The 54,682-nt window shown below is 55.0% G+C and carries 65 protein-coding genes, 1 tRNA gene and 1 riboswitch (1 of these 67 cut by a window edge); of the genes, 34 read left to right on the forward strand and 32 right to left on the reverse strand.

Going from position 1 to position 54,682, the window contains the following annotated elements:
- Positions 1-340: 340 nt before the first annotated feature.
- The 5 genes from AACR93_RS16935 to AACR93_RS16955 form a co-directional block, all read right to left on the reverse strand.
- Entirely contained in the window at positions 341-841 is a 501-nt protein-coding gene (locus AACR93_RS16935; protein ID WP_000376623.1) for a GNAT family N-acetyltransferase, read from the reverse strand.
- A gap of 127 nt (positions 842-968) precedes the next feature.
- Positions 969-1,808, reverse strand: a complete 840-nt coding sequence (sul1, locus tag AACR93_RS16940) for a sulfonamide-resistant dihydropteroate synthase Sul1 (RefSeq protein ID WP_000259031.1) — start codon at positions 1,806-1,808, stop codon at positions 969-971.
- On the reverse strand, positions 1,802-2,149 hold the full coding sequence (locus tag AACR93_RS16945) for a quaternary ammonium compound efflux SMR transporter QacE delta 1 (protein WP_000679427.1): 348 nt from the start codon (positions 2,147-2,149) through the stop codon (positions 1,802-1,804). The genes sul1 and AACR93_RS16945 overlap by 7 nt, the downstream gene beginning before the upstream one ends.
- 163 nt (positions 2,150-2,312) lie before the next feature.
- A complete protein-coding gene (gene aadA1 / locus AACR93_RS16950) occupies positions 2,313-3,104 on the reverse strand; it encodes an ANT(3'')-Ia family aminoglycoside nucleotidyltransferase AadA1 (protein WP_001206316.1) in 792 nt (263 codons plus the stop codon).
- Between the two features lie 57 nt (positions 3,105-3,161).
- Positions 3,162-3,794: a type B-3 chloramphenicol O-acetyltransferase CatB8 gene (locus tag AACR93_RS16955; protein ID WP_002075262.1), complete on the reverse strand. Its 633-nt coding sequence runs from the start codon at positions 3,792-3,794 to the stop codon at positions 3,162-3,164.
- 168 nt (positions 3,795-3,962) lie between these two features.
- On the opposite strand from AACR93_RS16955, the gene intI1 reads away from it, so the two are divergent.
- The 24 genes from intI1 (at position 3,963) to AACR93_RS17075 (ending at position 21,699) form a co-directional block, all read left to right on the forward strand.
- Positions 3,963-4,976 (forward strand): class 1 integron integrase IntI1, encoded by a 1,014-nt coding sequence (gene intI1 / locus AACR93_RS16960; RefSeq protein WP_000845048.1) that lies wholly within the window; start codon positions 3,963-3,965, stop codon positions 4,974-4,976.
- A gap of 305 nt (positions 4,977-5,281) precedes the next feature.
- Positions 5,282-5,830 carry a recombinase family protein gene (locus AACR93_RS16965; RefSeq protein WP_043851438.1) on the forward strand — a complete coding sequence of 183 codons (549 nt, stop codon included), beginning with the start codon at positions 5,282-5,284 and terminating at the stop codon, positions 5,828-5,830.
- 75 nt (positions 5,831-5,905) lie between these two features.
- Positions 5,906-6,349, forward strand: coding sequence for a hypothetical protein (locus AACR93_RS16970; RefSeq protein ID WP_082044144.1), 444 nt, complete (start codon positions 5,906-5,908; stop codon positions 6,347-6,349).
- Positions 6,350-6,391: 42 nt separating this feature from the next.
- A complete protein-coding gene (locus AACR93_RS16975; protein WP_052497091.1) occupies positions 6,392-6,835 on the forward strand; it encodes an IrmA family protein in 444 nt (147 codons plus the stop codon).
- An 89-nt stretch (positions 6,836-6,924) separates the two neighbouring features.
- Positions 6,925-7,503: a hypothetical protein gene (locus tag AACR93_RS16980; protein WP_043851439.1), complete on the forward strand. Its 579-nt coding sequence runs from the start codon at positions 6,925-6,927 to the stop codon at positions 7,501-7,503.
- Positions 7,504-7,522: 19 nt separating this feature from the next.
- Positions 7,523-7,948: a DUF2787 family protein gene (locus tag AACR93_RS16985; RefSeq protein ID WP_043851440.1), complete on the forward strand. Its 426-nt coding sequence runs from the start codon at positions 7,523-7,525 to the stop codon at positions 7,946-7,948.
- A gap of 9 nt (positions 7,949-7,957) precedes the next feature.
- Positions 7,958-8,260 (forward strand): hypothetical protein, encoded by a 303-nt coding sequence (locus tag AACR93_RS16990; protein WP_043851441.1) that lies wholly within the window; start codon positions 7,958-7,960, stop codon positions 8,258-8,260.
- Positions 8,261-8,348: 88 nt separating this feature from the next.
- Entirely contained in the window at positions 8,349-8,846 is a 498-nt protein-coding gene (gene radC / locus AACR93_RS16995) for a RadC family protein (protein WP_043851442.1), read from the forward strand.
- Positions 8,843-9,034 (forward strand): hypothetical protein, encoded by a 192-nt coding sequence (locus AACR93_RS17000; RefSeq protein ID WP_043851443.1) that lies wholly within the window; start codon positions 8,843-8,845, stop codon positions 9,032-9,034. Before radC ends, AACR93_RS17000 begins: the two co-directional genes overlap by 4 nt.
- Positions 9,035-9,058: 24 nt before the next feature.
- Complete coding sequence (locus AACR93_RS17005; RefSeq protein WP_197077974.1) at positions 9,059-9,397, forward strand: hypothetical protein; 339 nt, start codon at positions 9,059-9,061, stop codon at positions 9,395-9,397.
- Positions 9,398-9,515: 118 nt separating this feature from the next.
- Positions 9,516-10,022 (forward strand): hypothetical protein, encoded by a 507-nt coding sequence (locus AACR93_RS17010; protein WP_043851444.1) that lies wholly within the window; start codon positions 9,516-9,518, stop codon positions 10,020-10,022.
- The gene (locus AACR93_RS17015; RefSeq protein WP_043851445.1) at positions 10,022-10,237 is read left to right on the forward strand and encodes a hypothetical protein; all 216 of its coding nucleotides are present in this window, start codon (positions 10,022-10,024) and stop codon (positions 10,235-10,237) included. The genes AACR93_RS17010 and AACR93_RS17015 overlap by 1 nt, the downstream gene beginning before the upstream one ends.
- 175 nt (positions 10,238-10,412) lie before the next feature.
- Positions 10,413-10,775, forward strand: coding sequence for a hypothetical protein (locus tag AACR93_RS17020; protein WP_043851446.1), 363 nt, complete (start codon positions 10,413-10,415; stop codon positions 10,773-10,775).
- Positions 10,772-11,098 carry a type IV toxin-antitoxin system YeeU family antitoxin gene (locus AACR93_RS17025; RefSeq protein WP_043851447.1) on the forward strand — a complete coding sequence of 109 codons (327 nt, stop codon included), beginning with the start codon at positions 10,772-10,774 and terminating at the stop codon, positions 11,096-11,098. Before AACR93_RS17020 ends, AACR93_RS17025 begins: the two co-directional genes overlap by 4 nt.
- Before the next feature lie 28 nt (positions 11,099-11,126).
- Positions 11,127-11,669: a hypothetical protein gene (locus AACR93_RS17030; protein WP_043851448.1), complete on the forward strand. Its 543-nt coding sequence runs from the start codon at positions 11,127-11,129 to the stop codon at positions 11,667-11,669.
- Position 11,670: 1 nt separating this feature from the next.
- The gene (locus AACR93_RS17035) at positions 11,671-12,012 is read left to right on the forward strand and encodes a hypothetical protein (RefSeq protein WP_043851449.1); all 342 of its coding nucleotides are present in this window, start codon (positions 11,671-11,673) and stop codon (positions 12,010-12,012) included.
- A gap of 35 nt (positions 12,013-12,047) precedes the next feature.
- A complete protein-coding gene (locus AACR93_RS17040; protein ID WP_082044145.1) occupies positions 12,048-12,356 on the forward strand; it encodes a hypothetical protein in 309 nt (102 codons plus the stop codon).
- Between the two features lie 142 nt (positions 12,357-12,498).
- Positions 12,499-12,813: a hypothetical protein gene (locus AACR93_RS17045; RefSeq protein ID WP_043851450.1), complete on the forward strand. Its 315-nt coding sequence runs from the start codon at positions 12,499-12,501 to the stop codon at positions 12,811-12,813.
- 2 nt (positions 12,814-12,815) lie between these two features.
- Positions 12,816-13,220, forward strand: a complete 405-nt coding sequence (locus AACR93_RS17050; RefSeq protein WP_082044146.1) for a type IV toxin-antitoxin system YeeU family antitoxin — start codon at positions 12,816-12,818, stop codon at positions 13,218-13,220.
- A gap of 199 nt (positions 13,221-13,419) precedes the next feature.
- A complete protein-coding gene (locus tag AACR93_RS17055; protein ID WP_043851451.1) occupies positions 13,420-14,931 on the forward strand; it encodes a site-specific DNA-methyltransferase in 1,512 nt (503 codons plus the stop codon).
- A gap of 11 nt (positions 14,932-14,942) precedes the next feature.
- Complete coding sequence (locus tag AACR93_RS17060; protein ID WP_043851452.1) at positions 14,943-17,651, forward strand: DEAD/DEAH box helicase; 2,709 nt, start codon at positions 14,943-14,945, stop codon at positions 17,649-17,651.
- 64 nt (positions 17,652-17,715) lie between these two features.
- Entirely contained in the window at positions 17,716-18,765 is a 1,050-nt protein-coding gene (locus AACR93_RS17065; protein ID WP_043851453.1) for a restriction endonuclease, read from the forward strand.
- Between the two features lie 180 nt (positions 18,766-18,945).
- Positions 18,946-19,959 (forward strand): SIR2 family protein, encoded by a 1,014-nt coding sequence (locus tag AACR93_RS17070; protein WP_043851454.1) that lies wholly within the window; start codon positions 18,946-18,948, stop codon positions 19,957-19,959.
- Positions 19,960-19,968: 9 nt separating this feature from the next.
- Complete coding sequence (locus AACR93_RS17075; RefSeq protein ID WP_043851455.1) at positions 19,969-21,699, forward strand: ATP-binding protein; 1,731 nt, start codon at positions 19,969-19,971, stop codon at positions 21,697-21,699.
- A 294-nt stretch (positions 21,700-21,993) separates the two neighbouring features.
- Here the strand turns inward: AACR93_RS17075 and AACR93_RS17080 are convergent.
- Together AACR93_RS17080 and AACR93_RS17085 are read right to left on the reverse strand one after the other, a co-directional pair.
- Positions 21,994-22,081: transfer RNA gene (locus tag AACR93_RS17080), tRNA-Ser, on the reverse strand.
- Between the two features lie 134 nt (positions 22,082-22,215).
- The gene (locus tag AACR93_RS17085) at positions 22,216-22,641 is read right to left on the reverse strand and encodes a YbjN domain-containing protein (RefSeq protein WP_033114573.1); all 426 of its coding nucleotides are present in this window, start codon (positions 22,639-22,641) and stop codon (positions 22,216-22,218) included.
- 188 nt (positions 22,642-22,829) lie between these two features.
- Between AACR93_RS17085 and AACR93_RS17090 the strand changes: the two genes are divergently transcribed.
- Positions 22,830-24,167, forward strand: coding sequence for a flavohemoglobin expression-modulating QEGLA motif protein (locus AACR93_RS17090; RefSeq protein ID WP_043851456.1), 1,338 nt, complete (start codon positions 22,830-22,832; stop codon positions 24,165-24,167).
- 68 nt (positions 24,168-24,235) lie between these two features.
- On the opposite strand, the gene AACR93_RS17095 is transcribed toward AACR93_RS17090, so the two are convergent.
- Positions 24,236-24,817, reverse strand: a complete 582-nt coding sequence (locus tag AACR93_RS17095) for a thymidine kinase (protein ID WP_041207468.1) — start codon at positions 24,815-24,817, stop codon at positions 24,236-24,238.
- A 91-nt stretch (positions 24,818-24,908) separates the two neighbouring features.
- Complete coding sequence (locus tag AACR93_RS17100) at positions 24,909-26,489, reverse strand: Na+/H+ antiporter NhaC family protein (RefSeq protein ID WP_033114566.1); 1,581 nt, start codon at positions 26,487-26,489, stop codon at positions 24,909-24,911.
- Between the two features lie 88 nt (positions 26,490-26,577).
- A riboswitch (Lysine riboswitch) is annotated at positions 26,578-26,749 on the reverse strand.
- Between the two features lie 302 nt (positions 26,750-27,051).
- Between AACR93_RS17100 and AACR93_RS17105 the strand changes: the two genes are divergently transcribed.
- Positions 27,052-27,456, forward strand: coding sequence for an H-NS family histone-like protein (locus tag AACR93_RS17105; RefSeq protein ID WP_033114565.1), 405 nt, complete (start codon positions 27,052-27,054; stop codon positions 27,454-27,456).
- 68 nt (positions 27,457-27,524) lie between these two features.
- Here the strand turns inward: AACR93_RS17105 and AACR93_RS17110 are convergent, their stop codons facing one another.
- From AACR93_RS17110 to AACR93_RS17130, 5 genes are all read right to left on the reverse strand, one after another.
- Positions 27,525-28,088 (reverse strand): cob(I)yrinic acid a,c-diamide adenosyltransferase, encoded by a 564-nt coding sequence (locus tag AACR93_RS17110; RefSeq protein ID WP_043851457.1) that lies wholly within the window; start codon positions 28,086-28,088, stop codon positions 27,525-27,527.
- The gene (locus AACR93_RS17115; protein ID WP_033114563.1) at positions 28,085-28,315 is read right to left on the reverse strand and encodes a DUF3820 family protein; all 231 of its coding nucleotides are present in this window, start codon (positions 28,313-28,315) and stop codon (positions 28,085-28,087) included. The genes AACR93_RS17110 and AACR93_RS17115 overlap by 4 nt, the downstream gene beginning before the upstream one ends.
- Position 28,316: 1 nt before the next feature.
- Positions 28,317-28,988 carry a 7-carboxy-7-deazaguanine synthase QueE gene (queE, locus tag AACR93_RS17120; RefSeq protein WP_043851509.1) on the reverse strand — a complete coding sequence of 224 codons (672 nt, stop codon included), beginning with the start codon at positions 28,986-28,988 and terminating at the stop codon, positions 28,317-28,319.
- A 61-nt stretch (positions 28,989-29,049) separates the two neighbouring features.
- On the reverse strand, positions 29,050-29,757 hold the full coding sequence (queC, locus tag AACR93_RS17125) for a 7-cyano-7-deazaguanine synthase QueC (RefSeq protein WP_043851458.1): 708 nt from the start codon (positions 29,755-29,757) through the stop codon (positions 29,050-29,052).
- A 20-nt stretch (positions 29,758-29,777) separates the two neighbouring features.
- On the reverse strand, positions 29,778-30,401 hold the full coding sequence (locus AACR93_RS17130; RefSeq protein ID WP_043851459.1) for a tRNA-uridine aminocarboxypropyltransferase: 624 nt from the start codon (positions 30,399-30,401) through the stop codon (positions 29,778-29,780).
- Between AACR93_RS17130 and rrtA the strand changes: the two genes are divergently transcribed.
- Positions 30,400-30,993 (forward strand): rhombosortase, encoded by a 594-nt coding sequence (gene rrtA, locus AACR93_RS17135; protein WP_082044147.1) that lies wholly within the window; start codon positions 30,400-30,402, stop codon positions 30,991-30,993. The two genes, AACR93_RS17130 and rrtA, sit on opposite strands and share 2 nt — an antisense overlap.
- Here rrtA and pyrF read toward each other — a convergent pair.
- The 6 genes from pyrF to cmk all read right to left on the reverse strand — a co-directional run bounded on the left by pyrF (position 30,968) and on the right by cmk (position 36,141).
- The gene (gene pyrF, locus AACR93_RS17140) at positions 30,968-31,669 is read right to left on the reverse strand and encodes an orotidine-5'-phosphate decarboxylase (RefSeq protein WP_043851460.1); all 702 of its coding nucleotides are present in this window, start codon (positions 31,667-31,669) and stop codon (positions 30,968-30,970) included. The two genes, rrtA and pyrF, sit on opposite strands and share 26 nt — an antisense overlap.
- 18 nt (positions 31,670-31,687) lie before the next feature.
- A complete protein-coding gene (gene lapB, locus AACR93_RS17145; protein WP_043851461.1) occupies positions 31,688-32,854 on the reverse strand; it encodes a lipopolysaccharide assembly protein LapB in 1,167 nt (388 codons plus the stop codon).
- 9 nt (positions 32,855-32,863) lie between these two features.
- Positions 32,864-33,148, reverse strand: a complete 285-nt coding sequence (locus AACR93_RS17150; protein WP_043851462.1) for a LapA family protein — start codon at positions 33,146-33,148, stop codon at positions 32,864-32,866.
- Positions 33,149-33,305: 157 nt separating this feature from the next.
- Positions 33,306-33,590, reverse strand: coding sequence for an integration host factor subunit beta (gene ihfB / locus AACR93_RS17155; protein WP_005299934.1), 285 nt, complete (start codon positions 33,588-33,590; stop codon positions 33,306-33,308).
- A gap of 92 nt (positions 33,591-33,682) precedes the next feature.
- Complete coding sequence (rpsA, locus tag AACR93_RS17160; protein WP_005299919.1) at positions 33,683-35,353, reverse strand: 30S ribosomal protein S1; 1,671 nt, start codon at positions 35,351-35,353, stop codon at positions 33,683-33,685.
- Between the two features lie 95 nt (positions 35,354-35,448).
- The gene (cmk, locus tag AACR93_RS17165; RefSeq protein WP_041207460.1) at positions 35,449-36,141 is read right to left on the reverse strand and encodes a (d)CMP kinase; all 693 of its coding nucleotides are present in this window, start codon (positions 36,139-36,141) and stop codon (positions 35,449-35,451) included.
- Positions 36,142-36,399: 258 nt separating this feature from the next.
- Between cmk and ribA the strand changes: the two genes are divergently transcribed.
- Positions 36,400-36,993: a GTP cyclohydrolase II gene (ribA, locus tag AACR93_RS17170; RefSeq protein ID WP_043851463.1), complete on the forward strand. Its 594-nt coding sequence runs from the start codon at positions 36,400-36,402 to the stop codon at positions 36,991-36,993.
- 93 nt (positions 36,994-37,086) lie between these two features.
- Here the strand turns inward: ribA and AACR93_RS17175 are convergent, their stop codons facing one another.
- On the reverse strand, positions 37,087-38,031 hold the full coding sequence (locus AACR93_RS17175; protein WP_043851464.1) for a LysR substrate-binding domain-containing protein: 945 nt from the start codon (positions 38,029-38,031) through the stop codon (positions 37,087-37,089).
- A gap of 76 nt (positions 38,032-38,107) precedes the next feature.
- On the reverse strand, positions 38,108-38,983 hold the full coding sequence (locus AACR93_RS17180; protein WP_042032300.1) for a LysR family transcriptional regulator: 876 nt from the start codon (positions 38,981-38,983) through the stop codon (positions 38,108-38,110).
- 95 nt (positions 38,984-39,078) lie between these two features.
- Here AACR93_RS17180 and AACR93_RS17185 point away from each other — a divergent pair, with 95 nt between their 5' ends.
- Positions 39,079-40,293: an MFS transporter gene (locus tag AACR93_RS17185; protein ID WP_043851465.1), complete on the forward strand. Its 1,215-nt coding sequence runs from the start codon at positions 39,079-39,081 to the stop codon at positions 40,291-40,293.
- A gap of 64 nt (positions 40,294-40,357) precedes the next feature.
- On the opposite strand, the gene AACR93_RS17190 is transcribed toward AACR93_RS17185, so the two are convergent.
- The 5 genes from AACR93_RS17190 to AACR93_RS17210 form a co-directional block, all read right to left on the reverse strand.
- Positions 40,358-40,912 carry a VOC family protein gene (locus AACR93_RS17190; RefSeq protein WP_043851466.1) on the reverse strand — a complete coding sequence of 185 codons (555 nt, stop codon included), beginning with the start codon at positions 40,910-40,912 and terminating at the stop codon, positions 40,358-40,360.
- Positions 40,906-41,670, reverse strand: a complete 765-nt coding sequence (locus AACR93_RS17195; protein ID WP_041207454.1) for a hypothetical protein — start codon at positions 41,668-41,670, stop codon at positions 40,906-40,908. Before AACR93_RS17195 ends, AACR93_RS17190 begins: the two co-directional genes overlap by 7 nt.
- A gap of 189 nt (positions 41,671-41,859) precedes the next feature.
- Positions 41,860-42,585, reverse strand: coding sequence for an oxygen-insensitive NADPH nitroreductase (nfsA, locus tag AACR93_RS17200; RefSeq protein WP_043851467.1), 726 nt, complete (start codon positions 42,583-42,585; stop codon positions 41,860-41,862).
- A 71-nt stretch (positions 42,586-42,656) separates the two neighbouring features.
- On the reverse strand, positions 42,657-44,222 hold the full coding sequence (locus AACR93_RS17205) for an AbgT family transporter (RefSeq protein ID WP_043851468.1): 1,566 nt from the start codon (positions 44,220-44,222) through the stop codon (positions 42,657-42,659).
- A 155-nt stretch (positions 44,223-44,377) separates the two neighbouring features.
- On the reverse strand, positions 44,378-46,318 hold the full coding sequence (locus AACR93_RS17210; protein ID WP_043851469.1) for a putative bifunctional diguanylate cyclase/phosphodiesterase: 1,941 nt from the start codon (positions 46,316-46,318) through the stop codon (positions 44,378-44,380).
- 855 nt (positions 46,319-47,173) lie between these two features.
- Between AACR93_RS17210 and AACR93_RS17215 the strand changes: the two genes are divergently transcribed.
- The 3 genes from AACR93_RS17215 to AACR93_RS17225 are packed head-to-tail and all read left to right on the forward strand — an operon-like array spanning position 47,174 to position 49,630.
- Positions 47,174-48,112: a LysR family transcriptional regulator gene (locus AACR93_RS17215; protein ID WP_041207450.1), complete on the forward strand. Its 939-nt coding sequence runs from the start codon at positions 47,174-47,176 to the stop codon at positions 48,110-48,112.
- A gap of 55 nt (positions 48,113-48,167) precedes the next feature.
- Positions 48,168-49,190: a response regulator gene (locus AACR93_RS17220; RefSeq protein WP_043851470.1), complete on the forward strand. Its 1,023-nt coding sequence runs from the start codon at positions 48,168-48,170 to the stop codon at positions 49,188-49,190.
- Between the two features lie 8 nt (positions 49,191-49,198).
- The gene (locus AACR93_RS17225) at positions 49,199-49,630 is read left to right on the forward strand and encodes a PAS domain-containing protein (protein ID WP_043851471.1); all 432 of its coding nucleotides are present in this window, start codon (positions 49,199-49,201) and stop codon (positions 49,628-49,630) included.
- Between the two features lie 95 nt (positions 49,631-49,725).
- On the opposite strand, the gene ltaE is transcribed toward AACR93_RS17225, so the two are convergent.
- The 3 genes from ltaE to AACR93_RS17240 form a co-directional block, all read right to left on the reverse strand.
- A complete protein-coding gene (ltaE, locus tag AACR93_RS17230) occupies positions 49,726-50,745 on the reverse strand; it encodes a low-specificity L-threonine aldolase (RefSeq protein ID WP_043851472.1) in 1,020 nt (339 codons plus the stop codon).
- Between the two features lie 112 nt (positions 50,746-50,857).
- On the reverse strand, positions 50,858-51,559 hold the full coding sequence (locus AACR93_RS17235) for an SDR family oxidoreductase (protein WP_043851511.1): 702 nt from the start codon (positions 51,557-51,559) through the stop codon (positions 50,858-50,860).
- Between the two features lie 87 nt (positions 51,560-51,646).
- Positions 51,647-52,054 carry a transcriptional regulator gene (locus AACR93_RS17240; protein ID WP_042033515.1) on the reverse strand — a complete coding sequence of 136 codons (408 nt, stop codon included), beginning with the start codon at positions 52,052-52,054 and terminating at the stop codon, positions 51,647-51,649.
- A 124-nt stretch (positions 52,055-52,178) separates the two neighbouring features.
- Between AACR93_RS17240 and AACR93_RS17245 the strand changes: the two genes are divergently transcribed.
- Entirely contained in the window at positions 52,179-53,078 is a 900-nt protein-coding gene (locus tag AACR93_RS17245; RefSeq protein ID WP_043851473.1) for an aldo/keto reductase, read from the forward strand.
- Positions 53,079-53,149: 71 nt separating this feature from the next.
- Here the strand turns inward: AACR93_RS17245 and AACR93_RS17250 are convergent, their stop codons facing one another.
- Together AACR93_RS17250 and AACR93_RS17255 are read right to left on the reverse strand one after the other, a co-directional pair.
- Complete coding sequence (locus AACR93_RS17250; protein ID WP_071910610.1) at positions 53,150-53,431, reverse strand: RNA recognition motif domain-containing protein; 282 nt, start codon at positions 53,429-53,431, stop codon at positions 53,150-53,152.
- A gap of 216 nt (positions 53,432-53,647) precedes the next feature.
- Complete coding sequence (locus tag AACR93_RS17255; protein ID WP_043851474.1) at positions 53,648-54,190, reverse strand: hypothetical protein; 543 nt, start codon at positions 54,188-54,190, stop codon at positions 53,648-53,650.
- 106 nt (positions 54,191-54,296) lie between these two features.
- Here AACR93_RS17255 and AACR93_RS17260 point away from each other — a divergent pair, with 106 nt between their 5' ends.
- On the forward strand, positions 54,297-54,682 hold the 5' portion of the coding sequence (locus tag AACR93_RS17260) for an amino acid ABC transporter ATP-binding protein (RefSeq protein ID WP_043851475.1). The gene runs 385 nt beyond the window's last position; 386 of the gene's 771 nt are visible here — the first part of the coding sequence; its start codon is at positions 54,297-54,299; the stop codon falls past the right edge of the window.

Consider the following 54,682-nt stretch of genomic DNA (forward strand, 5'->3'; position numbering starts at 1 on the left):
CGTCTTCTGAAAATGACATTTGGTATCTCTCATAAACGGATGTTTTTGAGAGAACTATCTTCGGCCTTCACACGCACGAAAGGCGGCGAAGCTCCGCCGTTAATCCGTCCGCCGGAGATCTCGCCCAGGCAGGCTGAAGGCCGAGCAAGCCTGACAGGCCCGAAAAGCCCGGCACGGGCGTCGGCGGCGATGACGGCGGCGGCATTATCCAGGGTTGATGATGGAAGTGGAGGATATCGACAACCTCTCGCGCAACCAAGACATCGCGGTCGGACTGCAAGTGATCTTGAAGCCACGGGCCCGTCCCACCCCGACATGGACCTCGATGCCCGAACGGACGTTAGATTTCGAGTTCTAGGCGTTCTGCGATGAAGGTTGGATCCCAGCCGGGATTGAAAGTGTCGACGTGGGTGAATCCGAGCCGCTCGTATAGGCCACGCAGGTTCGGGTGGCAGTCGAGCCGCAGCTTGGCGCACCCCTGCGTTCGCGCGGCATGGCGGCAAGCCTCGATCAGCGCGGAGCTGACACCCCGGCCCGCATGTGTCCGTCGCACCGCGAGCTTGTGCAGATATGCGGCCTCCCCCTTGAGGGCGTCGGGCCAGAACTCGGGATCCTCGGCCGACAAGGTGCAACAGCCGACGATGCCGTCGCTGCAACTCGCGACTAGGAGCTCGGATCTCAGGACGAAGGTCTCCGCGAATGTCCGGTCGATCCGCGCGACGTCCCAGGCGGGCGTTCCCTTGGCGGACATCCACGCCGCAGCGTCGTGCATCAGCCGCACAACCTCGTCGATATCACCCGAGCAGGCGACCCGAACGTTCGGAGGCTCCTCGCTGTCCATTCGCTCCCCTGGCGCGGTATGAACCGCCGCCTCATAGTGCAGTTTGATCCTGACGAGCCCAGCATGTCTGCGCCCACCTTCGCGGAACCTGACCAGGGTCCGCTAGCGGGCGGCCGGAAGGTGAATGCTAGGCATGATCTAACCCTCGGTCTCTGGCGTCGCGACTGCGAAATTTCGCGAGGGTTTCCGAGAAGGTGATTGCGCTTCGCAGATCTCCAGGCGCGTGGGTGCGGACGTAGTCAGCGCCATTGCCGATCGCGTGAAGTTCCGCCGCAAGGCTCGCTGGACCCAGATCCTTTACAGGAAGGCCAACGGTGGCGCCCAAGAAGGATTTCCGCGACACCGAGACCAATAGCGGAAGCCCCAACGCCGACTTCAGCTTTTGAAGGTTCGACAGCACGTGCAGCGATGTTTCCGGTGCGGGGCTCAAGAAAAATCCCATCCCCGGATCGAGGATGAGCCGGTCGGCAGCGACCCCGCTCCGTCGCAAGGCGGAAACCCGCGCCTCGAAGAACCGCACAATCTCGTCGAGCGCGTCTTCGGGTCGAAGGTGACCGGTGCGGGTGGCGATGCCATCCCGCTGCGCTGAGTGCATAACCACCAGCCTGCAGTCCGCCTCAGCAATATCGGGATAGAGCGCAGGGTCAGGAAATCCTTGGATATCGTTCAGGTAGCCCACGCCGCGCTTGAGCGCATAGCGCTGGGTTTCCGGTTGGAAGCTGTCGATTGAAACACGGTGCATCTGATCGGACAGGGCGTCTAAGAGCGGCGCAATACGTCTGATCTCATCGGCCGGCGATACAGGCCTCGCGTCCGGATGGCTGGCGGCCGGTCCGACATCCACGACGTCTGATCCGACTCGCAGCATTTCGATCGCCGCGGTGACAGCGCCGGCGGGGTCTAGCCGCCGGCTCTCATCGAAGAAGGAGTCCTCGGTGAGATTCAGAATGCCGAACACCGTCACCATGGCGTCGGCCTCCGCAGCGACTTCCACGATGGGGATCGGGCGAGCAAAAAGGCAGCAATTATGAGCCCCATACCTACAAAGCCCCACGCATCAAGCTTTTGCCCATGAAGCAACCAGGCAATGGCTGTAATTATGACGACGCCGAGTCCCGACCAGACTGCATAAGCAACACCGACAGGGATGGATTTCAGAACCAGAGAAAGAAAATAAAATGCGATGCCATAACCGATTATGACAACGGCGGAAGGGGCAAGCTTAGTAAAGCCCTCGCTAGATTTTAATGCGGATGTTGCGATTACTTCGCCAACTATTGCGATAACAAGAAAAAGCCAGCCTTTCATGATATATCTCCCAATTTGTGTAGGGCTTATTATGCACGCTTAAAAATAATAAAAGCAGACTTGACCTGATAGTTTGGCTGTGAGCAATTATGTGCTTAGTGCATCTAACGCTTGAGTTAAGCCGCGCCGCGAAGCGGCGTCGGCTTGAACGAATTGTTAGACATTATTTGCCGACTACCTTGGTGATCTCGCCTTTCACGTAGTGAACAAATTCTTCCAACTGATCTGCGCGGGAGGCCAAGCGATCTTCTTCTTGTCCAAGATAAGCCTGTCTAGCTTCAAGTATGACGGGCTGATACTGGGCCGGCAGGCGCTCCATTGCCCAGTCGGCAGCGACATCCTTCGGCGCGATTTTGCCGGTTACTGCGCTGTACCAAATGCGGGACAACGTAAGCACTACATTTCGCTCATCGCCAGCCCAGTCGGGCGGCGAGTTCCATAGCGTTAAGGTTTCATTTAGCGCCTCAAATAGATCCTGTTCAGGAACCGGATCAAAGAGTTCCTCCGCCGCTGGACCTACCAAGGCAACGCTATGTTCTCTTGCTTTTGTCAGCAAGATAGCCAGATCAATGTCGATCGTGGCTGGCTCGAAGATACCTGCAAGAATGTCATTGCGCTGCCATTCTCCAAATTGCAGTTCGCGCTTAGCTGGATAACGCCACGGAATGATGTCGTCGTGCACAACAATGGTGACTTCTACAGCGCGGAGAATCTCGCTCTCTCCAGGGGAAGCCGAAGTTTCCAAAAGGTCGTTGATCAAAGCTCGCCGCGTTGTTTCATCAAGCCTTACGGTCACCGTAACCAGCAAATCAATATCACTGTGTGGCTTCAGGCCGCCATCCACTGCGGAGCCGTACAAATGTACGGCCAGCAACGTCGGTTCGAGATGGCGCTCGATGACGCCAACTACCTCTGATAGTTGAGTCGATACTTCGGCGATCACCGCTTCCCTCATGATGTTTAACGCCAGAATTAAGCCGTGCCGCGAAGCGGCGTCGGCTTGAATGAATTGTTAGACGGCAAACTCGCGCCAATACTTATGCAGACCAAAAATATTTGACGAGCACAGCAGAGGCATTGCTGTCTTAATTTTATCTAGTGGCCAGTTCCACCACTCCATCTCCATGAGCAATGAGATTTCCTCATCGGAGAAGCGCTTCTTAATTTGCTTTGCGGGATTTCCCCCGATGATGGCATAAGGCTCTACATCTTTTGTCACCAACGAGCGACTACCTATCACGGCACCGTCTCCAATTTTGATGCCAGGCATAATCATTGCCTCCGAGCCTATCCAGACATCATTGCCAATGACGGTATCACCTGCTCTTTGGAAGGCGTCGAGTGCTCTTGAGAAAGCAGGCTCCTCTTGCATATAGAAGAAGGGGAAGGATGATGCCCAGTCATGCCGATGCCCCTGATTGCCAGCCATGATGAAGGAAGCCCCGCTTCCTATAGAACAAAAGCTGCCAATGATCAATTTATCAACGTCATCACGATCTGGAAGCAAGTATCGCGCGCATTCATCAAATGAGTGCCCGTGATAGTAGCCAGAGTAATAGCTATACCGGCCTACTCTGATATTTGGATTTTTCACTTGCTCAGAAAGAAGTTCCCCTTTGAAAGGGCTGTTAAAGTAGTTTTTCATCAGAGTTCGTGGAACCTTTTCTTGCCGTCTAACTTTGTTTTAGGGCGACTGCCCTGCTGCGTAACATCGTTGCTGCTCCATAACATCAAACATCGACCCACGGCGTAACGCGCTTGCTGCTTGGATGCCCGAGGCATAGACTGTACAAAAAAACAGTCATAACAAGCCATGAAAACCGCCACTGCGCCGTTACCACCGCTGCGTTCGGTCAAGGTTCTGGACCAGTTGCGTGAGCGCATACGCTACTTGCATTACAGTTTACGAACCGAACAGGCTTATGTCCACTGGGTTCGTGCCTTCATCCGTTTCCACGGTGTGCGTCACCCGGCAACCTTGGGCAGCAGCGAAGTCGAGGCATTTCTGTCCTGGCTGGCGAACGAGCGCAAGGTTTCGGTCTCCACGCATCGTCAGGCATTGGCGGCCTTGCTGTTCTTCTACGGCAAGGTGCTGTGCACGGATCTGCCCTGGCTTCAGGAGATCGGAAGACCTCGGCCGTCGCGGCGCTTGCCGGTGGTGCTGACCCCGGATGAAGTGGTTCGCATCCTCGGTTTTCTGGAAGGCGAGCATCGTTTGTTCGCCCAGCTTCTGTATGGAACGGGCATGCGGATCAGTGAGGGTTTGCAACTGCGGGTCAAGGATCTGGATTTCGATCACGGCACGATCATCGTGCGGGAGGGCAAGGGCTCCAAGGATCGGGCCTTGATGTTACCCGAGAGCTTGGCACCCAGCCTGCGCGAGCAGCTGTCGCGTGCACGGGCATGGTGGCTGAAGGACCAGGCCGAGGGCCGCAGCGGCGTTGCGCTTCCCGACGCCCTTGAGCGGAAGTATCCGCGCGCCGGGCATTCCTGGCCGTGGTTCTGGGTTTTTGCGCAGCACACGCATTCGACCGATCCACGGAGCGGTGTCGTGCGTCGCCATCACATGTATGACCAGACCTTTCAGCGCGCCTTCAAACGTGCCGTAGAACAAGCAGGCATCACGAAGCCCGCCACACCGCACACCCTCCGCCACTCGTTCGCGACGGCCTTGCTCCGCAGCGGTTACGACATTCGAACCGTGCAGGATCTGCTCGGCCATTCCGACGTCTCTACGACGATGATTTACACGCATGTGCTGAAAGTTGGCGGTGCCGGAGTGCGCTCACCGCTTGATGCGCTGCCGCCCCTCACTAGTGAGAGGTAGGGCAGCGCAAGTCAATCCTGGCGGATTCACTACCCCTGCGCGAAGGCCATCGGTGCCGCATCGAACGGCCGGTTGCGGAAAGTCCTCCCTGCGTCCGCTGATGGCCGGCAGCAGCCCGTCGTTGCCTGATGGATCCAACCCCTCCGCTGCTATAGTGCAGTCGGCTTCTGACGTTCAGTGCAGCCGTCTTCTGAAAACGACAACTCATTTCATCTATTTCCCTCCATTTTCTGGTCATTAAGGTCTCTTCGAGACTTTTGACCATGGGGGTCAGTGTACCTTGCCCTATTGACCGGGAGGAGACCATGGCACTGATAGGTTACGCACGTGTTAGTACGGGAGGTCAGAGCCTGGAAGTCCAGCTTCGAGCTCTGGCCGAATGCAATAAAGTTTTCCAGGAGAAGGTTAGCGGTGCCAGTGATGATAGACCGCAACTTACTCTCCTGTTGGATTATGTGAAGGAGGGAGATGTGATGATGGTTACCAAGCTGGATCGTCTGGCTCGTAATACTCGTCACCTATTGGAAATATCAGAATTTCTACAACAAAAGCAAGTTGCATTGCGGATATTGAATCTGGGGATCGATACCTCGACGCCTACCGGCAAGTTAATGCTCACCATGATCGGTGCTATCGCAACTTTTGAGCGAGAGCTGATGTTAGAGCGACAAGCAGAAGGTATTGAGTTAGCCAAGCGACGAGGTGTGTATAAGGGCCGTAAGCCTACCGCAATGGCAAAAGGTAATGAAGTTCTTGCATTGGTTGCCAAAGGGTTACCCAGATCTGAAATTGCAAAACGTACGGGGATCAGTATCTCCAGTGTGCAACGCATTCTCAGGTCTCAGAGCAACTGAAAAATAGTGTGGTTTACCGTTCCTGACGATAGCCATACACATCTATTTGATCATAGTTATTCGGTGAGATAAAAAATGAAAAAACTGACATTTTGCTTACTACTAACTCTTATGTCTGGAAGTCAATCAATTCAGGCGGCAGAACCGTTCACCGGTTTTCTGCCAGCACTAGTACAGGACAAAACCGGGAAACCATTTTGGTGCAACGCACACTTAAATTTAAACAGAAAATGCATCGCAACTGAAATAAGTAATCTTTCTATGGTCATTGTGCGCAGTCAACCATTCGGTGACTGTGAAGCTGGTATGTGGGGGTGGATCTCCACAGCTGGCTCTCCACACAAAATTGCCATTGGTTATACAATTACACCCGATGAAAAATTCAATCTTTCACTGAAAGATATGTGTCGACCTGGCACTGTTGTCAAATTTCAACCAAACAAGAAGTATAAAAACGAGGAAGACCTAGTTGGTTTTTACAATGGCAAAGAAATATTCAGATATCTGGGGCGTAAATAACCAGATGCTTTTAAGATATGAGTAAATGCTACGAGGATTTTTATGAAAGACATACATCGGTATTTATTGGCCTCGACTCTGATATTTTCGGCCCTAGCCTGCAATGCGCAAGAGCAACGCTACCTCGCTATCCAGCACACTGACACCGTTTACGCAAACCAAGGCGTCTGTGCGTATCACTTCTCTTTAGATAGTGGTGGGGCAGACGAGTTTGGTCATTTGTATATCACGCTGCAGTTTAATGATAAGAAGGGCAAAGCGCTGGCCGAATCAACTCTGGAGGTTGAATCGTTCGGCGGGAGCTCCGCTACTCGTTATGGTGGCGGTTTTACGGAGGTTGATTGCGGACAGGTTGAGCAAGCCAAGTCTATCGCCATTATTCAGGCGACCGAAGTCTTTGCACATAACCAAGTTACCCGGCTCCCAATCTCCACCTTCACACCCGAGTTTCATCAACCACTTAAGATCACCGTAGGCGGCAAGTAGCCCGCTCAGAAAAAAAATAAAGCCAAAGGGCGTCACCGTGATGGTGACGCCCTTTTTCATTTCCAACCCTTGATGAGGATCATCATCCCATGACACGACATTTCATTATTGGCGATCACTTGGTAACACCACAGCCTGAAGGCCATCATCATGGCCTCTTTGTTGGCCATGACCTGGTCATTCACTGTCGACTATCCCCTTCCGGAGAGCACTCAGGCCAACTGGCGTTGACCTCGCTGGCTGAATTCAGCCAGAACAACGCTATTGAGGTCTGGCCCCATGTCCAACGCCTGTTCTGTCGAGAGGAGAGCCTGACGCGGGCCTACGCACGGCTCAATGAAGGTGAACAAGGCCAGCCATTTGCCACTAGCGAACAATTTGTTACCTGGTGCATTGAAGGGGTTCAGCATCCCCCGAAGCTGCTGCAGACCGCGGTAGCAACGGTAGTGGCAGCCGAAGTGGCCCGCCATACGCTGGGCAAGGCGGCCACCAGTGCAACCGCAGGGCTTGCTGCCAGTACTCTGGCCACAACTGCTGGCGGTAGTGGGGCTGCTGCGACGGTAGTGTCGATCACCGGCATTGCTTCAGCCCCGCTGTTAGCGCCTCTTGCAGTAGGCGCCGTTGCTGCCTATGGCGTCAGCAAACTATGGGATTGGCTCAAAGACTGAATCGATACGAGGATACATCATGACAATTCCTTTTCACCGGGATGGCTTTAGCCTGCTTGTGACAGAGCCACTGCTGGTACTACTCAATCAGGAAGCCGTGAAATATGACTTCGACCTTGAACAACTCACCCGGCTTACCTTCAGCTTTCGCAACCCTGACTATCAACCTCAAAGCGGTGGGGTCCATCCGGTCGAGATCCAGCTGATACGTGGTCTTGATGGTTGGCTATTCGACTACGTCACTGATTTTAGCTACCAAGGCTTGGGACAAGATACCGAGCTCTGCAAAGAACTCGACTTCAACTTCCTGGATAACGAGCACTACCTGCAAGGCTGGGGACCGCTCCCCATGGCGGATGCCCAAGAGTTATTCAACATGTGGCAGAACAGTTTTCTTGCCTACGCCCAGCTGGGCTTTTTTACCGTCACCGTCACTGGTGACTGAGGAGGCATGATGCCCAAACAACCGATAGCCGTTGAGTTGGAGGCCATCAATCGAGAGGGAGAGATACAGGTGGTACGTGACAGCGGCCTGACGGTTCAGGGCTACAGCGTCTACCTGCGGGCCGTCGAAGCCAGCGGACTGGCCCTAGCCACCTGGGTCGCTGACTACGACACCATAGGACCGGCTTACCAACTGGCGGAACGGCTGAGTATTGCACTCGCTATCCCCCTCACTGTACTGGTCCCCGAATCGCTGGTGCCAGTGAAGAGTGAGCCCACAGCCATGGCAGCCCCCATCACGACGGTCAACTGAACTACCCTCAAAGTGAACCAACAACACCTCTGCATTTAGCCCCGGTCTGCCTCGCGCTGCCGGGGTCTTTCTTTTTCAGGAGACCACCATGCGTTACCACAAACTCAAAGCCGGGGAATGCCCCGGCACTTATGTCGTCACTGAACCGGTGACCGAGCAAGACCTGCTGCGCATCGCCAACCAGATTGCTCGCAAACGCCTGGCCAAAGGCACCGCCATTACCAGTACTACAGAGGCCGCCGGGCGGCTGCAAACCCTGCTGCAGGACCGAGAGCATGAAGTGTTTGGTGCGCTATTCCTTGACTCCCAGCATCGCGTGCTGGCCTTTGAAGAGCTGTTTCGCGGCACCCTCGATAGCGCCAGCATCTACCCTCGGGAAGTGGTCAAACGGGCCTTGTTACTCAATTGCGGGGCCATCATCGCGGTGCACAATCACCCCAGCGGTGACCCGGAACCTAGCCAATCTGACCGGGTCTTTACCCAAACCCTCAAAGAGGCCTTGGCCTTGGTCGATGTCCGGTTGCTCGACCATCTGGTGGTCGGCGCTGAGGGCGTAGTCTCGCTGGCCGAGAGAGGCCAACTATGACTCTAACCCCAGGCAAAACCCACCTCACCGCCCTCGATATCCTCCTCGAATTGCGCTGCTGGCTTGCTGACAACATCGAGATGCAGGCCGAGCCCGCCATCGTGGCTCACCTGCCTAACGGCTACCTGCTCACCCAAGCTGACTGTATCGAGGCTATCGATGCGCTGCTGCATCAGCTACGCCATTAGCTACTCAAAGAAGGGACAAGCACCATGCGATTACCCAATCCCTATTCCCTTGAGGAAACCCTCGAGAAGCTGCGCCATAGCCTGACAGCCGTCAGCAACGAAGATGCGCTGACGTTGCTGGAGAAGGCCGTCACCAAGGCCCATGATGACGAGGCCTATGCCAAGCAGTTTGAAGAGACCTTGCTGCAAGGCTCCACCATCGAGATACGCGAGTGTCTCAGCTGCTTTGGCGACTACTTCGATCGCTCCAGAGACACACCGCCCTATTACCCGCATCACGATGCCGTCAACGGCATTGATTGTGCGCTCTACGCCATCTTGTTTGATGTTGCTCACCCAGACGCAGAACAGGCGCAGCAATAACATACAGACCGATCGTTCACCCGGATCATTAGAGCCAACACCATGATCCGGATATTCCGACACAACCCACAGGGCCACCTCACCAAAGGTGGCCTTTCGCATTTCAAGGAGTCACCCCATGTCTGCCTTCATGATCGACCGCCAGGATTACCTGGCCTTTGCCGTACAGTTGCACCGTTTTTGCAATGCCCCGATGCCACCGCACTACACCCTTGAGTTGCTGCGCACCCTCTGGTGGTTCCCGCCAGCAGACACGACCAGTACCTGGACATGGCGAGTTGATCGGTTGGTACGGTTGATGATGCTCGCCAACAGGCGGGCGGTCTGGCATCGCTATCAGTTAGGACGCCAGCAAGACCAGAAGGAACCACGCCAGCGTGGCTCAACCAAACTGGGACCGCTTAAACCTGCCCACCGTTACCACCAGGCACCACTCAACGATGCCGCACTGGTAGCCCTCTACAAATTCACCTGCTGTGCCCTGTACCAATCGAGCGAATGGAGCGGGAGCCCCGAGCAGGCTCCACGGCTGGTGAAGGTAATACAGCAGTTGCAGCAAGCGCTGGCGCAAGACGTGCTGACTCGGTTGTCACTGTGGGACCAAGCTCCTTGGGGAGAGATGTGATGAACCTTTCCATCACTCTGACAGTGACAAGCTCACCACCGAGCTCAACTGCCCAGATAGCTCAACGTATCGCCGATGACATGGCACACCTGCATCACCGTCTAGGGGATGGGGTCAGTGATGAACTGGGCATCAGCATCAGTTACCTGGTTGAACAGTTTGAGCTGTTGGCAGCGGCTTACCGCATACCAGCGGAAATGGAGAAACAACAATGATTGAATTTACCGACAGCTTTAGCCAGGCCGCTTGGCAGAGGCTATTCAAGGTGTGGGAGAACGTACCGTGGGACGACGTCACCCCGCTGCAGAGGAACTAATCCTCTCCCTAAAGGGAGAGTTCAATCATGGGCTGCCCATTCTGGCGGCCCTTTTTGTTTCATGGAGAAACATCATGATCGAGTTCAACGATAGCTTCACTCAGATCGCAGTAGCTCAGGCAATGAGCGCACATGGCGATTTGCATAGGCTCATTGCCTATCAGCTCACCTTCCCGAAGTGGGCACACGACTATGACGAGACCGGCAAGCGCACTGGCCCCGACAAGATCAAGCCCGTGCCAACGATGCACAAGACCTCGCTGTTCGTGAGTCCACTGGACATGGTGGACAACCTGCCCCGCGAGATTAGCTTTGCGTGGTGGGAGCGTGAGTGCAACGACCTCGGCTATCCCGTTGGGGAGTGGAGACGCACCATTGTGGGTGCCTACGTCAACCACGGCACCAACGACAACCCAAACTGGAGCAGCCACACATGAGCATCTTCGAGCACATGACATGGGGACTGGGCACCCCGAACCTGCCCAAGCTGGGGGCTCGAGCCATTTTGCAACGTGGTTATATTGATTTCCTGGGCGACCGTGCCGGTATGTACGGCGAGCCAGACGAGGCGTGGCGGGCCGAGTGCGACACGGTGCTGCCGCACTTCCTGCGTGAGTTAACCAAGATGGCCAAGGCATACCAGATATGCACCGACATGGACGAGGTGTTTCGCCTTGAACACAAGGGCTGGGTGTGTGAAGCCAGTCCGAGGCGCAGCTACGGCTACCTCTACCTCGACATCTACCACCCCGCTAGTTAGCGGGGTGTTTGTTTCAAGGATAAATATCATGAACAAGTTCTATCACGTGGGCACACTGGCCCGCCGTGAAGTCACCGCCCTGCTGCACACGCTGACGCACAATGCAGCCGCCAATGCCGAGGGGATCCTCAACTACGTGGGCAGCAAGCTGAACCCCTACGACCCGCGTAAAGAGAAGACCAAGGCACGGCACACATTGCGCCGGGTCAAGAAGGCTCTGAAGGTAGGGCGTATCCCGCTTGAGCTCACCGTGACGGGTTGCCGCATCGACCGTGGCAGCCATCAGGCAGACCGCTACTACTACGACCGCACGCTGCTGGCTCAAGGTTGGCAGCAATACGACACAGAGGAAGATGCTTGGTACTTCGGCATCTGGATTCACACAGAGAAGCTGGAGACCTTTACCTACGCCGAAGGGGATACCAGCCATGTGATTGCGCCAAACGTTGAGGCGTTTCGCGCTGAATTGGCGCGGCTCTATCAGTACCACCCGCAAGCCCCGGCGTTTATCAGCATCGACCCGGAGGCGGGCGTTGTAACCCGCCATTTTGAAGCCAAACCGGAGGTGTGAAATGGCCAAGAACATCGCCATCAAGGTGCCAGGCAAACATCCGCGAACCGGCGAGCTCACGACTTTCGAGCTCAAGGGGCAGCGCATGGATATCGACATCGGCGGCCAGGCTGTGCCTTTTCTCATTCACGGAAGGGGCATCGGCACCTCGCTCACCCACATCCCGAGTGGCTACCGGATAGCACTGCTCGGCGGCTGGCTCACCGCGCGTTACGCAATCCCTGAGAATAAGCCCAGCAGAACGGCCTGCGCCCAGATGGCAATAGACCGACTGGTAGCCCAGTACGGCTCGCTGCACCTGTTGTACCGACTCAATTGCAAGCCGGTTATCAATCAGATGTAACGCACAACACGACCCAGACAACAAGGAACGATGCAATGACCAACCCCCTACCTGTTAGTACCGATGCAACACCTAACCCACTGGCAGGCCATTCGGTGCTGCAGATGCTGGATGTCGCCATGAGTTCCATCATCGGCGATTACGATGACGCAGACCTGGTACCAGAATGGCAATGGGTCAAGCGTATGGCCTCCCATGAACATGTCGGTGTGAAGGATGACTCCGCCTATGAGTACACCCTGAACCTGGCTATGGAGCTCGATGCCTACCCGCCAACGTTACAACCCTTGCTCGCAGCAGCAACACAAGCTGGGGTGAGCTACATCCTGTTTTACAACGACTAGCCACTGCGCCTGTCACTGCGGCCCGGCAGCTTTCTGCAGCTTCGGCACCAACAGACACGACCACCCAGCCCAGCTCATTTACACACTGCATAAAGGGCCAGCCCTCTCAGGCTGGCCCTTGGCATCATTGGAGTCACCGAACATGACCCGTCTTATCACCGGGCTCGAGGTGCATCGCTATGCCCCCGAGCTTAACAAACTGCATCTGCGCAACCGGCAGACGTTACCAGCGCCCGGCATCACCACCATCAGGGAAGCCAAAGCCCACCTGTTTGGCCGCTGGCAGCCGGGGCATCAGGTGACCATCACCGTGAGCCATCCCGACTACGTCAATCTCTCCCGGCTCTATCGGGGACGGCTGGCAAACCTGACCGAGCTCCCAGAGCATCTGACCAGAATACGCCTGCGTCACAACGTGCCCGGCACCCGCATCAACATTCAACTGAGGTATCGCTGATCATGACCACGACAACCACCCACACAAATGGCCAACAACCTGCCGATCCAGACCAGCCCACGCGGATTTTTGCACAGTGGGGCTTGCCCCACACCGTTACACCGCGCTTTGGCGCTCGTCTCATTCAGGAACATCATCGCCTGCACTTTTTGTCCGACCGGGCCTCATTGATTGGCGAATGGGAGGAGGTGGCTATCGACAGGCTGGAAGCAGCATTCCCTACCATCATCACAGAATTGGAAAGCAAACTGCTGACTGGCGAGCTGGATGCTCGATGCCAGCAACGTATCACCATCCAGCACAGTGGGTTTACCTGCGAAGCCGATACCCTGGGCAGCTATGGCTATGCCTATATCGCGATTTACCCTGCGACGAGCATGGACGCCAATCCTGACCGCAAGGCGTGACCACACATTCGCTTGTGGTAACATTTTTACACCTACTCGTCCGTGAAAAGTGTGTAGGTCGTGGAGAAGGCCAATACGTGGCCTTCTCTTTGTTTTTTATGACCTTAACCAGGGCGGTATCATCACGTCCTGAACCTGACTGACTCCAACTTTTCCGGTATCATGCGTGCCATGTTTCATTAGAGAGCAAGATACCGACATGCCATTTTTGGATTGGGTAAATAAGAATCAGGCCAGGGCAATCAGCACCCAAGTGCCGTACCACCTGCTGCAAAAAGAAGCCGAATTTGGCACCCCATCAGAGAATTTGGTGATCCAGGGCGATAACCTGTTGGCTCTGCGCGCGTTGATGCCCCTCTATGCTGGTCGCGTCAAGTGCATCTTCATCGACCCGCCTTACAATACCCAATCAGCCTTTGAGCACTATGATGACAAGCTGGAACATAGCCAGTGGCTCTCTATGATGTATCCACGTCTGGTGCTATTACGGGATTTGCTGACTGATGATGGCAGTATCTGGGTTACGTTGGATGATAATGAAGCCCATTACATGAAAGTTATGATGGATGAGATTTTTGGAAGAAATTGCTTTGTCACAAATGCTGTGTGGGAGAAAGCCGACTCACCAAGAAATTCAGCACGTCAATTCTCATCTGATCATGATCACGTACTCGTATATTCAAAAAATACCGACTGGCAACCCAATCGACTTCCAAGAACTGTCGAGTCTAATTCTATTTACACAAACCCGGACAATGATCCACGGGGCCCGTGGCTGCCTGGCGACCCTTATGCAAACAAACCATATTCTAAAGGCTTGTATTCAGTGACCGGCCCAACTGGGAGGGTATTTTCACCACCACCTGGTAGATATTGGCGTATTTCAGAGGACAAGTTAAATGAATTAGACCTAGACAATAGAATTTGGTGGGGACCTAAAGGGGACGCGAGACCCAGTATAAAGAGGTACTTGTCGGAGGTTTCTGATCTTGTACCTCGAACACTCTGGAAGCGAGATGATGTGGGTAGCAACAGGACATCAAAAAATGAGATGAGGTCCCTTTTCCCGGATGAATCCTCTTTCAGCACGCCCAAACCAGAGGCCCTGCTCAAGCGAGTCCTGTTGCTTAGCACAAATGTTGGTGACTTGGTGCTGGACTCATTTTTAGGCTCAGGTACTACTACAGCCGTTGCCCACAAAATGGGGCGTCGCTATATCGGTATCGAAATTGGCGAGCATGCCACGACCCATTGTATTCCACGCCTGCAAAAGGTGATTGAAGGCGAACAGGGAGGGATATCCCAAAGCGTTGAGTGGCAAGGTGGCGGTGGCTTTGGTTTCTATACCCTGCATCCCGAGCCGGTGTTTCAAGCCAATGGTCAAATTCGTCCTGACATCAAATTTGAACCGCTGGCGGCCTATATCTGGCATATGGAAACTGGCGTGGGCAGTAACCAGACCATGGACTCACCATTGCTTGGTGTGCATAACGGCATCGCTTACTACCTGCTCTACAACGGCATTTTGGGTGATCGTCGCCCACAAGGGGGGAATGTGCTCACTCGCCCCATACTGGCCTGGCTGCAAGCTGAGTACCCTCATGATGGCCCTATAGTGATTTATGGCGAGTCGATCCGGATCGGTGAGGAGCGCCTGGCTCAGGCCAATGTGACCTTCAAACAGATCCCCTATGATGTCGTCTTGCGCTAACGAGGTATCCCGTGACTTTTTCGCTTAAGCATTATCAAGAACGCGCTCTCAACTCCTTACGTCATTTCTTTGGCCAACTGGCAAATCAGGCTGACCTGCACAAGGTGTGGCGAGAGCAGCCCTTCCAGCAGGAGTTTATCGCTCGAGGTGAACCGACATTGCCCTATCAGGCCAAGGCATTTGGGGATGTGCCTTGTGTCTGCCTGCGGTTGCCAACAGGGGGTGGCAAAACCCTGCTGGCTGCCCATGTCATTGGCGACGTGTCACGCCATTACACCTTTAATGAAGCGCCCGTAGCCCTGTGGCTCGTGCCCTCTGATGCTATTCGTGAGCAGACCCTCAAGGCCCTGATGAACAAGCAGCATCCTTACCGCCAGTCACTTGACCTGCGGTTTAACGATAAGGTTCGGGTATGCACATTAGAGAGCCTTGCCACTGTCGGGCCTCATGAGGTTGGCACCAATGCGATCATTGTGGTGGCAACTATTCAGGCGTTTCGTGTGGCCGATACCACACAGCGCAACGTCTACTCCTTTGACGAATCACTGATACACCATTTTACCGACGTCACAAGCACACTGATGCCGGGGCTAGAAGTGGTCACAGAAGCAGACCTCGTCGCTCAGCCTTTTCTCACTACGGCAGATCTTGGTCGCGTCAAAGCCTCGTTGGCAAACTGGCTGCACTTGCACAAGCCGGTAATCATCGTTGACGAGGCTCACAATAGCCGCACTCAAAACAGTTTTGAAACGCTGAAGCGCTTTAACCCCAGCGCCATCGTTGAGTTGACCGCGACTCCGGTTAAAGGCTCAAACGTGCTCTATCACGTCAGTGCTCAAGAGCTCAAAAATGAGGAGATGATCAAACTCCCGATCATGCTGGTCGAACATGTGACTGGTTGGCAGGATGCTGCCCGTGATGCCATCTTGAGGCAACGTCAGCTGGAAACCCTTGCCCAGAAGGAGCCGGAATATCTGCGTCCTATCGTGCTATTCCAGGCAGAACCAAAGGGTAAAAGTGTAACGGTCGAAGTATTGGCCCAACATTTAGAGACCGTAGAGAAGATACCCAAAGAGCAGATCGCTATTGCAACCGGCACACAGAAAGAGCTGGATGGTGTGAACCTTTTTGATCCCGAGTGCCCGATTCGTTACGTCATTACGGTTGAAGCCCTCAAAGAGGGTTGGGACTGCTCCTTCGCTTATATCCTGTGCAGTATGCAAGAGTCGCGCAGCGCTAAAGATGTAGAGCAGTTACTCGGGCGAGTATTGCGGATGCCATATGCCAAAGCTCGCAAGCACCCCGAACTCAATCAGGCCTATGCACACATCACTGCACGCAGCTTTGGTGAGGCGCTGCACAGCATCCAGGATAATCTGGTCAATAACATGGGCTTTGATCCGATGGATGCCGCTTTGGCACTCCAGTCACAGCCAGCGGGGAACAACAACCTTTTCAACGATGAAAGCGATGGCAGTGGTGGGTCCGCCCCCAGCCAGCCGTCCATGAGTGTACCGTTGCCAGTAATGCCGCAAACCCCCGTACCGGCAGAGCTACAGGACAAGATCGAAATTCGCCCTACTCAAAGCGGATCAACCGTATTGATCCATGGGGAGATGACTCAAGAGGTTGAGGATTTCATTCTAACTGGTATGCCCAAGAAACATCAGGCGATGGTGCAGCAGCGAATGGAGCAGGAAAAGGCCCGCCATGACGCCCAGACCAGCCCAAGTGCTCGAGGCATTGTATTCCGTCAACTGCCGCTGCTTTGCTGGCGTGATAACGGTTTTGCTTCTCTCGCTGATACCGAGTTGTTTGAAGAGTTCAGTAACTTTAATTTGCTGAATGAAGCGATCGAACTCCCTTATTTTGCGGTTAATGAGCAGGCAAAATCCTGGGCATTGGATATGGAACTTGGTCGGCTGTCATCAAGCTTTGTTTCGGCCACACAAATGAATCTAAACGGCATCCAGTCAGCCAATACGGAACAGGACTTGATTGGATGGCTTGATAGCCAGTTGCGTCAACCCAACGTGTTCCAGCGCGATATGCAGGCCTATTTGACCCAGATGCTGGCCTACCTCACCCATACCCGCAAAATCACGTTGACAGCGTTAATACGTGGGAAATTTCAACTCGCCGATGCGTTGCAACGAGACATTCTTGCTCGCCGCAAGCGAGCTGGTGAAAAAGGTTTTCAGCAAGAGCTGTGCAACATGGAAGCGGCCAAAGTTGACGATGGCATGGAGTTCTTTTTTAACTTCAAGCCGCAGTACTATGCTGGGCGCCCACCTTACTACAAGGGCACATACCGCTTCCAAAAGCACTATTACGGTAGTGCTCTAATACATGACCTACGGGAAAAAACCTCTGCTGGTAAATGGGCTGAAGAGTTTTTGTGTGCACGTGCAATCGATGAGCATCCCAAGGTAAAACATTGGGTTCGCAACGTAGAGAAAGAACCTCGACTCTCTTTCAAACTTCCTGTGGCAGGTGGCTATTTCTATCCGGATTTCGTGTGTGAATTGACGGATGGTCGTTTGCTAGTTGTCGAATACAAGGGTCAACACCTGCAAGATAACTCGGATAGTCGGGAGAAAGCAGCGGTTGGAGCACAATGGGAGAAAACCAGTGGTTGCCAATGCCTTTTCTTGATGGCAACAGCAGACCACAATGGTGCTGACGTCGTTGCTCAGCTGAATAGGAAAATTGATAACTGAAAAGATAATGCGCCTTATTAAGGCGCATTATCTATTGTCGTAATTAACAATCGAGAGCAATGACATGGAATTGTGGCTAACAAGAGCGGGTTCTCATGGTGAGTTTGAGCAGAAGTTTTTGGAAGAAGGACGAATCTATCTTAACTGGGGCGATCTTACAGCTAACTTATCACAGCTAGAAGACCGTACGGAGTTGCTCACGCTACTGGAACGAACCTATCCAGACGAGAAGGCAAAACGCCTGATAAACCATTGCAGTCAGATTTGGCCTTTTGCCAAGGTTATGGAAATAGGTGATTGGGTTGTTCTTCCTTCCAAGCGGCAACCGGTGATTTATGTTGGCCGTATAACGAGTAATTACGTCCACGAACCAGTAGGCCCTGCCCCCTATTATCATTGGCGGTCCGTTGAATGGTTCGGCCAAGAGATACCGAGGTCTCATTTTGGTCAGGATTTGCTCTATAGCTTTGGGGCATTCATGACCATATGCCGAATTCATCGCAACCATGCATTGTCTCGTCTTCAAGCGATGGCTAAACAAGACTGGCAGCCAGAAACAACCAGCTCTTTAATGCAGGCAACTACAACCCCCCAATTAACCAACGATGTTGCATCTGATGAAGAACAGGGTGAATACAATCTAGCCGACCTAGCAAAACAGCAAGTAGTGCGCCTCATTGAATCACGATTTAAAGGACATGAGCTGACCCGCTTAGTTGCGGCAATTCTGAAAGCACAAGGTTATACCGTGTGGCAGAGCCCGGAAGGTGCTGATGGGGGAGCGGACATACTTGCAACAAACGGGATGCTGGGTTTTGGTAACCAGACAATCTGCGTTGAGGTTAAATCCGGGGTCGGTACTATCGACAGACCAACCGTCGACAAGCTTTTAGGCGCAATGTCTAAGTTCAACGCAAACCATGGCTTATTTGTAGCATGGGGTGGTTTCAAACAGCATGTACAAAAGGATATGGCCAACTGCTTCTTCCGGCTGCGTCTTTGGTCTCAAGATGAACTCTTAGAGCAGCTGTTTTCGGTCTATGACAAACTTGACGACGAGCTAAAAGCTCAGTTACCCCTCAAACGGGTATGGACCGTAGTACTAGATGAATGAGCATGCAGATACCTGCAACATTATTGAAAAAATACAGTGAGTCACTAGTTTTCAAGACCTATCTTTGGGATGTGATCCACTCCTTGGATATGGCTGTCTTTTTTACTTAATCTATATCTACTCAATCAGACAAGTAAGTGCGGGTAGCATTACGGGATAACCAACATCAAGGAGATTAGTTTGTCTGAACTGAATTATCAAAAACAAGCACAGGACTACTATGGGAAGGCACCCGTCATCATCTTGGGTAGCGGTGCCTCAGCGGCGCATGGGATGTCAGGAATGAGTGCGTTAGCTACTTATTTGGTTAATAATACTGATATTTCAGGTTTGTCTGCTGGCGAGACTGAGACTTGGGTTAAGTTCTGCCAACTTCTGAAAGATAAGGTTGACTTGGAGTCAGCGCTACATCAAGTAACTGCTTCTGAAGAACTAACATCAAGAATAGTTATGGCTACTTGGACGATGATTAACTCTGAAGACAATGACGTTTTTCTGAAAAGCCTTCAGGATAATACAATATTTCCATTGAGCCTGCTTCTTGAACATATGTTCAAAAGCAACCTAAAAATAATCAACATAGTCACTACAAACTATGATCGTTTGGCTGAATATGCCTGTGATCAAGGGCGTATCCATCATTATACCGGCTTCACTCACGGTTTCTTCCGCCAGCTTGCGCCCCCTACAGAAATCACCTCTGTACGCAGGGCAAATATCTGGAAGGTTCACGGTTCTCTAGATTGGTTCCAGTCTCCCCTAGAGGATACAGTCGCTATCTCAAATATCAAAAATATACCAGATAACTACCAATCACAAATTGTCACCCCAGGCACTCAAAAGTACCATAAGACCCATCTTGAACCGTTTCGTTCAATTATAAATAACGCTGACCAAGCAATCAATGAAGCAGGTTCTTACCTTTGTATAGGTTATGGTTTTAATGATGAACATATTCAACCAAAACTGATGATGAAGTGTCTTCGACAGAAAACACCTATAACTATTATTACTTATGCACTTTCCGACTCAGCTAAAAAACTTATTCTTGAAGGTAAAGCACAGAACTATCTAGCAATCGAACGGGGTGAAACAGACGATCAATCTATCGTCTATTCCTCTCTGGATAAGATCCCACTGAAGGTGGAAAGGAATATTTGGAGTCTTGAAGGTTACTTATCACTCATCATGTAAGGAAAAAATATGCCAATTTTTAATTTTAAAGACGAAGACGCACTAGGAAAGGTTGCCTCTGTCGATACAGCAAACGTGATCATCGACGTGGAGAATGTCGATCAACTCAAGAGATTGCAAGTGAACCATTTGGCCGTGCTTCAAAGCTGCAGGCCCGGCCAACACCTTATCGGCCTCATTACGCAGGTAACCCGTAAGCGTGGCGTCGAAGACATTATCAATGACGGTATCAACGACCACACTTCAGAGTTAAATCTTTGCCGTATAGCTCTGATTGGCACCATGCTAGATCGTGATGGCGAAAAGGAAAACGTGTTCCGTCGCACTCTCGAAAGCGTTCCTGAGATCGATGCTAACTGCTTCTCGCTTGAAGGTGAAAACCTCACAGGGTTCATGCGTACCCTTTCCAGCGTCTCAGGCGAAGGCAATGCCCTGACCCTTGGCAAATACACACTTGATGAACATGCTGTTGCCTACCTCAACGGCAACAAGTTTTTCCAGCGCCACGCTTTTATCGGTGGCAGCACCGGCTCGGGTAAGTCCTGGACAACGGCCAAGATTATCGAACAGATGTCCGGGCTTAAGACAGCGAATGCCATCGTCTTTGACCTCCATGGCGAATATTCACCATTGGTAGGAGCAGGCATTCAACACTTCAAGGTCGCCGGACCAGCAGACGTTGAGGCTAAACGCACCATCAGCGATGGAGTGCTTTACCTGCCTTACTGGCTGCTTTCCTACGAAGCACTTGTGTCCATGTTTGTGGATCGCAGCGACCAGAATGCGCCCAACCAGGCCATGATTATGTCCCGTGAGATCAATCAGGCGAAACAAAAATACTTGGATGACAACGGTCAGCACGATGTTCTGAAACACTTCACTATCGATAGCCCGGTTCCCTTCGATCTCAGCGATCTTATGGGAAGATTGAATAAGATCAACGTAGAGATGGTTCCGGGAGCAGGTGGAAAAGACAAGCAGGGTGATTTCTTTGGAAAGCTTGCACGTATGATTTCCCGCCTTGAGAACAAAATCTCCGATAGACGACTTGGCTTCATGTTCAACGGTGGTGGGGATGTGCTGGATTTTACCTGGCTTGAAAAATTCACGACTGCCGTACTCGGGAGCACCGATGAAAACGGCAATGCAGGGATCAAAATCATCAACTTCTCGGAAGTGCCTTCAGACGTCCTACCGCTTATCGTATCTCTTGTTGCGCGAGTTACATTCTCTGTCCAACAATGGACGCCCTCTGAGCTACGCCATCCGATTGCACTGCTGTGTGACGAGGCGCACCTCTACATGCCTCAGCGCAGCATGGCAGACTCTGCGGATGATATTTCCCTCGATATATTTGAGCGGATCGCAAAGGAGGGTCGCAAGTACGGGGTCAGCTTAGTAGTAATCAGCCAGCGTCCGTCCGAAGTTAATAAGACGATGCTTAGTCAGTGCAGTAACTTCGTTTCCATGAGGCTGACGAATGCAGAGGATCAGGGCGTTATCAAACGACTTCTTCCTGATAGCCTAGGCGGATTCAGCGACATCTTGCCAACCCTCGATACAGGCGAAGCCCTGGTCGTCGGTGACGCCAGTTTGTTGCCGAGCCGGATCAGGATCGACGAGCCCAAAAACAAACCGAATAGTGGTACGGTCAATTTCTGGGATGAATGGCAAAAGCCCGTCAAAGATAAGCGCTTGTCGATTGCGGTTGATAACTGGCGCAAGCAGAATATTCAGTAGCCGCATGTTTAATCCGGAAGCAGCTGGGTAGTTACTTCCGCTTGCACTGACACTTCCAACCAAAAGAGATAACACCTATCAAGCCACACGGCTATAGACGTTATCTTCTCCACGTTGAAGTGCATGATGATCACTCTTGTGCCATTGGTGATAGCCTGCTTGCGTCGACGTGACAGTCCAAAATGATTCAACGAGATAGCATACCAGCCAACACCAGATGGCATAGTGGATGGCACAGAAAAAATCGCACATAAAGAAAAACCCCAAGTGATTCAATCACTTGGGGTTATCATTTGGCGGTGAGGGAGGGATTCGAACCCTCGATACGTTGCCGTATACACACTTTCCAGGCGTGCTCCTTCAGCCACTCGGACACCTCACCAAATTTTGGTCTGTTGTTTAACGTGTTCAGCCAACACGGTGTTCGCTGCGCCGTTGCGCTGGAACGGGGCGTAATTTATGGGAAAGCCCCGCCCGCGTCAACGGCTTTTTTGGCAAAACAGATCATTCGCGGAATTAATGTACAGATTCCGGCGCGACCTGCATTTCAGGCAGGTTGAGGAAGCCCAAACGCTCGCATTCGGAAACCACTTCATGGGTCGCGGCAATGGTGCTCTGCACAAACAGCAGGAACTGCTCGACACTCAGACCCGCCTTGGTAAACACGGTGTGGCCAATGACCAGACGCGGCAGGTTGTCGTCGATGATATCGAGGAATACCTTGAGCGAGGGGTACTGCATATTGAAGCGACCGAGTTCAGCCACCAGCGGCAACAGGGCCGAAGGACGCACTTCCAGCTCGGATGAGAACAGCAGACCTTCCTCTTCCACGAAGATCCGGCTCTCCTGAATGCCATCGACCGACTGCAAGGAGACAATGTGGATACCATGGCACTGATCGCAAACGTAGTGCTCGATACGAGCCTGTTGCAACCAACGCATGATCATTTCGGAGCTGGGGATATTCATTATTTCCACGACAAGATTGGGATCGAGGGGCGCAGTCTAAACCAATTTTCCGGCAACCAAAAGCACGCCAGCCCAATAACCGCGCAGCTTGCTTCTTTTTGGCAAGCGCTATGCATATACTCAGCCCAATCCACGGCTACGCTTGCCCCACAGGGGGCCCCATGACCATCCAAGAAAAGTATCGCCTCCATCTGAAATCCCTCTCGGATGAGCTGCTCGCCCTGCAAAAACCGATTCGCATTCTGGATGCCATCAAGTGGCCACGACAGACCCAGGAGCGCTTTCTGGCCGATGGGGGGCGCACCCTGCCGGCCATCGACCGCCGTTTCTACGAAGCCCTCCCCCTTGGCTTTGAGCCGCGCAACAAATATCTCGAACTCAAGGAGCTGCGAGACAGGATCCGCAGAAAGCTGGGACCACAAGATGATCTGGGGCTCATCCTGCAAGAGACGGTAGATCAATACATGGTGGTGATCGAGATGCTGCGCCAGCGCGGCCAGTCCGATTTTCAGCGTTATAGCCAGCTGCTCTACGGCTCGGCCAGCGATCATCTGCGCGGCGATCGCAAGACCCTCAAGGAGCTGGGTGCTCGCCTGTGCGATATCTTCTCCCTGCCCGGCGCTCGCCATCTGGTACGCCCCTACCCCAAGGAGTTCGAAGGGGAAGCGGCGGTGGCCAAATTGCAGGGCAAGCTGTCGAGCTATTTCAGTGACGGCACCGTGCAAGTCAAGCTGAGCGATGGCATCGTCTCCGACGCAGCGGCCGGCGGCGATTACATCAAGCTCAACTCCCACGCCCGCTTCTCCGAACTCGATCTGCAGGTGCTGGAAGTGCATGAGGGGTGGGTACATGTGGGCACCACCCTAAACGGCCGCCAGCAGCCCTACGCTACCTGGCTGAGCGCCGGCTCGCCGCGCATTACCGCCTGTCAGGAGGGGTTGGCCGTCCTGATAGAGACCCTCACCTTTAGCTCCTTCCCGGATCGGGCCAAGCGCATCTCCGATCGGGTGATGGCCATCGACATGGCCGAGCGTGGTGCCGACTTTATTGAGGTGTTTCAGCACTTTGTAGGCCAGGGCACCAGCGAGCACGATGCCTACAAGATCACCCAACGGGTATTTCGTGGCGGCATGGTCGAAGGGGGCGCCTGCTTTACCAAGGACCTCTCCTATGTGCGGGGTTATGTGGAAACGGTCAACTTCATCCGCAGCGCCGTGCTGGAAGGAGTGCCCGAGATCCTGCCGATGCTGTTTGTCGGCAAGGTGACGCTGGACGATATTCCGGTGATCTATCAGCACTATCTGGAGGGGCTGATCGCCGCGCCCCGCTACCTGCCGCCGATGTTTCGCGATCTCACCGGCCTCTATGTCTGGTTTGGCTTTGCCTCCGGCATGTCACTGGTCGATATCGGCCGGGTACAGCAGCACTTTCGCCAGCTGTTTCACCGCCTGCCGGTGGCTGATCCCATCATTGCCCCCGTCGATATCGAGATCGACTGAACTGCCAATAGAGAAAAAGGGCGCCAGATTGGCGCCCTTTTTTATTCATACCTTATCCAAAGCGCGGGTTATTTGAACGCCCGTCCCTCCAGATAGTGTTTGCGGCAGAGCGACACATAGCGATCGTTACCACCGATCTCCACCTGCTCGCCATCGCGCATCACCTGCCCGGCTTCATTGACCCGGGAGTTCATATGGGCCTTGTTGCCACACCAGCAGATGCTCTTCAGCTCTTCGAACTTGTCGGCCAGACAGAGCAGATGGTAGGAGCCGGGAAACAACTCGCCACGAAAATCGGTCTTGAGGCCGTAGGCGATCACCGGAATATCCTGCTCGTCAACGATACGGGCCAACTGATAGACCTGCTCCTTGGTCAGAAACTGAGCCTCATCCACGATAAAGACATCGATGTGCTTGTTGGCATGGCGCTCTTTGACCATCTCGAACAGATCGCAGGTATCGCTGAACACTTCCACTCTCAGCTCAAGACCCACCCGGGCACTGATCACGCCAACACCGAAACGATCGTCGATGGCTGGGGTCATGGCCAGCGGGTGCATCCCCCGCTCCAGATAGTTGAAGTGTGCCTGAATGAGCTGGGTCGATTTGCCTGAATTCATGGTGGCAAACTTGTAGTGCAGTGAAGCCATGATACTGTTCCGAAACTGAATTTATGGGGCGCATGCTAACCAAAGCCCCCGCCAAAACCAAGGGGCCCGTGGGCCCCTTGCTCTATTAATGTTATGCCGTCGCGAGCGCTGGCTGCGCTTTGGCCTTTTTCAGGTGGTAACTGGTAAAGAGCACAAACCAGAGGGCGCTGACGCTGAAACCGGCAAAACCGGAGTGCATCAACCCCATCACCAGATAACCGAGAGCGGCACCGAAGGCGATGGCCAGCGCATAGGGGAGCTGGGTCATCACGTGGTCGATGTGATGGCAACCTGCCCCTGTCGCAGAGAGGATGCTGGTACTGGAGATGGGAGAGCTGTGATCCCCGAACACCGAGCCCGCCAAAACAGCAGCCAGCATCGGCAGCATCAGGCTGATATCGCTGGCCGCAGCCATGTCACCGGCCAGCGGCAACATGATGCCGAAGGTGCCCCAGCTGGTGCCGGTGGCAAACGCCATGGCACAGGAGAGGATGAAGACCACGGCCGGCAGCACCTCGATTGGCAGATTGCCGTTGGCCAGAGATGCCAAGTACTTGCCGGTCTCCACATCGCGCACTACGGCACCGATGGTCCATGCAAACAGCAGGATATTGATGGCCGGCAACATGGCCATGACGCCTTGCGGGGCAGCCTTGATCCAGTTTTTGGCGCCAAGCTTCAGACGCATCGCCAGACCGATGGAAACCACCAGACTGCAGATTGCACCGTAAACCAGCGAAGAGCCTACATTGGTGTTTTCAAACGAACCAAGCACGCTAAATGGCAGCCCTTTTTCGCTCAGGGCAGCGGCACCCGAGTCAATCATGAAATAGACGGTGGCGGCGGTCAGAGTCAGGATCGGCAGCACCATGTCGATCATGCCGCCATTGCTCTCCTCCGGGCTCTCCATATCCAGCCCGATGGGACGCCCCTTGGATTCATCCCACAGCTTGCCTTCCAGCGCCCACTGCTCGTGTTGACGCATCGGGCCGATATCGAGCTGAAACGCGATGACTACCAGCACCATGATCAGGGTGAAGACAGCGTAGAGGTTCATCGGGATCATCTCGACAAACGCAGAGATGGGGCTCTGATCGGTCAGACCGTGCGCCGCCATGATGCCGCCAACCAGCGCGATGATATAAGCGCCCCAGGAAGAGATCGGCATCAATACGCAGACTGGCGCAGCGGTGGAGTCCAGCAGATAAGCCAGCTTGGCACGGGAGATCTGGAAGCGGTCGGTCACCGGACGGCAGATAGCACCCACCGACAAGCTATGGAAAAAGTCATCGATGAAGAAGGCAAACACCATCATGCCGGTGAGGGTCTTGGCCCCTTTGCGGGTCTTGGCACGCTTGGCGGCCCACTCGGCAAAGGCACGGGTTGCACCGGATACACTCATCAGACTGATGAGGCCGCCCAGCAGCAGCATAAAGAGCAGCATGTTGATGTTGTCACGGTTGAGTGCGCCATCAACCCAGAAAATCTTCAGCACGGTACCCAGCAGATATTGCAGGGAGTCGAGGGGGGAAAACTGATTGAGCAACAGACTGCCGGTTAAAATACCGACGCCAAGCGACAGCAGCACGCGGCGGGTCAGGATCGCCAGGGCGACAGCCAATAAGGGGGGAAGTACGGACCAACCGGAGTCGGCAAAATGACTAATGTCCATGATCTCTTTTCACCTAAAGAAAACAGGTGGAGATCTACCGAGAGGATCTAAAGAAACAAAACCTATGGGGAGGTTATACTCCTCAGCCCCTTCAGGTAGCGCTCCATAGTGGATGACTATGGCAGTCCTGCACCTATTAGATGCAGAACCAGCAGCCCGGTATGATGGCCTGGCCACTTCGGCGCTGACTCCTTTCCTTGTGCATCATCGGCATCACCCTCCGCACAAGTAGTCATAGGCAGCGCGCCTCTACTTAAAGGTATTCGAGAGACATTTTATCCAGCTGGCAGCTTATAGCAAGTTTTTTGATTAAATAATCATGATGTATGGCGTTAGCTCCCAAAATGGTAGTCAATTGATGCAGCTTTGCTTCTTTTTGCGACACATTTAACCAATCAAAGTCTCATAAGCATCCATTAATATGATTGAATGCCGAATATAATCTCTCGTGATGACGATTTATCTTCTACTTATTATTTTTGCCCTTCTTGACTTATTTAAAGTGACACGTAAAAATCAGGATGAACATAATATTTCCTTCTGACTTGACGTGGACAATCCTATGAATGAATTTTTGAAAGTGCTGCTTAATATCCGCAGTCTGCGTGCCACCTGCCGTGAACTCTCTCTGGAGCAGCTGGAAGAAGCGCTGGAAAAACTCTCAGCAATCGTTGCCGAACGTCAGCAGGATGAAGCCGCTGAGCGTCAGGCTCGTGAAGAGCATCTGCGTAAAATCAATGAATATACCGAAATGCTGAAAGCTGCCGGTATTGATCCTGCAGAGCTGGTCAGCGCCGTTGCAGCTACTCCAGCCAAGGCAGAAAAAGCCAAGCGCGCCCCTCGCCCTGCCAAATATCGTTATGATGATAACGGTGTAGAGAAGACCTGGACCGGTCAGGGTCGTATGCCTTCTGCTATTGCCAAAGCAGTTGAAGCAGGTAAATCACTGGAAGATTTCGCGATCTGATTTCAGTGATAGATACCAATAAAAAACCTCGCTATTGCGAGGTTTTTTATTGGCTACGTTCTGAATGTTTATCTGCGATCAGTGGCTTTAACCCAGAATACTTCTTGTCCCTCTGACTGGCAGACAAGATAGCGGGCAATGGTAAAGAACCAGTCGCTCATCCGGTTGAGATAGGCCAGCGCTTCGGGATTGACGCACTCTTCGCGGCTCAGGGTCAACAGGAGGCGCTCGCAGTGACGAACTAGCGTCCGCACCACATGGGCCTGCGCCGCCGCACGGGAGCCGCCGGGCAGAATAAACTGGCGCAACGGCGGCAAATGTTCGCTGTAGCTGTCGATCTGTTGTTCCAGTCTGACAATCCAGCTCTCATTGACTTGCCAGATTGACTCATTTTGGGCTGCGCTGGAAAATGCCAATTCACCGCCCAGATCAAATAGCTCTTGCTGCAACAACTGCAGATCCGCCAATAAACCGGCTTCTTGCCGAGGGATCTCGCAAATCAGCAGACCTATATGAGAGTTGAGCTCGTCAATATAGCCATAGGTTTCTACCCGCAAATGATCCTTGGCCAAACGGGTACCATCGGCCAACCGGGTCATCCCCTTGTCACCCTGCCGGGTATATATTCTCATTCTGACATCCTGTTAATAATGGGAATAATCATGGACTCCAACCCGTTGAGCTTGATCTCGTATGCAAGAGCCAATGTCTGGCCCAGTTTACCCGCCGGAAAACCACTGCGGGCCATCCACACCAGATAAGGCTCTGGAATATCGATGATGCGCCGCCCCTGATATTTGCCGTAAGGCATTTTATGGCTCAGGGTAAGCAGCACCTGCTCATCGGATAGCCACTCCATATTAATCGATATCCAGATATTTATGGGTCTGAATAGAGAGTCGCCAATTACGCGCAATACAGGTTGCCATCGCGAGCTGGGTGGCTCGTGGTTTCTGACTGATAGGCTGCAATGCGATAACAACATTCGGACGCAGGTTTGCGGTAACCAGCAGAGCATCAAGCTCTTCAATATGATGTTCTGTTGCCACCGGATGCTTGATCTCATTGGCCCGCTCAAGTGCAGAGACCAGCACCGGCAACCCGCCTTTCATGCCGATCTTGGGTGATACCGTGACCCAGGTCTGCTCATGAGTCTTGATTTCGCTGGTACCACTGGTTTCAATCTGAACCTGATAACCCGCGGCCAACAGCGCTGACGAGAGCTCGGTCAGATCGTAGAGACAGGGCTCGCCACCGGTGATCACCACATGACGCGCCTGATAGCCAAGCTCGACAAAGCTGGCGAGGATCTGCCCGGTAGTGAGCTGGCTCCAGCAATCCGACTCGTTGGAGCGATCCAGCACACGCTCTCTGCCCACTTCACGAGCAGGATCGACCACCCAGGTGTGTCGGGTATCGCACCAGGGGCAGCCCACCGGGCACCCTTGCAGGCGAACGAAGATGGCAGGCAGGCCGGTAAAGACCCCCTCCCCCTGGATGGTCTGGAATATCTCGTTGATTGGGTAGTGCATCTTGGTCACAGCTTGTTGCAAAAGCCGCGGATTATACCCCAATCATCAGCCAGAGGCAGGCTCATGCTCCGCTTTTCTCACCCAGCCCGGTTTTCTCACGCATTTTGGCCATGATCCCCGCTTTGTCTGCCAGATAGCCATGCAATCCGCGGCTACGCAGATTACATGCGGGACAGGTGCCACAGCCATCGCCAGCGATGCCGTTGTAGCAGGTCAGCGTCTGCTGGCGCACCGTATCGAGATGGCCATAGTGATCCGCCAGCGCCCAGGTTTCAGCCTTGTCGAGCCACATCAGTGGAGTTTCAAAACGGATGCCGCGATCCAACCCCAAGGAGACCGCCTGATTGAGCGCCTTCACGAACTCGTCGCGACAGTCGGGATAACCGGAAAAATCGGTCTCGCATACCCCGGTGATCACCGCTTCGGCACCGACCTGATAGGCATAGATAGAGGCCAGCGTGAGGAACAGGATATTGCGGCCCGGCACGAAGGTATTGGGCAGGCCATTATCCTGCAGATCACAGCTCACCGGGATATCATCACGAGTCAGTGCCGAGATAGCCAGCTCGTTGAGCAAGGTAACATCCATCACCTTGTGAGCGGTGACACCCAGCAGTTGCACCAGATGACAGGCGGTATCGATCTCTTCCCGATGACGCTGGCCATAGTCGAATGTGATCGCATGAACTTCGTCATAATTGGCCAGCGCCTGTACCAGACAGGTAGTGCTGTCCTGACCGCCACTAAATACCACAACTGCTTTTTTCATACGGAGAACTCCTTGCAATGTCATGTCCGGCGCCCCTCGGCAAAGGCTTGCCACTGGGTATTGAGCCGTTCGAAAAGGGTAAGCAGGGGGGCATAGCGTTCGGGCTCGCCCTCCCATTGAGATAACAGATGGGAGCCCGCCTCTATGGTCGAGAGGGCTTCAGGAAACGGCTTTTTACGAATTGCATATTGCCCTGCGATGGCGCCAAGCCCGATCCGCGGCAAGCGGGCCAGTGCCGGGTTGCTCTGCAACATCCGAAAGGCTTTGCGCCAGGTGCCATCGAGCAGAATAAACGCTACGGCGGTCGCACCTGATGAGACGCTCGCCATCTGCTCTCTGAGCTCAGCAGGTGAAATGGCTTCTTCATCCGGCCAGAGCAGATAACAGCGCAACGAGGGGTCGGCAAGCAGGTCGTTGAGCCACGTATCGCGGGAAAAATCCTCCCCGACCCGGATCTCTGCCTGTTGCAGCGAGGCAGCCAGCAGCGCTGCCGTGCCTTTGGGGTGGGCCACTTCATAGGGATGCTGAAGAATGTAGAGAGGCGTACGGTTTTCAAGTGGCACGATATATTCGCACAGGCACGCTTTGAGGGCTCGGGTACAGCGTGTACAGTATCGACTGTTTTTGTCGTTGGGCTGTTTCATGTCGTCAGAAAAATCTGGATTGCTCTGGGTTATCACGCTCTCTCTCACCAGCTTTTTGCTCTTTTTTACCGTGCCGGATCTCCAGCTCTCCTTCGACCGGGCAGAGATTGCTCACGGTGAAGGGTGGAGGATCATAACAGGCAATCTGGCTCATACCAATCTGTGGCATCTGCTGCTCAATCTGGCAGGTTTAATTATCCTCTACTGCCTGTTTCGCGACTATCTGGGCCATAACCGGCTGCCACTCCTGATGCTGCAGCTCTGGAGTGCCGTGGGGCTCGGGATCTGGTTCTGGTGCCCGCACACCCAGTGGTATATGGGGCTGTCGGGATCACTACACGGACTGTTTGTCTGGGGAGCCATGCAGGATATCCGGCATGGTCGCCGTACATCGGGCTGGCTGTTGCTGGCTGGCGTGGGGCTCAAGCTGGCAATGGATTTCTACAATGCGGGCGAAAGTCCGATATCGACCCTGATCGGTGCCAGAGTCCACATAGAATCTCATCTGATTGGTGCTGGTGCAGGCCTGCTACTCGGCCTGCACCCGGTCTCGGTGACGGCAGGGCTTACGCCCCCGCCAGCTCGCGATTGATGGCAGCCAGCATGGCTGCAGGGTCAGCGGCCTGAGTGATGGGACGGCCAACCACCAGATAGTCGGACCCCGCGTCCACAGCGGCTTTTGGTGTCATCACGCGGCGCTGATCACCGGCTTCGGAGCCGCTTGGCCGGATCCCCGGGGTCACCAGCTTGAAATCCGCGCCCAGCAGCGCCTTCAGCTCGCGCGCTTCATTGGCCGAGCAAACCACACCGTCAAGCCCGGACTCTTTGGTCAGCCTGGCCAACCGGATCACTTGCTCGGCAGGGGTCACATCAAGGCCCAGCGGCGCCATGTCGGATTGCTCCATGCTGGTCAGCACGGTCACCCCAATCAGCAGCGGCGCCTTGTCACCGTAAGGCTGCAGCGCATCGACGGCGGCCCGCATCATTCGCTCGCCACCACTGGCATGCACGTTGACCATCCAGACGCCGAGCTCGGCACTGGCGGCTACCGCCTTGGCGACGGTATTGGGAATATCGTGAAATTTCAGATCCAGAAAGACATCAAATCCCTTGGCAACCAGCTGTCGTACAAACTGCGGGCCAAACAGGGTAAACATCTCCTTGCCAACCTTGAGACGGCACTCGGCCGGAGAAATACGTTCAATGAACGCCAAGGCATCAGCTTCGTTCTGATAATCCAGCGCTACCAGTACTTTTGGATCGAGCATCTCACTTCCTATTGATGGTTATTCACCGTCCAGACCACGGATCGGCTTGATGGAACCCCACTGCCGGCAGGATGGACACTGCCAGAACAACGAGTGAGTGGCAAAGCCGCACTGCCGACACTTGTGGGTTGATTTGATTTTGATCTGTTCGCCAACCAGCTGCTGCAACAACTCGAGGCTCTCCTTGGCTGGCCCCTCCTCTGCACTGGCCAGCTGAAAGCCGACCAGCTGGTAAAATCCTTTCATGGAGGGGTGACGACGCAACTGGCGCAGCACCAGGGCGCGAGCCTGACTCAGGCCATCGCGCTCCTCGACCAACTCGGCAAGAGCCAGCGTAACCGTCACACCAGCATGCTCTTCAACCGCTTTCTCGAGCAGCGGGATGAGGGTGTGAGTACGCCCCAATTGCTGATAGCACTCAAGCAACTTGGGCATCGCTTCCGAGGCAAAATCGATATCCTGTTCAAATACCTGCAGCAGCTCCTTACTTGCCTGTTCATACTCTCCCTCTTCCATTGCCAGCTCAGCCAGACGCAGACTGGCACGGGCACAGCATGAATTGACGCTGAGCGCTCGCTTGAACTTGGCAAGCGCAGTGGACTTGTCGCCATCACGCAGCGCACTTTCAGCCTGCTCGCAATAAAAGTGGGAGATAGGTTCGGCCAGCTTCTTGCCTTGATACTTTTGCAGGCGAACCGCCACCGAGATGGCATTGTCCCAGTCACGCAGTTGCTGATGGATGATCAACAGCTGGGCCAGCGCCGTCTCTTCGAAGTCACTGTCTTCGCACAGCTCGTTCCAGAGCGCTTCGGCCCGATCCAGCAAGCCAGCGGCAAGAAAGTCGCGGGCCAACTCCTGCAGCGCAAGCTGGCGCTGCTCGCGAGTCAACTGGCGGGTGACCAGGTTCTGGTGGATCTTGATGGCCCTGTCTACTTCGCCACGCTGGCGAAACAGGTTGCCGAGAGAGAGATGGGTTTCGATGGTTTCACTGTCCACTTCCAGCAGCTGGATAAAGAGATCCACCGCCTTGTCGGATTCATCGGACAGCAAATAGTTGAGACCCGCCACATATTGGCGGGAAAACTGGTTACTCTGTTTCTGGGTGTCCTGGCGAACACTCCTGCGCCCCATGTACCAGCCATAACCGGCGGCAATGGGCAGCAGCAGGAAAAGCAGTTCAAGCATTGAGGAACATTATTCCTTACCCGCTGAACGGGCCAGCTCCAACTCGCGGGTTTGACGACGCATGGTGCGGTTGAGGGTGCGGTTTTGCAGCTTCAAACGCAGGAAAAGCAGGCCGAAGACCAGCCAGCCCAGCATGAAACCACCGGCAAAAAAGAATCCCAGCAGCATGGCGAGGGAGAATTCACCCTGAGCAATCAGGTAATTGAACTGAACCAGTTGGCCATTTTGTGAGCCTAACGCCATGGTGAGGACAAACACCAGCACCAGCGGAATGAGGGCCAAAACATGCTTCATAAGAGCTCCCTGTCAGTATCTAATGAGAGGCTGATTATCCTTAAAATCACAGGCAGACTCTAGAGTGAATGGGAAAAGAGTTTGATAAACAAGATGGTTGGCACGATTTGTGTGCCAAAAACAAAAAAGGCATACCCGAGGTATGCCCATTTTCGCATTATTCGATGATGTTGACGCGCTCGCGCAACTCTTTGCCAGGCTTGAAGTGCGGGACATATTTCCCGGTCAGTTCAACCTTGTCCCCGGTCTTGGGGTTGCGGCCCACACGAGGGGCACGATAGTGCAGTGAAAAACTGCCGAATCCACGGATTTCAATCCGGTCGCCGTTTTGCAAGGTCGACGCCATCTGCTCAAGGATCTCCTTGATGGCGGCTTCGACATCCTTGGCCGGCATATGCATGCGGCTGGCTGCCAGTTGTTCGATGAGATCTGATTTGGTCATAACGTTAAATCTCCTTCCCCGATCACATGCAATAATCATTTTGCCAGGATAAAAAAGGGCGGCGCAATGCCGCCCTTTTCTTGCATCAAGGATTACTCACCCTTGGCGGCTTTGAACGCTTCAGCCATAGCATTGCTGAACACAACTTCTTCTTGCTGGTTCAGGTTATCGATAGCAACGCGCTCGTCAGCTTCGTCCTTAGCACGGACAGACAGGCTTACGGTGCGGTTCTTACGATCAACGCCCATGAATTTAGCTTCAACTTCGTCACCAACAGACAGCACCAGAGTGGCGTCTTCTACGCGGTCACGAGCAGCGTCGGAGGCACGCAGGTAGCCTTCTACGCCGTCAGCCAGTTCGATAACGGCACCTTTGGCATCAACCTCGGTAACCTTACCCTTCACAATAGCACCTTTCTTGTTGTCAGACAGGTACTTATTGAACGGGTCTTCTTCGATCTGCTTGACGCCCAGGGAGATGCGCTCACGCTCCGGGTCAACTTGCAGAACAACGGCTTCGATCTCGTCGCCTTTCTTGAATTCACGAACTGCTTCTTCGCCCTGGTTGTTCCAGGAGATGTCAGACAGGTGAACCAGACCGTCGATGCCGCCGTCCAGACCGATGAAGATACCGAAGTCAGTGATAGACTTGATCTTGCCGGAAACACGGTCGCCTTTGGCGTGAGTTTCGGCAAACAGCTGCCACGGGTTGGATTTGCACTGCTTCAGACCCAGGGAGATACGACGACGCTCTTCGTCGATGTCCAGAACCATCACGTCAACCACGTCGCCAACGTTAACAACTTTGGACGGGTGGATGTTCTTGTTGGTCCAATCCATCTCGGATACGTGTACCAGGCCTTCAACGCCTTCTTCGATTTCAACGAAGCAGCCGTAGTCGGTCAGGTTGGTCACGCGGCCAGACAGACGGGTGGTCTCCGGGTAACGCTTGGCGATAGCAACCCACGGATCTTCGCCCAGTTGCTTCAGACCCAGAGATACACGGGTACGCTCGCGGTCGAACTTCAGAACCTTGACAGCGATCTCGTCGCCAACGTTGACGATTTCGGAAGGATGCTTAACGCGCTTCCACGCCATGTCGGTGATGTGCAGCAGGCCGTCAACACCGCCCAGATCTACGAATGCACCGTAGTCGGTCAGGTTCTTGACGATACCCTTAACTTCTTGACCTTCTTGCAGGTTAGCCAGCAGGCTTTCACGCTCGGAGGTGTTCTCGGTTTCGATCACTGCGCGACGGGAAACAACAACGTTGTTGCGCTTCTGGTCCAGCTTGATGACTTTGAACTCGAGTTCTTTGTTTTCCAGGTGAGCGGTGTCACGGATCGGACGCACGTCAACCAGAGAACCCGGCAGGAAGGCACGGATGCCGTTCAGTTCAACGGTGAAACCACCCTTGACCTTGCCGTTGATGATACCGATAACGGTAGCTTGCTCTTCGTAAGCTTTTTCAAGCTGCAGCCAGGCTTCGTGGCGCTTGGCTTTTTCGCGGGACAGCTTGGTTTCGCCGAAACCATCTTCGATAGAGTCCAGAGCCACGTCAACGGAGTCACCTACGTTGATTTCCAGCTCGCCCATGGCGTTCTTGAATTCTTCAGCCGGGATAGCGGACTCGGATTTCAGACCGGCGTCAACCAGTACGAAACCGTTCTCGATAGCAACGACAGTACCCTTGACGATGGAACCTTGACGGGTTTCAACGGCGTTCAGGGACTCTTCAAAGAGTTGAGCAAAAGATTCGATCATTAGTTTATGTCACAAATGAAACATCCACTTGTCATCCAGCACAAGCGGGGTTGTTTTTAATAATCTGCGCCATCCATGGTGCAGACGACCGAATGTCAGCTTGCGCTGGCATCTCCGAGTTGTTGCTCTGCATAGGCGAGCACTGTTGCCAGTACCTCTTCTATGGTCATGGTGGTTGAATCCACCACAAGAGCATCTTCTGCCGGTTTCAGAGGGGCAACGGCGCGATTTCTATCGCGATCGTCACGCTCACGGATCTCGGTTAAAAGACACTCAAAGTTAACATCAAAGCCCTTATCTTGCAACTGCTTATAGCGGCGCTGAGCCCGCTCTTCGGCACTTGCGTCGAGGAAAATCTTCACTTCGGCTTCAGGGAAAACCACTGTACCCATGTCACGGCCATCAGCAATCAGCCCCGGCGCCTGACGAAATGCCCGCTGACGGCGCAGCAGAGCTTCACGCACGCGCGGGAATGCCGCGATTTTACTGGCGGCGTTGCCGACCTGCTCGGTCCGGATGGTACGGGAGACATCCTCTCCCTCCAGGATCACCTTGACCAGATCACCTTCCACCTGAAACTGCACATCCAGATTGGCGGCCAGCGGCACCAGCGCGGCTTCGGAATCGAGCTCGACATCATGATGCAGGGCAGCCAGTGACAACACCCGATAGATGGCGCCGGAGTCGAGCAGGTGCCAACCCAGCTTTTCTGCCAGCAACTGGCACAAGGTGCCCTTGCCCGCACCACTTGGGCCATCAATTGTCATTACGGGGGCCATCTGAGGCATAACTTCTCTCCTGCACAATGTTGCTCCCGCTCCTTGGAGCGAGTTAATGGGCGCCGATTATACCCGAATGTGCCGGCGCTGGCAGTTATCTGTCACCAGATTTGCGCAAAAGGGGAAAATAGGGATACCAACGACGCCATCTGTTGATTTGCTTCACTATTTCATTAATCAATGCGGGGACTTGTTCTTATGGTCGTCATCCAGAAGGCACGCTAAACTGGGCCCCTTTTTCTGAGCAGTTGTAGTAAGGAGCAACCTATGAGCAGCGTTACCCTAGTGGCCAAATCCAAGTTGCCAACCCCTTGGGGCACCTTCACGCTGGTAGGTTTTCAGGAAACCGGCACAGGCAAGGATCACGCAGCCCTGGTGATGGGCGATATCACTGGTGCCGAACCCGTTCTCGGGCGTATTCACTCCGAATGTCTGACCGGTGATGCCCTGTTCAGCTTGCGCTGTGATTGCGGTTTCCAGCTGCAAGCCGCATTGGAGAACATCGCAAAGGCGGGCCGTGGCGTGCTGTTGTATGTCCGTCAGGAGGGTCGCGGTATCGGTCTGTTGAACAAGATCCGCGCCTATCACCTGCAAGATCAGGGCGCCGATACCGTTGAGGCCAACGTGGCGCTCGGCTTTGCCGCCGACATGCGCGACTACACCATCTGTGCCGACATGCTCAAACAGCTGGAGGTGCAATCCCTCAAGCTGATGACCAACAACCCGCGCAAGATGAAGGCGATGGAATCCTTTGGCATTCCGGTGACCGAGCGAGTTCCCCTGCAGGAGGGGCGCAATCCCCACAACGAATTCTACCTCTCGACCAAGGCCAGCAAACTGGATCACATGTTGAAAAAGTGATGTTGGCTGACAGAGATGCTGACCGGCAATAAAAAACGCCTCCCTGCGGAGGCGTTTTTTATTTGTACTCCAGGTATTTGGACTACAGGCTTCTCAGCGCTCGGGCAAGGTGGCCAGCAGCGCCTGCCACTCCCGCTGATTAGGTGCGGCAAGATACTCATCAAGCCGCTCATGGCTGAGCGTCGGTACAAGCCGCGCAATGAAATCATAAAGATAAGCAGGTACAAATGCCCCTCTGCGCAGACCAATAGCCGCCATACCGGCCGGCAGATCGGGTAGCGCCTTCATCACCAGATCATCATCGCGGCCCGTTTCCCGGGCCAGCATTGCCATGATGCCAAACCCCATCCCCTGCCTGACATAGGTTTTCAGCACGTCGCTGTCACTGGCCAGACAGACAATGCGATGCTCCTCATGGGCTGACGTTGGTGCCAATGATCTTCCGTCGCTGATCAGCGGCACATTGCCCAAGTCAGCCAGTGAACTCGGCGAGCGTGCCGCCACAGGATGGCCCGTCGGCACCACCAGCCCCCGCAGCCAGCGAAAGCTCGGCAGGATCAGCAACCCCTCGTCGCAATGATCTTCGATATCATCAAGCAACATCAGTTGAGCGCTACCGCTTTGCAGGGCACTGCAACATGTTGCTGCATCTCCCTGCATCAGGGTAAGCGTCACCTTGGGAAAACGGGCGACAAATCCCTTGATTAGGTCGGGCAGGATATAGCGGGCCTGCAGATGGGTCGCGGCGACGGTAAGCTGTCCCTGTTCCGGGTGGATATGAGCCCTCGCCATCGTCTTGATGGTTGCCACCTTCTCCAGCACGTCGGTCGCGACCTTGATCACCTCCTGACCGATCGGGGTGATCCGGGTCAGATGCTTGCCGCTTCGCTCGAAGATCTGGATGCCAAGCTCATCTTCCAGCATTCGTACCTGCTTGCTGATCCCGGGCTGGGAGGTATAGAGGCTCTCGGCTGTCGCCGACAGATTAAGGCCGTGATTCGCCACTTCGACGATATAACGCAGTTGCTGCAGCTTCATGGCGCAATCCTCTGGCGGAGACACCACTAATAGTAATCAATTTTTGCCAGCCCACTGCCGACACGGCCCAGCCCCATCAGGCTGGGCGATCTTTAAGCAAGAAATCACGCAGGGCACGGTTGGCCATAGAGAGCGGATCACCCCGTCGCCACGCTACGCAGAGATCGAGAAAAATCGGCGGTTCGAAAGGCACGCCGCACAAGTCCGGCTCCTCCTCCAGCACCATCCGCAAAAAGGTGGTCACGGCAAAACCCTGACGCACCACCGCCTTGAGCAGGGGGATCAGGTTGCTCTCGAAGGCGATGTCGGGCTCGACCCCGAGCTTCTGTGCCAGTGCCTCCATGTGCTCCCGGTGGTAAAAGCCACGCCGGAACAGAGCCAACTCCTGAGTAAAGAACTGGGCGAGCGTGACGGATGCTGCACCGCGCAGCGGATGATCCTCCCCCACCACCATCAGCATCTCTTCGCTCAGCAGATGGGCCCCTTCAATGGCCGGGGGCAGATCACTGGTGATCAGGATGGCGAGATCCAGAGTGCCATCCACCATCCGGCTCAGCAGCTCCCGGGTGCCCGCCTCCTCCACCCGGATCTTGAGTCCGGGATAACGATGTTTGAAAGCCATCAGGCGCGAAGGAAAGTAGTAAGAGCCCATCATGTAGGGGATCCCGATACGCACCTCCCCCCGCTCCAGCCCCTTGAGCTCAGCCATCTCGGCCTCAGCCTGGTGCATCTGCAACAACAGGCGCTCGGCGTGGCGACAGAGCACCTCCCCCTCCGGCGTCAGCCGTACCGCCCTGTCCTGACGGTCGAACAGGCGCAGCTCAAGCTGCTGCTCCAGCTTGGCAATGGCCATGCTGATGGCGGGCTGGGCCACATGCAGGCTGTTGGCCGCCCGGGTAAAAGAGCCGGCATCCCTGACCGCCAGCAGATAGGTGAGTTGTTTCAGGTCCATGTATCAATTCATCTTATGAGATGGATAACTTAAATATATTATATTTATATCTATGCGTGCCTTACCCTGATGAAAAATGGTCAGGACGATATGCAATGATCGAAGCCGGTAGTCGTGAATGGATACGCGCCACCCTGGCGCTCAGCCTGGGATCCTTTCTGGTCTTTCTCAATCTCTATCAAACCCATCCCCTGCTCCCGCTGCTGGCTCAGGTCTTCTCGGTCAACTCGCTCGCCGCCAGCTGGACGCTGGCGGGTTGTACCGCCGGGCTGGCTGCCTCCCTGCTACTGTGTGCCCGACTGGCGGATCGCCATGGCCGTCGCCAGATCATGCTGGGAACCCTCACTTTGGCCATCCTGCTCTCCCTGCTGATCCCTCTCGTCGAACAGTTTCGCACCCTGCTCATACTGCGCGTGCTGCAAGGCGCGCTGCTGGCGGGCCTGCCGGCAACAGCTATCGCCTATATGGGCGAGGAGTTCAGCAAGCGGGCACTGCTCTCGGCGGTCGGGGTCTATATCGCAGCCAACTCCCTTGGCGGGATCGCAGGACGCGTGGTGGGCGGGCTGTTGGCCGGCTGGTTTGGCGACTGGCAGCACACCTTCCTCGGGGTCGGGGTGATCAGCCTGTCGCTCTTGCCGCTGGTCTTCTGGCTGCTGCCAAAACAGGCTCGTTTTGTTCCCGTCAATCCGGCTCCGGGCCAGTTTGCCCGCGCCCTGCACGGTCATCTGACCAACCCGCTGCTGGTGGGTGCCTATCTGATTGGCGGACTCAACTTCATGGTCTTTTTGAACCAGTTCAGTTATCTCACCTTTTTGCTGGCCAAGCCCCCCTTCTCCCTGCCGACCCAGTGGCTCGGCATGCTCTTTCTCACCTATCTCTCGGGTACGGTCGCCTCTTCTCTCAGCGGTCGCTGCGCCAATCGCTGGGGAGCGCAGCGCATGTTGCTTGGCGGCATTGCCCTCATGGCGCTCGGTAGCCTCTGCTTGCTGCAAGGCACTCTGCCCGCCATTTTGAGCGGCCTGCTCATCTCGAGCTTCGGTTTTTTCATGGCGCACGCTTGTGCCAGTGCCTGGGTCGGCCACCATGTCGAGCACAACCGGGCGCTCGCCTCCTCCCTCTATCTGGTGGCCTACTATCTGGGCGCCAGTCTGGGCGGGCTCTACCTCCACCCCTTCTGGGAGAAGGGAGGGCTGTGTGGTCTGGTGCTGGGGATCGAGCTGGTGATGCTCCTGACCGCAGGCCTTGGGATTTGGCTAGGCCGTCTGAAACAACGCGGTGAGCATGGGCTGACGCCTCACCACTTCGCATAAGCAAAGAAAAAGAGAGGGGCACCCGGGTGCCCCTCTCTTCATCCGATATCAATCTTCCAAGCCCTTAGTGGGTCTCGAAATAGTCGTCAGGTACCGCCACCACTGCACCTGTCGCCACCTCTTCGGCGATCACCTCCGCCAGCGGGCGCAGGTGAAACTTGATCTGCCCAGAAGGCAGCATCAGCGCCACATCGGGATTGCGACTATCCAGCATGTTGCCAGTTTTGAAGGGAAGCTCGGGATGGCGCTCCACCAGCGTCTGAAGAGAAGGCACCACCAGCTCGATATGCTCAAGCCCGGCCTGATGAGTGCGGCCCGGTTTGGGCGCCGCCAGCTCGATGCAGGGAACGCGTACCGCTCCGACCAGTACTGGCTGATGCAGCTGATAAGTAGCAATGGGGCGGCCACCAATCATCCCCTCCACCAGCAGCTCTCCCGCCCCCGTCAGCAGCTCGTTGAGGTGCTGATATTCGGGCAAGGTGGCGGCACGATAGCAGAGATGATCGATGTGAGGTTCAGTGAAAGAGAGGCCACATTCGGCCAATTCAGCCAACAACCGGGCAACAAAAGGGGTCATCGGCCCCAGAGTAGAATCGAGTGGGTGAGACATGCTTACCATTTCTTCTTGGGTTGAAACAGGACATCGAGCTCGTCGGCTTCCTTGTCCTTGATGTTTTGCAGATCCTGCGCGCTGTTTTGCTGCTGCAGCTCTTCGAGCTCCTTGAGCCCCTGCCGCATATCCTCTTCTCGAGCCAGCAGATAGGGATCCTTGTCCACTACGCTGGCCATGGCGGAGAGCCCTTTGGTGTAGAGCTGGCGGCAAGTGCCGTACTGGCCCTGAATTCGGGCATCCATCGCCCGCTTGACCAGATTCGAGATATTGATCTTCAGCTGCATCAGCTCAAGGCGGCGATCTTCCTGGGCAAACCCTTGCGGATCAATCTTGCCCTTGTTGTGCTCGACCCGCAGCACGGCCCGCATCTTCTTGACCAGCTGCAGCATCTGGATAGCTTGGCGATCGGACTCGGGCGTCTTGAAGTGCCCCTCATCCTGCGCGCTGTAGTTCTCCTGCACATTCTTGATCTGGGTCTGCACATCAACGATGCGCTGCTTGATCTGGCTGTTTGGCATCACCTGGGCAATGGCGCGATAGGCATCCAGAATGCGGTGTTGCATCAGCAGCACCATGTTTTTGGAAAAGGGCACCAGATTGACGTTCAGCAGCACCTCTTCGGTCTCGTCAGCCACCGTTTTGTGTCTGGCAACCGCGTGGCGCTTGTCCGACTCAGCTTTCTGCTTATATTGCTGCACCACGTTATAGGCGATAACCAAAAACAGGAGTGCGCCAATAGACAGCAATACCAAAGTTAAAATCATAGGATGTTCAAACCCCTGTCCCAATCCAATTGCGTGATCCTACAACAGCTTACCCACTTAAGGTAGCCTGCAGATCCCCCCTTGCCCACGATTTGTCACCAAGCTGGGCGGCAGCTCCCGGGGAGATGGCAGGATCAAGAGGGAGCGCACAAGATGCACGCTCCCTTTTAGTATCGCCCATCAGGCTCATTACTTGAGGTTAAAGCCTCGGGATTGCAGGAAGCCCAGCATAAAAGGACGGGACTCCTTGGTCAGGATGGCGCGGATCTGGCCGCTCCAGGTCTGCTGCTTGTTGTTGCTGCTGCGAGCCTGATAGTAGGCCTCAATCTGCTGATCGTAGTGAGCCAGCAAGTCGCGATCCAGCTCGCGCTGATAGCGCTCCTGATGCACAACCAGTGCCCGTGGCAAACGGGGTTTCTGCTCAGGCTGCTGGGCTGGATGGCCGAGGCAGAGGCCAAACAGCGGGATCACCCGTTCAGGCAAGCCCAGCAGCTCGCTCACCTCGGCCGGATGATTGCGAAGTCCACCAATATAAACCCCGCCCAGCCCCAGCGACTGCGCTGCCAGCAGGGCATTTTGCCCCATGATGGCACCGTCGATGGCACCGATCAGCAACTGCTCTGCATAGCCGGTCTGGGCATCTGGCACTATCTGGCTGTGGCGGTGGTAATCGGCGCAAAACACCAGAAACTCCGCCGCCTGCTCAACATAGGGTTGATTGCCCGCCAATTGTGCCAGCTGCTTGCGCGCTTCAGGCCCGGTCACCCGAATGATGCTGGTCACCTGCAGAAAACTTGAGGTCGATGCCGACTGGGCGGCGGCCAGAATGGCGTCCAGCTGCTGCGAGCTGATGGGCTCGGCAGTAAACTGACGAATGGAACGATGGGAAAGGATAAGATCGATGGTCTGATTCATGGCACCTCCAGAGTGAGGTAACACCATAGCGAAAAAAACGAGGGAGCCCAAGGCTCCCTCGCATACCCCGTTCAGGGGGCAGGATAGACATACGGTGCTTGCAACCCGAGCGGGAAGCCAAGCGCCCAGTAGAGCAGCAGGAAGATGGTCCAGCTCACCAGGAAGGCCAGCGAGTAAGGCAGCATCATGGAGACCAGAGTGCCGATCCCGGTGCTCTTCACATACTGCTGGCAATAGACCACCACCAGCGGGAAGAAGACCATCAACGGGGTGATGATATTGGAAGCGGAATCACCGACACGGTATGCCGCCTGGGTCAGCTCGGGGGAGATCCCGACAGCCATCAGCATCGGCACCAGAATGGGGCTGATCAGCGCCCACTTGGCGGATGCCGACCCCACCACCAGATTGACGGTCGCAGTCAGCAGGATCATTCCGACAATGGTGATTTCACCGGGCAACGCCAGTGCATGGAGCACCTCGGCACCGGAAAGGGCCAGCAGGGTGCCCAGATTGGAATCGCCAAACGCCTTGATGAAGAGCGCGCAGAAGAAGGCCATCACCATGTAGGAGCCCATCTTGTTCATGGTGGCCGACATGGCGTCGATCACATCCTTGCCACTCTTGAAGTTGCCCGCCACGAAGCCGTAGACAATCCCCGGCAGGATAAAGAGCAGGAAGATGAGCGGCACGATGGACTTCATCACGGGAGCGGCAAAGGTGGTCAGCGAACCATCGGCAGCACGCAGCGGGGAATCGCTCGGGGAGAGCGCCAGCGCCAGCAGCACGATGGCAGCCAGCATGGCAAACCCGGCCCAGTTGAAAGCACGGCTCTCCTGTTTGGTGTAGCTGCCCATTTCATCAGCACTTTCCAGATCATCGTTGAGCGCGACATGCTTGAGACGGGGCTCTACCACCTTCTCGGTGACAAACCAGCCGACGCAGATGATCAGCAGGGAGGATGCACCGGTAAAGATGATGTTGCACAGGGTATTGACCATGTACTCCGGGTCAAGGATCTGGGCAGCTGACTGGGTAAAGCCCTGCAGCAAGGCATCGCCACCGGATGGCAGGAAGTTGGCGGCAAAACCGCCTGAAACACCGGCAAACGCGGCAGCGATACCCGCCAGCGGATGGCGCCCCGCGGCGTGGAAGATGATGCCGCCAATCGGGATCACCAGCACATACCCCGCATCTGCTGCGGTATGACTGACGATGGCCACCAGGATCAACATGGGGGTGAGGAAACGGGCCGGGGTCACTTTCAGCAGCTTTTTCAGGCCGGTATTGATGAAACCGGACTGCTCGGCCACCCCTACCCCCAGCATGGCCACCAGCACGATGCCTAACGGGGCAAAGCCGGTAAAGGTCGTGACCATGGTGGAGAGAAACTCGGCAAGACCGGCGCCGGTCAGCAGGTTGTTCACCACTACCGCTTCGCCAGTACGGGGATTGACCAGATCAAACTGGAATTGGGACAACACCCAGGAGCCGACCCAGACGATCAGCAGGGCGTAGAGAAACAGCATGGCGGGGTCGGGTAACTTGTTCCCGGCTTTCTCGACGCCATTGAGGAAACGGTTCAGCCAGCCACTGGGTGGGCTGGCCGGGCGGGCCTTGGTTGCAGCATGACTCATTATTGCGATACTCCTTTCCCTAGAAATGAGGCCGCATGCTAGCAATCCTTACAGTTAACACCTATGACGCACTGCAAAGAATCGATTAATTTCGATTAATTAATTCAATATAAAATGCCAAATTGTGGCCTGACGCACATCCACTATCCTGCCATTCAAATGCTTACCAGTGGATAACGCCCTACCGGGCACTCGACCACAAAGCCACTCTCCTCGACTTGCGCAACCGTCAGCGGCTTGCTGAAGAGATAGCCCTGGAACACATGGCACCCCTGAGTCTGCAGCGCATCAAGCTCATGTGGCTCCTCTACCCCTTCAGCCATGATGCCGAGACCAAGGCTGGTGGCCATGGCGGCTGTCGCCCGGATCACCGGCAGATTAAGCCCGACCACAAAGGAGCGATCCAGCTTGATGGTGTCGATAGGCAGCCGATTAAGGTAGGCCAGTGATGAGTAGCCAGTGCCGAAGTCGTCGATAGCAATATTGATCCCCTGATCGCTCAAGGCATCCAGAATACCGAGACACCCCTTCATATCGAGCATCAATACGGTTTCGGTCAGCTCCAGAGTCAGGAGCGATGCCTCAACGCCATACAGCTCAAGCTGCTGACGCACCTGCACCGGCAACGAGGAAGAGAGCTGGAAACCGGAGAGATTCACCGAAACGGGCACTCGCTTGCCAAACTGCTTTTCCCACTGCGCCACCTGAGCCAGCGCGGTGCCAAGCACCCAGCTGCCGATCTCGCGGATCAGCCCCATCTCCTCGGCCAGCGGAATAAACTCGACTGGTGAAACATGACCCAGTATCGGGTTGTACCAGCGCAGCAGCGCTTCGTAGCCAATCAGTGCGCCTTTTGCTGTATCCACCTGCGGCTGGTAACAGAGACTCAGCTCCTGTCGGCCAATTGCCTTGGCCAGGAACTGCTTGAGGTTCAACTTGCGCTGCAGGGTCTGCTGCATGCTGGGAGTAAAACGCTGCCAACGCAGCCGTCCCATCTGCTTGGCCTGATACATGGCCATATCGGCCCGGGTGATCAGGTTGTCACCGTCATCCGCGTCATCGGGATAGATGGCAATACCGATACTGCCGCCAATGGTCACTTCCGGCAGACCGCTCAGTTGCAGCGGGCGCGTCATCTGGGAGAGCATCTGATCGGCGATTTCCTGAGCCCGTTCGCCATTGCTGCCAAGCGGTACCAACGCAGTGAACTCATCTCCACCAAGGCGCGCCAGCTCCACATCTCGCGGACAAATCTGCTTGAGACGACCGGCGACCCGCTCCAGCAGGCGATCGCCCGCCTTGTGGCCGTAGTTGTCGTTGACCAGCTTGAAGTTATCCAGATCCATAAAGACCAGCGCAAAACGCTCACCCAAGCCGCAATAGGCCTCGAGGGATTTCATCAAGCCATAGCGGTTGAGCAATCCAGTCAGGGAGTCGTGCCAGGCAAGGTGGCGATGCTCCAGCTCTTCGAGTTTGCGATCGGTGATATCCCGCATTGTGAGCAGGATCCGCGCCCCTTGCTGGATATAACGGAACTGATACTGGAACCAGCGCATCCCCTTGAGGGTTCGGCACTCCCCCTCGGTTACTACCTCATCAAGACGGGACAGCTTCTGGTAAAAGCCGCCATCCTTGTTGGCAAAAACCTGGGAGAGCTGGGTGATCCGGTGGCCAAAGCACATCTCGAAGTGGTAATTGCCACTCTCGAACGCCCCTTTGCTGTCAAACAGACAGGCCAGGGTATCGCCAGTCGCCAGAGAAGATTCCTGATAGAGGGTATCCGAGTCGAGCACCGCCTCGGTCATCATCATCAAACGCCCCGCGATCTGCACCCCGGAAAGACGCAGATAGATCTGCTTTTTGATCCCCTTTGGAGAGAGGGTCCACCACTCGTTGTAGCTGCGCCCCAGCTGAAAATCGCCGAGATAGCGCTGCAGCAGCAGATCGATGGCGGTTGCCATATCGGCAGAGAAATCCCGCGCGCACAACTCGTCGAGGGAGGCAGCCTCCCACACCAAGAGTGCGGCACGGTTTGCCCAGAAAATATGGTGATGCTCGATGTCATACACCCAGATCGGTGTATGCAGCACGTCCATGGTTTTCAGTAACCGTTCATCAAGCGTATTCATCTGGTTAATGTCATTCATGCGGAAGGGTCACTGGCCACCGGAAAACGGATCACGCAAGCTGCTACAGGCAGAATGCAAGATGCAAATATCTCTCGACTCGTATCTCACTAACCATGGTCAAGAGCAGGAAAACCATTTCATATATCGACGACAGAGCAGCATATCTTGAATTATCGGCAATGACGCAATCCGAAGCTCACTCTGTCAAAAAACATTGTCTGCTCGATTTTTATCTTTTTTTCTCAGATAAAACAAGCACTAAGAGTTGCTCACTCGAGACCATACAGGTCAATTTTTCAATTCAATACAATATCTTTACTATCAATAAACTAATCAAAAACAATAACTCTCGCTCTACTCTGCGATAAAACTTTCATTAATTAACCAAGCGGATGGTTAAACAGACAAAAAGACGCCAGCATGTGCAAAAATGAAGCAATCACGTCAAAATGTCGGTTCATAAATTCAGGTGATGTTTGAAAAGAGACAAAACTGCGAATATATGACCTGGCTCACATTTTCTTGCGACGGAAAATAGCCGACCAGAGGGAGCGATCATCCCCTCTGTCACCCTCCGGTTGCAGTTTCTGGCAAGAGATAACGGCTGTTTTGCAGATCAGCACATCCTTGTATCGCCAATCAGCACCCAGCGAAACTAACCTCTCCTGCCCGTACCAGCAGCCGGCCTTCACGCTACCTATAAGTGAGTAACAAAATAGTATCAATAGAAATCGAACCCAGATCAATTAAACGCTGAATTACGCTTGCCAACCCTGAATGCTCTTTTTAAGGTGCCCCCTTGTTACACCAAGAACAGCGTTTATGAAGCACATCGAAGAGTTCTACCTGTTCGTCAAGGTGGTGCAAGAGGGAGGTTTCTCCCACGCCGCAGCCGCACTGGGCATGCCAACAGGCACCATCAGTCGACGCATATCCCAGCTTGAAGAGCATCTGGGATGTTCCCTGCTACACCGCTCGACCCGCAAACTTCGGATGACCGACGAGGGGCTGCGCTACTATGAGCGCCTCTGCACCCCGCTTGGCGAAATCGAACAGGCCACCGGCGAGATCCGGGGCAAAGAGGCCGACATCTCCGGCATTATCCGGATTGCTGCGCCCATCGCCCTCTCCAATACCATCCTGATCGATATGCTGGCCGAGTTCGGGTTGCACTATCCCGCAGTGCAATTCGAGATCTCCCAGACCAACGATCACCAGCACCTGTTTGATAATGACCGGGACCTGGTCTTCTTCAACGGCGAGCTGCCCCAATCCCTGCCCAATGCGCGCTGTCTTGGCCATATCGAGTACGGACTCTTTGCCTCACCGCTCTATCTGGCCAAAAAAGGGACACCAGCTCACCCCAATCAGCTGGAAGAGCACGATCTCATCTACTGCTGGCCTCACCAGCACTGGCAGCTGACCGACAAAGAGGGGCAGCTTGTCTGCATCAAACGGGGGGCCAAGCTGGCGGTTAACCAGACTCAGGCGGCCGTGCGTGCCGCCAGACGCCACCTCGGGATCGTCAATGCCCCGCTCCACTACGTGCATAGCTTCTTGCAGGATGAGCAGTTGCGCCCGGTGCTGCCCGACTGGCAAACCGGCAATCGCCCCTTCTACATGCTCTGCTGCCAGCACCAGTTCGCCCCGTTGCGTGTTAAGATGTTTGCTGAATTTGTTGAAAAATATTCCGCGCGCTATCGCAACAGACAGTGGGACAATCAATTTTCACAAGGTGATACCCTCACCCATTGCATCTGACCGTTAGCGGGCCACACTTAATAGCACTCCTTGCCAACAGAGCCTGCCTAACACCATGAATGTATTGATCTGTGATGACTCCGGGTTCGCCCGCAAACAGTTGGCGCGGGCCCTCCCCGCCGACTGGAAAGTCGACTTGCACTATGCAGCCAATGGTCTCGAAGGGATCGAGCAGGTGCTGATGGGCCATGGTGACCTTATCTTTCTCGACCTCACCATGCCGGAAATGGATGGTTATGGTGTGCTGGAGACGCTCCAGCGGGAAGGGCTGCGCAACAAGGTCATCGTCGTCTCCGGCGACATCCAGCCAGAGGCCTATCAACGGGTGATGGGGCTGGGCGCACTCGATTTCATCAAGAAACCCGCCGCCCCCGAAACCCTGCTTGCCCTGCTCAAACAGCACGGTTTCTGGAGCGCAGAGCCAGGCAACACAGCCGCAACGGCTGCGGCGCCAACCGGTGGCGTCGTCGCCGATGCAGGCGTCAAGATCACTCCGGAGATCCGCGACGTCTATCAGGAGCTGGCCAACGTCTCCATGGGCCAGGCCGCCGACCTGCTGGCCCGGCTGCTCAACGCCTTCGTGGTATTGCCGATCCCGAACGTCAACGTGCTGGAAGTATCAGAGTTGCATATGGCCCTTTCTGCCGCCGCCGACTCGGATACCCTCTCCGCCGTCTGTCAGGGCTTTATCGGAGCGGGGATCGCAGGCGAAGCGCTGATCTTGTTCCATGACTCCAGCTTTAAAGATTTGGCCAAGCTGATGAACCATCAGGGAACGCTGGATCGCACTGCCGAGCTGGAGCTGCTGATGGATACCGCCAACGTACTGATCGGTGCCTTCCTGCGCGGCTACGCCAACCAGCTCGACACCCCCTTCAGTCAGGGCCATCCAGTGGTGCTCGGCCAGCACAGACCCATCAACGAGCTGATCAACACCAACAAGAGCCGCTGGCGCCGCACGCTCGCCATCGAGATCAACTACCGGATCCAGGATTACGCGGTACAGTGCGATCTGCTGCTGCTGTTTACCGAAGATTCCATCGCCACCATGAACAACAAAATCATGCACATGCTCTAGGAGTGACTATGGAAATCCGCGAATTTCACTGGTTGATGAACATAGTCCAGAACCTGGACGTCGGATTGGTGGTGCTCGACAAGGAGTACAAGGTTCAGGTATGGAACGGCTTTATGGAGAGCCACAGCGGACGGCTGGCTGGCGAAGTCCGCGATGGCGTGCTGTTCGAGCTCTTCCCCGATGTGGATCAAGCTTGGTTCGAGCGCAAGGCCAATATGGTGTTCAAGCTGAACAACCGCGCCTTCAGCACCTGGGAACAGAAACCCTATCTGCTGCGCTTCTCCAACTACCGCCCCATCACCGGCTCGGCCCCCCATATGTTCCAGAATCTGACTCTGGTGCCACTCGCCGATTTCGGTGGTCAGGTCACCCACATCGCGGTGATGATCTACGATGCCACTGATGAAGCCATGCTGATGAGCGGCCAGCGGCAGGCTTGAGCGTGCGACTAATAAAACAGGGCGCCGTGGCGCCCTGTTTTATTTCGATATAAACAAGTCTCGCTATAAACGAGAGTCTTTATCACCAAGCGCTATCAACGCGCCCCGAGATACTCGGTAAAGGCGTCGATCACCTCTTCGATATCGTCGTCATTGATCTGCAGATGGGTCACCAGCCGCAGTTCGCCATAACCGGAGAAGAGAATGCCCCTCTCCTTCATAAAAGCGAGCAGCTGTGCCGGCTCCCCCTTGGCAAGGCGCAGAAATACCATGTTGCTCTGTACCAGCGAAAGATCCAGCTCGATGCCCGGCAGCGCAGCCAACCCTTCGGCCAACCGTTTGGCTCGGCGATGATCATCGGCCAGGCGCGCAACATGTTGCTCGAGGGCAAACAGGCCTGCTTGTGCCAGCATCCCCGCCTGACGCATGCCACCACCTACCATTTTGCGCAGACGACGCGCCCGGGCGATAAAGTCACGATCACCGACAAGCAGAGATCCCACCGGCGCACCCAGCCCCTTGGAAAGACAAATCGAGATGCTGTCAAACGGCGCGGCAATAACCTCCGCCGGGGTATCGCTGGCAACGGCTGCATTGAACAGCCGGGCCCCGTCGAGATGCAGTTTCAGACCATGCTTGGCAACGAAGGCCCCCATTTCTTGCAGGTAGGAGAGTGGTAGCACCTTGCCGTTATGGGTGTTCTCAAGACAGATAAGGCGAGTCTGGACAAAATGTGCATCATCAGGCGCCAGAGCGGCCTTGATGTCGTCGAAGGCCAGGGTGCCATCACATTGCATGGGCAGCGGTTGCAGTGCCACAGAGCCGAGCACCGCACTCCCCTGTGCTTCAAACCGGTAGATATGGGCGCCAGCACCAAGAATGGCGCCTTCACCGCGCTGGCAATGGCTCATGACCGCCAGCAGATTGGACATGGTTCCCGATGGCACAAACAGAGCAGCCTGCTTGCCAAGCAACTTGGCCCCATATGCTTCCAGCGCATTGACGCTCGGATCTTCGCCGTAAACATCGTCACCGACTTCGGCATGGAGCATGGCCTGACGCATGGCATCAGTCGGCTGGGTAACCGTATCACTTCGTAAATCGATATCGCGCATGAGATCCCTCCTGAAACAGGAGAGTGACGTTAGCCATGGCCCCCCCGTTTGGCAAGGGGAGAGGCCGGATTATGTGAGGTAAACGGGGGCACAGATAGCCATACAACTCCCTTTACCAGGGGAGTTGCTGACCATTGAGATCCAGTAGCTGACCCGATTGAGACAAAGACAAGCCATCGATGAGGTTGAGCAGCTTGCTCGCCACCTCGGCAGGATCCTGCAGCTGGTCGGCAGGCAGTTCAGCCAGAAAGGGAGCATTCATCGGAGAGTCCATCAAGCCGGGCGCGACCGCAATCACCCCCGCCTGTGCAAAACGCTCCGCCCACTCAAGTGCGAGGGTCTTCACCCCCATATCAAGCGCCGCCTTGCTCATCCGATAGCTGTAGCGCCCCCCCGACTCGTTGGTACTGATAGAGCCCGCCAGATCCGAGATGGCACAGAGCCAGACCTTGTGATCATCCTTCATCATCCGGCTCAGACGCGCCGCCAAAGCCAGCGTCGGCCAGGCATTGGCCAGCAGGCTGTCACACAACCACTTGGGCACGACCTCCTCCACCCGTCGCTCCGGCATGGAGCGGGCATCATGGAGCAGACCTATGGTGTTGATGACGACGGAGGGGAGCGGATCCACATCATAGGTCGTAAACAGCGCATCAAACGAGATGACGTCGACCTCCTGCAGCGGGAAAAAGGATCCGACAGGAATCCCTTTTGGATAGTCGCGCCCAGCCAGCAGAAAAGTCTCATCCCTTGCCATCAGCTCTCTTGCCAGCGCCGAGCCAAGCGCACCGCTTCCGAGGATCAGATAACTCATCGCCATTCCCTGGTTCATGAATTTGTTTAGAGCGTATCAGAATAATCACGGCCCGTGACCCGGCCTGAACACCGCTCGTTAACCTACCTAAGCTTCTCCGATGTGCCGGCCAAACTCGCGGGCCAGCGCCAGATCGAGAAACCCGTCGCCCTTTTTATGGGTGCGCAAAAACTGGTAGTAGGCGAGCAGGATCACCAGTGCCTCCTCATCCGGCAGCACGGCCTCGGGTTGCTGCTCCCGGAGCAGTTGCTGCGCCGCCCCGAGCGCCTCTCTATCCACAACTTCAGCCTGTCGATAGAGATAACCGCAGCCGGTTGCCAGCCATTCGAGCGAACAGTTGGCCCCCATCGCAATCTGGTTGGCCCGCGCCAACCCGGGCTCGGCCCCTTTCAGGTATTTGCGGATCAGCGCCTCGCTCAATCCTACCTTGCGGGCAAAGGCGCTGATACTCCCCTCTCCGATGAGACTCTGCAGCCGCTCGGCAAACCCATCCATCTATCACTCTCCAATCAGAACTAAAGTACGAACCGTGCCAACCCACATTATTGCTTTGCCAGCGACATGGGGCCAAGATGCCGGCAGTCGCAATTTATCCTTCTGACCTTTCAAGGAGTCAACAATGTCTGTATCCCGCGTCAGCCTGCATCCGCAAGGCCCCACCTTCTCCCGCATCATCATGGGGTACTGGCGCCTGATGGAGTGGCATCTCACCCCGGCCGCCCTGCTCGATCTGATGAAATACCATCTGGATCTGGGAGTTACCACTGTCGATCACGCCGACATCTACGGTGGCTACCAGTGCGAGGAGGCCTTTGGCAACGCTCTGCGTCTTGAGCCTTCCCTGCGCGACCGGATGGAGATCGTCACCAAGTGCGGTATCGCCCTCACCGCCAAACCGCAGCACGCTCTCAACCACTACAACACCGGCAAGGCCCATATCATCGCCAGTGCCGACGCCTCGCTGCACAAGCTCGGCACCGACTATCTGGATCTGCTGCTGATCCACCGTCCGGACCCCCTGATGAACGCCGATGAGGTCGCCGATGCCTTCATCACCCTGAAGCAGGCTGGCAAGATCAAGCATGCCGGTGTCTCCAACTTCACCGCACGCCAATTTGAACTGCTGCAATCCCGCCTCCCCTTCCCGCTGGTAACCAACCAGCTGGAGATCTCGCCGCTGCATCAGGAGGGGACGCTCGATGGCACTCTGGACCAATGCCAACAGCTCAATATCAAACCGATGGCATGGTCATGCCTGGGCGGTGGCCGGCTGTTCAACGATCACGCTTGCGAGCCACTGCGAGCAGAGCTTGAGCAGATCCGCGCTGAAGTGGGGGCCCAGACCATCGAACAGGTGGTCTATGCCTGGGTCATGATGCTGCCAAGCCAGCCGCTGCCACTGATCGGTTCAGGCAAGCGGGAACGGATTGCTGCCACCGTAGCATCGGAGTCCATCAAACTTGATCGTCAACAGTGGTTTCGCATTCGCAAGGCTGCGCTCGGTTACGACGTACCCTGATCCGGGCGAAAACCACCAGAAACAAAAACGGCATGGGGATAATCCATGCCGTTTTGCATTACTGAGGCACCTTAGCGATGGCGCTGCTGAGGGCGGCCACGGGGGGCATCTGTCTTCGGTTTGGCCTGGTTGACCGTTACGGTGCGCCCACCAACTTCAGTGCCATGCAGGCCCGCAATCGCCTTTTCAGCGTCAGCGTTGGCCGGCATTTCAATGAAACCAAACCCCTTTGACTGGCCTGTATCGCGGTCGATGATGATATCAACCTTGTCGACCTGTCCAAACTGGCTGAACAGAGTTTTCAGTTCGTCGGCCGTCATGCGGTACGACAGATTACCTACGTAAATCTTCATGCCATCCACTCTCGATTCAAGGTGCCTTCTCTATGCAATCACCAGCATAACGGTAAGGGCACAACCCCTATGCCAGCCCTGCCATGGCTTCATGCCGTGGCTCTCTCCACACTGTTTTCAAGTGATTGATCTCTTGGGTGAACAGTGCAGACAAGATCAATTCGAGTCACTGGCAGTATCCGAGCTTTACCGGGAATTGTCGAGAAAATAGTCTGTTCAGGCTGGCTGCAACGCCGCCAGCTGCTGCAGCAGAGCGCGGCGACCATGCCAGGCCCGTTTAAACCCGAAGCGATAGACAGAGGGGCTGACCAGATGCAGCTCACCCGCCTTGAGATCCAGCAGAGCCATGGCAGCGGCAAGTTCAGGCTCGCTCAACTGCAGATCCAGACTGAAATCGAGCCACTGGCCATCATGACCTACCCGCCGCTCCTGTTCGATGGCAACCAGCTGGTTACGCGGCACCGCCAACGCCTCGTTCTTGTTGCCATTGAGCAGATAGATGTGAGCCTCATCCCAGCCAAGCTCTGCCAGCCGCCACGGTTGCCAGCTGCGTGGCAGGGCCACCATCAGTGCGATGATGCCGCCGAAGATGGTACCGACCCAGTTGAGCAGCGCCATCCCCTCCCGACCATCCCACAAGGAGACCGCCACCACGCTCCAGCTCACCAGCAACAGCAGAAAAATGACGCAGCGATAGCGGAGTGCCGGCGGCATCAGCAGTTGTACCTGCTTGTTGGCCAGCAAGGATGTAATAGGCATGAAAAGCTCCTGTCATCACGAAATGGCGCCATTGTGAATAGCCATAGCGCCACTGACAAGGGGCTTTTCTTTGTCATCCTCCTATAAAATCAATACCATGGCGTAAATGATTCTCAGTGGAACCTGCTCCTTGCTCAGCTCGCAACCCTGCGTACGCTTCTGTGGCGTCAACAAATTCTACGGCGACTTTCAGGCCCTCAATCAGATTGACCTCACCATAGAGCGGGGAGAAAAGTGGGTTATCTGCGGCCCCTCTGGCTCCGGCAAATCGACCCTGATCCGCACCATCAACGGGCTGGAGGGGATCGATAGCGGCCAGCTATCCCTCTTTGGCGAACCGGTAAGCCCCGCCTATGTGCGCCGCCTCAAGGGGCGGGTCGGCATGGTATTTCAGCAATTCAACCTCTTTTCCCATATGACGGTGTTGGAAAACCTGATGGTGGCACCGATGCATACCCTGGGATTGTCGCCACAGGCTGCGCGGGAGAGGGC

Source organism: Aeromonas sp. L_1B5_3 (assembly GCF_963866575.1).
Taxonomy (GTDB): Bacteria; Pseudomonadota; Gammaproteobacteria; order Enterobacterales; family Aeromonadaceae; genus Aeromonas; species Aeromonas jandaei.

Coding starts and splice junctions, on each gene's coding strand:
- AACR93_RS17255 (WP_043851474.1), bottom strand. CDS start 54,190: ATGCCTATTACATCCTTGCTGGCCAACAAGCAGGTACAACTGCTGATG.
- ihfB (WP_005299934.1), bottom strand. CDS start 33,590: ATGACCAAATCAGATCTCATCGAACAACTGGCAGCCAGCCGCATGCAT.
- AACR93_RS16975 (WP_052497091.1), top strand. CDS start 6,392: ATGAAAGACATACATCGGTATTTATTGGCCTCGACTCTGATATTTTCG.
- AACR93_RS17100 (WP_033114566.1), bottom strand. CDS start 26,489: ATGGACATTAGTCATTTTGCCGACTCCGGTTGGTCCGTACTTCCCCCC.
- AACR93_RS17040 (WP_082044145.1), top strand. CDS start 12,048: ATGACCAACCCCCTACCTGTTAGTACCGATGCAACACCTAACCCACTG.
- AACR93_RS16970 (WP_082044144.1), top strand. CDS start 5,906: ATGAAAAAACTGACATTTTGCTTACTACTAACTCTTATGTCTGGAAGT.
- AACR93_RS17195 (WP_041207454.1), bottom strand. CDS start 41,670: ATGATTTTAACTTTGGTATTGCTGTCTATTGGCGCACTCCTGTTTTTG.
- AACR93_RS17000 (WP_043851443.1), top strand. CDS start 8,843: ATGACTCTAACCCCAGGCAAAACCCACCTCACCGCCCTCGATATCCTC.
- rpsA (WP_005299919.1), bottom strand. CDS start 35,353: ATGATCGAATCTTTTGCTCAACTCTTTGAAGAGTCCCTGAACGCCGTT.
- AACR93_RS17105 (WP_033114565.1), top strand. CDS start 27,052: ATGAATGAATTTTTGAAAGTGCTGCTTAATATCCGCAGTCTGCGTGCC.
- lapB (WP_043851461.1), bottom strand. CDS start 32,854: ATGCTTGAACTGCTTTTCCTGCTGCTGCCCATTGCCGCCGGTTATGGC.
- sul1 (WP_000259031.1), bottom strand. CDS start 1,808: ATGGTGACGGTGTTCGGCATTCTGAATCTCACCGAGGACTCCTTCTTC.
- AACR93_RS17075 (WP_043851455.1), top strand. CDS start 19,969: ATGCCAATTTTTAATTTTAAAGACGAAGACGCACTAGGAAAGGTTGCC.
- AACR93_RS17025 (WP_043851447.1), top strand. CDS start 10,772: ATGAGCATCTTCGAGCACATGACATGGGGACTGGGCACCCCGAACCTG.
- AACR93_RS17130 (WP_043851459.1), bottom strand. CDS start 30,401: ATGAAACAGCCCAACGACAAAAACAGTCGATACTGTACACGCTGTACC.
- AACR93_RS17055 (WP_043851451.1), top strand. CDS start 13,420: ATGCCATTTTTGGATTGGGTAAATAAGAATCAGGCCAGGGCAATCAGC.
- AACR93_RS17175 (WP_043851464.1), bottom strand. CDS start 38,031: ATGAAGCTGCAGCAACTGCGTTATATCGTCGAAGTGGCGAATCACGGC.
- AACR93_RS17250 (WP_071910610.1), bottom strand. CDS start 53,431: ATGAAGATTTACGTAGGTAATCTGTCGTACCGCATGACGGCCGACGAA.
- queC (WP_043851458.1), bottom strand. CDS start 29,757: ATGAAAAAAGCAGTTGTGGTATTTAGTGGCGGTCAGGACAGCACTACC.
- AACR93_RS17180 (WP_042032300.1), bottom strand. CDS start 38,983: ATGGACCTGAAACAACTCACCTATCTGCTGGCGGTCAGGGATGCCGGC.
- AACR93_RS16935 (WP_000376623.1), bottom strand. CDS start 841: ATGGACAGCGAGGAGCCTCCGAACGTTCGGGTCGCCTGCTCGGGTGAT.
- AACR93_RS17235 (WP_043851511.1), bottom strand. CDS start 51,559: ATGAGTTATCTGATCCTCGGAAGCGGTGCGCTTGGCTCGGCGCTGGCA.
- AACR93_RS17020 (WP_043851446.1), top strand. CDS start 10,413: ATGATCGAGTTCAACGATAGCTTCACTCAGATCGCAGTAGCTCAGGCA.
- AACR93_RS17215 (WP_041207450.1), top strand. CDS start 47,174: ATGAAGCACATCGAAGAGTTCTACCTGTTCGTCAAGGTGGTGCAAGAG.
- AACR93_RS17115 (WP_033114563.1), bottom strand. CDS start 28,315: ATGGAGTGGCTATCCGATGAGCAGGTGCTGCTTACCCTGAGCCATAAA.
- AACR93_RS16980 (WP_043851439.1), top strand. CDS start 6,925: ATGACACGACATTTCATTATTGGCGATCACTTGGTAACACCACAGCCT.
- AACR93_RS17240 (WP_042033515.1), bottom strand. CDS start 52,054: ATGGATGGGTTTGCCGAGCGGCTGCAGAGTCTCATCGGAGAGGGGAGT.
- AACR93_RS16945 (WP_000679427.1), bottom strand. CDS start 2,149: ATGAAAGGCTGGCTTTTTCTTGTTATCGCAATAGTTGGCGAAGTAATC.
- AACR93_RS17045 (WP_043851450.1), top strand. CDS start 12,499: ATGACCCGTCTTATCACCGGGCTCGAGGTGCATCGCTATGCCCCCGAG.
- AACR93_RS17065 (WP_043851453.1), top strand. CDS start 17,716: ATGGAATTGTGGCTAACAAGAGCGGGTTCTCATGGTGAGTTTGAGCAG.
- ribA (WP_043851463.1), top strand. CDS start 36,400: ATGAGCAGCGTTACCCTAGTGGCCAAATCCAAGTTGCCAACCCCTTGG.
- AACR93_RS16965 (WP_043851438.1), top strand. CDS start 5,282: ATGGCACTGATAGGTTACGCACGTGTTAGTACGGGAGGTCAGAGCCTG.
- queE (WP_043851509.1), bottom strand. CDS start 28,988: ATGCACTACCCAATCAACGAGATATTCCAGACCATCCAGGGGGAGGGG.
- nfsA (WP_043851467.1), bottom strand. CDS start 42,585: ATGAATCAGACCATCGATCTTATCCTTTCCCATCGTTCCATTCGTCAG.
- AACR93_RS17185 (WP_043851465.1), top strand. CDS start 39,079: ATGATCGAAGCCGGTAGTCGTGAATGGATACGCGCCACCCTGGCGCTC.
- AACR93_RS17110 (WP_043851457.1), bottom strand. CDS start 28,088: ATGAGAATATATACCCGGCAGGGTGACAAGGGGATGACCCGGTTGGCC.
- AACR93_RS17090 (WP_043851456.1), top strand. CDS start 22,830: ATGACCATCCAAGAAAAGTATCGCCTCCATCTGAAATCCCTCTCGGAT.
- AACR93_RS17085 (WP_033114573.1), bottom strand. CDS start 22,641: ATGCGTTGGTTGCAACAGGCTCGTATCGAGCACTACGTTTGCGATCAG.
- AACR93_RS17050 (WP_082044146.1), top strand. CDS start 12,816: ATGACCACGACAACCACCCACACAAATGGCCAACAACCTGCCGATCCA.
- cmk (WP_041207460.1), bottom strand. CDS start 36,141: ATGCCTCAGATGGCCCCCGTAATGACAATTGATGGCCCAAGTGGTGCG.
- AACR93_RS17205 (WP_043851468.1), bottom strand. CDS start 44,222: ATGAGTCATGCTGCAACCAAGGCCCGCCCGGCCAGCCCACCCAGTGGC.
- rrtA (WP_082044147.1), top strand. CDS start 30,400: ATGTCGTCAGAAAAATCTGGATTGCTCTGGGTTATCACGCTCTCTCTC.
- AACR93_RS16985 (WP_043851440.1), top strand. CDS start 7,523: ATGACAATTCCTTTTCACCGGGATGGCTTTAGCCTGCTTGTGACAGAG.
- AACR93_RS17035 (WP_043851449.1), top strand. CDS start 11,671: ATGGCCAAGAACATCGCCATCAAGGTGCCAGGCAAACATCCGCGAACC.
- AACR93_RS17245 (WP_043851473.1), top strand. CDS start 52,179: ATGTCTGTATCCCGCGTCAGCCTGCATCCGCAAGGCCCCACCTTCTCC.
- radC (WP_043851442.1), top strand. CDS start 8,349: ATGCGTTACCACAAACTCAAAGCCGGGGAATGCCCCGGCACTTATGTC.
- intI1 (WP_000845048.1), top strand. CDS start 3,963: ATGAAAACCGCCACTGCGCCGTTACCACCGCTGCGTTCGGTCAAGGTT.
- AACR93_RS17015 (WP_043851445.1), top strand. CDS start 10,022: ATGAACCTTTCCATCACTCTGACAGTGACAAGCTCACCACCGAGCTCA.
- AACR93_RS16955 (WP_002075262.1), bottom strand. CDS start 3,794: ATGAAAAACTACTTTAACAGCCCTTTCAAAGGGGAACTTCTTTCTGAG.
- AACR93_RS17220 (WP_043851470.1), top strand. CDS start 48,168: ATGAATGTATTGATCTGTGATGACTCCGGGTTCGCCCGCAAACAGTTG.
- AACR93_RS17010 (WP_043851444.1), top strand. CDS start 9,516: ATGTCTGCCTTCATGATCGACCGCCAGGATTACCTGGCCTTTGCCGTA.
- AACR93_RS17210 (WP_043851469.1), bottom strand. CDS start 46,318: ATGGACGTGCTGCATACACCGATCTGGGTGTATGACATCGAGCATCAC.
- AACR93_RS17005 (WP_197077974.1), top strand. CDS start 9,059: ATGCGATTACCCAATCCCTATTCCCTTGAGGAAACCCTCGAGAAGCTG.
- AACR93_RS17225 (WP_043851471.1), top strand. CDS start 49,199: ATGGAAATCCGCGAATTTCACTGGTTGATGAACATAGTCCAGAACCTG.
- pyrF (WP_043851460.1), bottom strand. CDS start 31,669: ATGCTCGATCCAAAAGTACTGGTAGCGCTGGATTATCAGAACGAAGCT.
- AACR93_RS17150 (WP_043851462.1), bottom strand. CDS start 33,148: ATGAAGCATGTTTTGGCCCTCATTCCGCTGGTGCTGGTGTTTGTCCTC.
- ltaE (WP_043851472.1), bottom strand. CDS start 50,745: ATGCGCGATATCGATTTACGAAGTGATACGGTTACCCAGCCGACTGAT.
- AACR93_RS16990 (WP_043851441.1), top strand. CDS start 7,958: ATGCCCAAACAACCGATAGCCGTTGAGTTGGAGGCCATCAATCGAGAG.
- AACR93_RS17190 (WP_043851466.1), bottom strand. CDS start 40,912: ATGGTAAGCATGTCTCACCCACTCGATTCTACTCTGGGGCCGATGACC.
- aadA1 (WP_001206316.1), bottom strand. CDS start 3,104: ATGAGGGAAGCGGTGATCGCCGAAGTATCGACTCAACTATCAGAGGTA.
- AACR93_RS17095 (WP_041207468.1), bottom strand. CDS start 24,817: ATGGCTTCACTGCACTACAAGTTTGCCACCATGAATTCAGGCAAATCG.
- AACR93_RS17030 (WP_043851448.1), top strand. CDS start 11,127: ATGAACAAGTTCTATCACGTGGGCACACTGGCCCGCCGTGAAGTCACC.